We start from the raw sequence: 57,671 nt of genomic DNA, 5'->3' as shown, positions 1-57,671 counted from the left end.
AGTGACCGCTTATTCCTTAGTGAACGAGCAAGGTATAAATGTTGTATATTTAAAAGATTTGGCAACTCGTCATTTATTGGTTGTTCCCGATAAACAAATGCGGGATTTCATGTTCTTGCTCGATTTCTCGGATAGTACAGTTGAGGTAATCAATAAAGAATTAAAGCGTGGTGACCGAGTACGAGTAATCAAAGGCCCGTTGATCGGTCTTGAGGGCGAATTAATTCGGATTAAAGGACATAAACGAGTGATCGTGAAACTGGAAGGCGTGGTTTCTATTGCCACGTCATATATCCCCGGTTCTTTCTTAGAAAAAATTAAATAGCGATTGTGGCGATGAATCTTAATGATTTGTACAAAAAATTATCGGATATTCCAATCGAGGAATTCCCCTCGTCTGCATTGTCCGGTTTATTGCACGGGTATTTATCGGTTTATTCAATGGTAAGGGTAAATCCTTGGCTGGAAGAAGTGTATGGTAGCCAGTGGGACATCCATGAACGGATTCGGGAAATAGCAGGGGAGTTAGCGGATTTGATACAAGATCAGTCTATTGCATTGGAAGATCGAGTGGGGTATGTTGCCGACTTGATGGAAACTTATTTGACCTATTCCGATATGGATTTTCTGGATATTGCGTTGGATGCCGCTTATGGGATCATATCACCGGAAGGGGGTGATGAGATCGTGTTGCCTTGTCGGACTCTGGAAATATGTCGGTTGTTGTGTAGCTGTTACTATTTCACGGGAGAGGAGAGGTGTGCGGAGTTGGCGGGGGAGATTATCAAGGAGAGGGGAACGGAAATTTTCAATAAATCTGTTGAAGAACCATTGGAAAATAGATGGAATTGGTATCGGGCAGAAGAATTTTACGAGAATATCATTGGGGAAGAAAAACATGAAAAGGTAAAAAATATGTTGATGCTTGAAGAAGAGTTTTGGAAGCAGTTTGGGAAAGATATTGATAGTAAAGATTTGACGGTTTCAACATTATGCTTTGACAATTTAGCGTTAAAGGAATATTCATTAATCTAAAAATAATTTATGAAAGCTTGTTTTATGGGGTTAGGCTATATTGGCTTGCCCACGGCGATTATTGCCGCAAAACACGGGATTGAAGTTGTTGGAGTGGATATAAATCCGGAAGTTGTTGCTCTAACTAATCAAGGAAAATTGCATATCATAGAACCCGGAATGGAGGAATATCTTCAGGAAGTGGTGGAAAAAGGGTTGTTAAAAGCTTCTTTGAAACCGGAAGTTAGTGAGGCTTATTTTATGGTTGTTCCGACACCTTTCAAAGGAAATCATGAACCGGATATTTCTTACGTGGAAGCGGCTACACGAGCCGTGTTGCCTTTGCTAAAAGAGAATGATTTGTATGTAATCGAGTCAACGTCTCCGGTGGGAACAACAGAAAAGATGATGAATTTGATTTACACGGAACGTCCGGAATTACGGGATAAAATATATATTGCTTATTGTCCAGAACGGGTATTGCCTGGGAATGTGATCTATGAGTTAGTCCATAATGATCGGGTGATTGGAGGAATTAACGAGGAATCAACAACAAAAGCAATTGCTTTTTATTCACAATTTGTTCAAGGTACTTTGCATTGTACCAATGCTCGTACGGCAGAGATGTGTAAGTTGACCGAGAACTCTTCTCGTGATGTGCAGATTGCTTTTGCTAATGAGCTTTCTTTAATTTGTGATAAAGCGGGAATTAACGTGTGGGAATTGATTAATTTGGCTAACAAGCATCCCCGCGTGAATATTCTGCAACCGGGATGTGGTGTCGGGGGACATTGTATCGCTGTTGATCCTTATTTTATCACGGCAGATTTCCCGAGAGAGTCTAAAATTATTGCTGATGCCCGAGAAATTAATAATTATAAAGCTTTTTGGTGTGCTGAAAAAGTACAGAACGAGATGCTTAAATTTCAATTAAAACATCATCGTACGCCTGTTATCGCCATGATGGGGTTGGCTTTCAAACCGAATATTGATGATTTACGTGAATCTCCGGCTAAATATATCACGACGAAGGTAATGCAGGGGTGTAGTAATGCGGATATACTCGTGGTTGAGCCGAATGTGAACGAGCATAAGGTATTTAAATTAACCAATTATAAAGAAGCTTACGAGCAGGCGGATATCGTGGTAATGTTGGTGGCTCACGATGTGTTCAGAGAATTACCTTGGACAGATGAGAAAGTAATTCTTGATTTTTGTGGAATCTATAAAAAATAAGCGTGAAAAAAGTAATGTTGGTTTTTGGGACCCGTCCTGAAGCTATAAAAATGGCACCCTTGGTAAAAGAGTTCCAGAAATATCCGGAACAATTCCAGACTATTGTTTGTGTGACAGGTCAGCATCGGGAAATGTTGGATCAAGTACTTCATATATTCGAAATCGAGCCTGATTATGACTTGAATATCATGAAGCAAGGGCAAGATTTATATGACGTGACAGCACGGGTCTTGACCGGGATGCGTGATGTGTTGAAAGAAACGCAACCCGATGTGGTATTGGTACATGGGGATACAACTACTTCAACCGCAGCAGCTTTGGCGGCTTTTTATCAGCAGATACCCGTGGGACATGTTGAAGCCGGATTACGAACACACAATATTTACAGCCCGTGGCCGGAGGAGATGAATCGACAAATCACAGGACGAATTGCAACGTATCATTTTGCTCCAACTCCGTTAAGTCGTCAGAATTTGTTGGATGAAGGAATTAAAGAGGAGTCTATAACCGTGACTGGAAATACTGTGATTGATGCTTTATACATGGTTGTTGATAGGATAAAGAATGATAAAACGTTAGATTTTGGCTTGAATTGTGCCTTGGTAAAGGCAGGGTATGACGTGGATCGTTTGAATGATGGTAAGAAATTAGTTTTGATTACCGGGCATAGAAGGGAGAATTTTGGAGATGGATTTATTAGTATGTGTCAAGCGATAAAGACATTATCGGAAAAATATCCGGATGTGGATTTTGTTTACCCGATGCATTTGAATCCTAATGTCAGAAAACCGATACATGAAGTGTTTGGTGAAGATTTGTCGGGATTAGAGAATATGTTTTTTATCGAGCCTTTGGAGTATTTGAGTTTCGTGTATTTGATGGAGAAATCGACAATTGTATTAACGGATAGTGGTGGAATTCAAGAAGAGGCTCCGGGATTAGGAAAACCGGTGCTCGTGATGCGAGATACAACGGAACGGCCGGAAGCGTTGGAGGCGGGAACTGTGAAATTGGTGGGAACCGACTATAATAGAATTATGAGAGAAGTTTCTCGTTTGTTAGATGATCAAGATTACTATGGAATAATGAGTGAAGCTGTAAATCCTTATGGAGATGGGAAGGCTTGTGAACGGATAGGTAATAAATTTAATTAGAAGCGATGTATTCATTGGAAAATGTGGCGTTGGTTAGTATCAAAAGTAGCCGTTTGAAGGATAATTGAAAAAATGTAAGCAATTGTGGCGGGTATAAAAATTCATAATGGGCGGTTTATAGAGGGGGATGAATGCTTAAATTTTAAGATTGATAAAAATAAAATAGGGTGGAATCTTTGAAGCAAAAAACTTTTCGCGGAATTATTTGGAGTTCTCTTGAACGTTTTTCTGTGCAAGGGATACAATTTGTTGTCATGATTATTATGGCTCGAATGTTAACGCCTGATGATTACGGTTTAGTTGGGATGTTAACAATTTTTCTGGCTGTATCTCAATCATTAATAGACAGTGGATTCTCTCAAGCTCTTATTCGTAAGCAAGATCGAACAGAGGTGGATAACTCAACGGTTTTTTATTTTAATATAGGGATAGGTGTTATTCTGTACGGGCTACTTTTTGTTTGTGCTCCCTTAATTGCTAGTTTTTATAAAGAACCCTCTCTGGTGTTAATCATGCGGGTGATCGGGATTAGTGTGTTCGTAAATTCATTTGTGGTAGTACAAAGAGCATTGTTAACAACTCGTGTTGATTTTAAGACGCAAGCCAAGGCTGCTTTAATTGCGGCATTGTTATCGGGGTGTTGCGGCATTGGGATGGCTGCTAACGGTTATGGTGTTTGGTCTATCGTTATTCAACAATTACTGAATTTGGGTATTAACGTTTCACTTCTTTGGTATTTTTCTAGTTGGCGACCGACTTGGTGTTATTCATGGAAATCGTTTAGAGAATTATTTGGTTTTGGTTCAAAGTTATTAGCTTCTGGTTTACTGGAAACTATATATAAAAATATTTATTTAATCGTGATTGGACGAGTGTTTTCTGCTTCTGATTTGGGGTATTACACGAGAGCACAACAATTTTCAGACTTCCCGTCCTCTAATTTGACCGGAATCATGCAACGAGTTACTTATCCTGTGCTGTGTTCTATACAAAATGATGATAATCGCTTGGCTGATGTCTATAGACGTTTTTTGCGTCTATCGGCGTTTGTTATTTTTCCGTTAATGATGGGGTTGGCAGCCGTAGCTCAACCGTTGATATTAATGTTATTAAAAGAACAATGGCTTTTTACAGCTATATTATTACAAATTCTTTGTTTTAGTATGATGTGGTATCCCGTTCATGCCATAAATCTTAACTTGTTACAAGTAAAGGGAAGATCAGATCTTTTCTTGCGCCTTGAAATAATAAAGAAAATTATAGGAGTTGGTATTCTTTGTATCACGATACCTATGGGATTAATGGCTATGTGTGTGGGAACTATTTTTTCTTCTTTAATAGCATTGGTTATTAATACTTATTATACAGGAAAATTGATTCATGTCGGTTTCGTCTGCCAGATGCGAGATTTAACACCTACGTTATTATTAAGTATTTCCATGGGAGGCGTGGTATACACGTTTCTTTATTACTTGTCTTGGGGAGCTTTGGTGCAATTGATCTGTGGTGTTTGTGTGGGTGTTCTTTACTACTTGTTATTGGCTTCGTGTTTACGATTTCGTGAATGGAAGGAGTTGATAGATTTATTACATCGGAACAATAATTAAATGAATATGATTCAGGAAAATAAACAAATTACAGTAACTTCCCCACTTCTTCCTGATTTAGAGGAATTCAATCTGTTGCTTAAGGAAATTTGGAATAGTAAGTGGATCACCAATAATGGCTGTTTTCATCAAAAATTGGAAGTGGCTTTGGCGGATTATTTGAAAGTTCCTTATATCAGTCTTTTTACGAATGGAACATTGCCTTTAATTACTGCATTACAAGCTTTGCGAATCACGGGAGAGGTAATAACTACTCCGTATAGTTTTGTGGCAACAACGCATTCTTTGTGGTGGAATGGTATAAAACCTGTATTTGTGGATATAGATCCAGAGACTTGTAATCTTAATCCGAATAGAATAGAAGCGGCCATAACTCCTAGAACGACGGCTATTATGCCAGTGCATTGTTATGGGAAACCTTGTGATACGGAACGGATACAGGAAATTGCCGATCAATATGGTTTAAAAGTAATTTATGATGCTGCACATGCTTTTGGGGTTGAGGTTAATGGGGAATCTTTATTAAAAGCAGGGGATATGTCTACATTGAGTTTCCACGCCACTAAGGTGTATAACACAATAGAAGGTGGGGCTTTGATTATGCATGACGAACAGACTAAGAAACGAATTGATTATTTAAAGAATTTTGGATTTGCAGGGGAAAGTAAAGTCGTTGCTCCAGGAATAAATAGTAAAATGGATGAGGTGAGAGCTGCTTATGGATTATTAAATTTAAAGCATGTTGATCAAGCTATTGTAGTTCGTCAGCAAGTAGCTAATCGTTATAGAGAAGGATTGCGTGGGGTTTATGGTATTCGCTTTTTTGATGATATGCCTAATGTAAAACATAATTATTCTTATTTTCCTATTTTCATTGATGCAGAGCAATACGGGATGACACGTGATGATCTTTATTTCAAGATGAAAGAACGTGGTATTCTCGGTCGTCGTTATTTTTATCCTTTAATTAGTACTTTTTCAACTTATCGAGGATTGGAAAGTTCAAGATTGGAAAATCTACCTTGTGCAATGACAATGGCTGAGAGTGTAATTTGTTTACCAATGCATCATGCATTAACAATGAAAGAGATGGAGCAAGTATTAGATTCAATAGTGAAATAATGGAACATGTGGAACAAAAAAAATTGATGTTACTTGGTGGCTTACGTTATCTTTTACCCGTTATAGAGGCTGCCCACCAGCTAGGCTATTATGTGATCACTTGTGATTATTTCCCTGATAATATTGCTCATAAATATTCGGATGCGTATTATGACGTGAGTATCATTGATAAAGAAGCTGTATTAAATTTAGCTCAAAAACTTCAAATAGATGGGATAATGTCATTTGCTGTTGATCCGGGAGTGGTAACAGCAGCTTACGTGCAAGAACGGATGGGGCTTCCTGGTAATCCGTATGAATCAGTTTTGATATTACAAAATAAAGATCGATTTAGGAATTTTTTAGCAGAACATGGATTTAATGTACCTAAATCAAAGAGCTTTTCTTCTGTTGAAGAGGCGTTATTTATGAAGTCTTGGTATCCTTTTCCTGTAATAGTAAAACCTACTGATTCAGCAGGAAGTAAGGGGGTTACAAAAGTTGATAGTTTTGAACAGTTGGAGAAAGCTCTTTATTATGCAATGAAGTATTCGATATCCAAACGTGTTATTATTGAAGAATTTATAGAGCAAGCTGGCTGTTCTTCTGATTCGGATTGTTTTTCAGTAGATGGGGAGTTGAAATTTATTTCTTTTTCTTCACAATATTTTGATAATAATGCTTCTAATCCCTTTGTCCCTTCAGCTTATGGTTGGCCTTCAATGATGGGGCGAAAATATGAGATGGAATTGGCATTAGAGTTGCAACGTTTATTGTCTCTTTTGAATATGAGAACTTCACTTTACAATGTTGAAACTCGGGTTGGTAAAAATGGGAAAGTCTATATTATGGAAGTTTCACCGAGAGGAGGGGGGAATCGTTTATCAGAAATGTTGAGGCATGCAACAGGTGTGGATTTAATTACTAATGCTGTACGTGCAGCAGTTGGGGATGAAGTGATAAAAATAGAGCAGCAACCTTATAATGGTTATTGGGCAGAAATAATTCTCCATTCTAGTAATGATGGTATTTTTGAGCGGCTTCATATTTCTGAGGAAATGCGACCTTATATTATAGAGGAGGATTTGTGGGTCAAGCTCGGTGATAAAGTAGATACTTTTAAAGGAGCAAATAATGCATTAGGAACGTTGGTGTTAAAATTCTCTTCCTATGAAGAATTTGAGAATATAGTAAATAATCCAAGTAAATGGTTAAAAATAGAAGTAGTTTGATAGAGCTTATGACCAAACCAATAAAAATTTTAATCCTAGGTGCCAGTAATGACCAAATAAAACTTATAAAAATGGCAAAACAATTAGGTTATTATGTGGTTGATTGTGATTTTACTTTAACAAATCCAGGACTTCCTTTTGTTGATAAGCATTATCAGATTAATTATTTGGATAAGGATAAAGTTCTTAAAATAGCCATTAGTGAGCAAGTAGATGGTATTATTTCAAATTCTGAGCAAGCAATGCCAATTGTTGCTTATGTGTCAGAAAAACTTTTATTGCCGGGCAATAGTGTTGATAGTGTTAACATGTTAGCAGATAAAACAAGATTTAGAACTTTGCAAAAAGAAATAGGTGTTTATAGTCCTAAGCATTATGAAGTAGCTTCTTGTGAAGCTGCTATAGATAGGATAAAGGTAATGAAATTGCCAGTGCTAATTAAAGCTTGCGAATGTTCAGCCTCAAGAGGTATTTATAAAGTAGATAAATTTGATGAATGCTATATAAAAGATGCTTTTGGGGAGAGTGCGAAATTATCTTGGAATGGTAAAGTTTCAATAGAGGAGTTTGTTACTATGCCTTCACTGACTACTTATGAAGGAGATATTTTTGTGATAGATGATGATATTATTTGGGATGGTATATTTTATACACAAAGAAGTTCAAAGGTTCCAATGATACCTATGACATATTCAGGACCTTTAAATGTCAATGATAAGTTTTTTGATTCAATTAAGGATGTTTTTAGTCGAATTTTTAAATCAGTAGGCATAAGATTGGGGCAATATAACGTGGAATTATATTTTACAGATAAAAATGAACCTTTTGTTATAGAGATTAATACTAGACAAGGTGGACGAAATCTTCCTGAGTTTATCGAACAATTTAGTAGCGTTAATTTAACTAAATTATTAGTATCAACTTGTGTCGGAGAGAAAAGTTATTATGAAGAATATAAAAATCAGGAATGCAAAACTAAGTGTATTTCACACCATTTAATTTTTCCTCATGAGAATGGGATATTTGCAGGTATATATATAGATAGTGAAATAGAAAATTATGTAATATCAAAAGTTATTAATGTTGGCTTGGGGGATGAATTGGAGGAAAGTCGCAATGGTACAGGTTTGATTGGCTTTATAGATTTTGAATTTCCTAATTCAGAGATAAGAAATAAATATGCTTTTTGTATTGAGGATTACGTGTATGTAATGTATTTGTAATTTTGAAATGAAAATATTTTGTTAACAACCGTTTTTGTAATTTATTATTAATAAATTTAATTTGTTATGGAAGGAATAAAGTATACGGAACTCATGGGGGAGAATGTTAAAGACAAGTTGAAGTATTGTGGTAAAGATGTTCGCATTTATAATCTTGCCAAAATTATTAATCCTCAGTTTGCGGAAATTGATGATCATTCAATTATTTTAGATTATACGTTTATTGATGCAAAAGAATCTTTTAAATTAGGTAAATATAGTTGTATAACCTGGCAGTGTGTAATTGAAGGTTGGGCTAATATCTCTATTGGTGATAGATGTTTTGTTGGACCGGGAACTAAAATATTAGGTTCTACTTATGAATTTAATGGTTATTATACAAGTGAACATCTTCCAGAAAGTGTACATGCTACAAGATTTGGAGATATTACTATTTGTAATGATGCCTATATAGGTGCTAATAGTGTTATTATGCCAGGAATAACAATAGGGGAAGGTGCAGTTATTGGTTCGAATGCATTTGTTAATAAAGATGTTGATCCATGGGGGATATATGTTGGAAGTCCTGCAAAAAAAATAGGAGAAAGACAAAAGCCTACAGATGAAAGGAGGAGAATTGTGGAGCTTATGGATTGGACTAAACATTTTTGAGTTTAGAGATAAATTTGTTTTTGGGAATATGAAGGTGCTTTATAATTAATTGTATGTATTAATATTGAGTAATTACCTTAATGTTATTTGTAATATTTTCTTGTGATGAATGATCAAATGGATAATAACGAATTAATGGTTTCAATTCGTTGTCTAGCATATAATCATGGCCCTTATATTCGACAATGTTTGGAAGGTTTTGTAATGCAAAAAACCAATTTTAGATTTGAGGCTGTTGTTCATGATGATGCTTCTACGGATGGTACGGTTGCTATAATACGTGAATATGCAGAAAAATATCCGAATATAATTAAGCCTATTTACGAGACTCAAAATCAATATTCTAAGCATGATGGCTCATTAGGTAGAATAATGAGTGCTGCTTGTACAGGAAAATATATTGCTATGTGTGAAGGGGATGATTATTGGATTGATCCTTATAAGTTACAGAAACAAGTTGATTTTCTGGAAACACATTTGGATTATTCCATGTCACACACTTCTTTTCGTTATTTTTACGAACAAGAAAACAAATTTTATCTTTCTAAAGATATTGAAATTAATAGTAATATTCAAGCTTTAGGAGTTAAGCCTGAAAATATTTTGAAAGATTATAGAATTCAGACATTGACTATTCTTGTGAGAACTAAGCTATATCATAAAGTAGTTGAGTCGGATTATTTCTTATTTAAATCAGGCTATTTAAAAATGGGAGACGTACAATTATGGTATTCTTTGTCTATGTTAGGTAAAATTCATTTTTTGCCAGATGTAACAGGTGTATATAGAAAAAATCAAGGTTCTGTTACTCGAGCCAATTCAGTAATAGACGTTTATCGTTTTCGGCTCTCATCTTGGGAATTGCGAATGTATCTGTGTTTACGAGATAGTTTATCTGAATTGTACAAAAAGCAAGTTAAATTAAATTATAATAGAGCTCTTTTTAAATATCTGTGTTTTGATAAATCGTTTAATATATTATATCCGTTAGATAAGAAGGACTTAGGATATTTGCTTTATTTAAAAAAGATGCATGTTCTTGAGTTTAGTTTAAGAATTATTGTTCGTTATCGGGGACTCTTGGGGCGTGTAAAAAGATTATTTACAAGATCTTTATAAATGCGTATAGATGCTTGAATATATGATTTGTAATGAGAAATTGGAGTAAAAATATAGATAATTATATCGTTTTTGCTGTTTTGCTACAATCTTTGTTGGTAATAATGCAACATGTGATGATGTCTATTTTTCATGTGGCAGAAGAAAGTACAACATTTTATAGAATATTGTTGACAGCAGCTCCTTTAAGTATTGCTATCGGTATATCTTTTTATAGAAAGTGGTTATTGTTTTTTGCTGTTTACATTGTAACGATTATAATTCTGTTATGTAACGTTATTATATTTCCACAAAATGCTTTTTTTTTGTGGTATGATTCTTTTCGTTTTTTGTTGCCAGTGGTAATTCCAAGTGCATTATGTTTGACTTGCGTGTCAGGTATTGACGTTGTAGAAAAAGTTCTGTACAAAATATCATGGGGTGTTGTTATTTTGATCGTATATTATGTGATAAGTTTTTTTAGTGGTAAATTTGTTATAACAACATATAATATGAGTTTATCATACGGACTTTTATTGCCTGCCGTATCACTATACACTCGAAAAAAATGGTATTCTTTGTGTGCGGCATTATTTTTGTTTATTGTTATAGTAGTATTAGGCTCAAGAGGAGCAGCAATCATATTTATTTTGTATGTGTGTTACGATATTTTTCAAGCTAATAGGCGGTTTGTTTTGCCTATAATGTTATTTGCCTTAATATCCGCATGTAGTTTGCCTTTATTTTTAGAATGGTTAGATGGAGTTGGAGTACAGTCTCGCACGTTGAGTTTGTTATTATCAGATAATATAACTTATACTTCTGGTCGTGATTATATCTATGATAAAGTGATGGAGAAATTTTGGGATAATCCAATTGTCGGTATGGGGTTATGGGGAGATCGAGTTATATTAGCGGGAGTGTATTGTCATAATATAATTCTAGAGTTATATTTGAATTGGGGAATTATTATAGGGTCAATTCTATTCATTTATTTTATATATAAATTGGTGTATGTGTATACGCTATCTGATAAGAATAGAAGAAATATTTTAGTTAAATATTTTATGACGATGGTAATTCCTCTTATGGCTTCTGGTTCATATTTAATAAGTTATAATTTCGGTACATTTATTGGAATATTAGTTTTAATTCATAGGGATAATTATCGGGAAAGTTGAATGTTATTTTTATATCATAGTTATTTTTTGTTTTATATGTGCTTTTTAGAACAGGAGAACCATACTCGTATAAAGATTTGTCGCATGGCTTGAATAATGAATTTTGCTTATAAAACTTATTTAACACATCGAATCCATGTAATTATTTAAGAGATCAATAATTACTAAATAGTTCTTTAACATATTCTTGATAATAGTGATGTTTTAAGATTATAGATTGTAATACAATAATATGAAAACAGTTTTCTTGCTTACTCATATCCCTAATCCTCGAATGAACAAACGCATCGGGGTGGCTAAACTTTGTGGAGAAGTTGTTGTAATATGTGTGCGAAGAACGTCACAGGATGTTTATGAACCATATTATGACGATGTTGTTCATGAGATTATTAATATTGATCTTCCTCCATCGAAGTACATATTTCAGCGTATTTTAGCATCTTCTAAATATTCTAAAATAGCAGGTGGACTTTTGGAAAAATACAATCCGGAAATGATCTATACCGAAGGATTGGATTCTCTGTCTATTGCTTCTAGATACAAAAAAAAATCATGGTGTAAAATTATATATGAGGTAGCAGACTTGAGGGAATGTTTTATTGAATTACCCCATTCGGCAATTTCTCGATTTTTAACATACATAATAAAAAAACAAGAGGTACATTTGTTTAAATATGTTGATAATTTAGTCGTTACTTCAGAGAAATTTTACGACATGCATTACTATCGTTTGATTTCTAAAGATAAATTGATATTTATGCCTAATATTCCAGATGATGAGCCATTAAGAAAATATGTAAAGAAAAGTGATGGTGTATTTACTATTGGTTTCATAGGGGGGATTCGTTATTTAAAACAGATGAAAATGTTAGTGGATTCGGCAAAAACAATAGGATGTAATGTTTTGTTCGCTGGAGCGGGTGAAACTAACGATGGTTATAAACAGATAACTGATTACTGTAAAGACAAGGAATATGTCACATTTACTGGTAAGTATATTTATAATACGGATATAGCAAAGTTATACGGTATGGTGGATTGTGTTTATGCCGTTTATGATGCAGATAATCCTAATGTTAAAATAGCTTTGCCAAATAAGTTGTATGAAGCGGTGCATTGTTGTTTACCTATTATTGTGGCTAAAGGTACGTATCTATCCGAAATTGTAGAAAAGTGGGGGGTTGGAATATCAGTCTGTCATAATGATGTTAATGATTTGTCGAGGGGACTAAGACGGATGATGGATGAAACATTCCGAGATTTATTGATAAATAATTGTAAAAAAAAGAGTTGTGAAATTAGTAATAATAAATATAATGCTGAATTAAAAAGATATTTTCAATGAATAATATTTTACTTGTTTGTATATCTAAATTGAACTTACTGTTTTTTTACTGAACTATCATTTGGGCGATATGTTGATAAAAGTTCTGATTTTTAAATTTATAATTTTAGATATTGTAAAAAATAATGTTTTTAAATTGAGTACTAACAATTAACATTGTTCTTTGAAATAAATGTCAATTTTCAGTAGGATTGATATATTATGGAATACGGTTAAGTATTTAAAACCGATCCAGTGGCGTTATCGTGTAAAGTTGTGGGGAAGACGATTTCACTCTCAATATTTGCAAATTTCTGACATTGTTCCTGTTGCACGGGTTTTAAATTTTGTTCCGTTTCTATCTAATGAAAGAACGTATTTGGGAAATAATACGTTTAATTTCTTGAATTTGCAAAAGTCTTTTGGTGAGAAGGTTGATTGGGAATGTGTTGAGTTGGGAAGGTTGTGGGGGTATAATTTGAATTATTTTGAATTTTTAAATCAGGAAGTGATAAGCGTGGAGGAGGGGATGCGACTGATTCGTGATTTTATTCAGCATTTCCCGAAAGCCAATATGGGAGTGGAACCTTATCCCTTGTCGTTAAGATCTGTAAATTGGATTCGTTTTTTGTCGAGTCATAATATAGAGGAGGTTGATATCGATACGACTCTGTATACGCAATTGAATTTGTTGATTGGTAAGCTTGAATATCATTTGCTGGGAAATCATTTGCTGGAAAATGGTTTTGCATTGTTATTCGGAGCATATTATTTTAATGATAGTGCTTTTTATAAAAAGGCAAAATCAATATTGGTACCAGAATTGCGTGAACAGGTGTTAGAGGATGGGGGACATTTTGAAAGAAGTCCGATGTATCATTGTATTATGTTGTATCGGGTGTTGGATTGTTACAATTTGGTGCATAGCAATACTTTGTTCAGGAGAGAGTTAGAAGTTTTTTTGAGGGAGAAGGCAGAAGCAATGTTGGGATGGTTAAAGGAGATTATTTATCGTGATGGAAAGATGCCGTTATTAAATGATGCTGCTTTTGGAATTGCTCCCTTGGCAAAAGATTTGATGGAATACGGGCAACGGTTGGGTATCACATGTTGTAAAAAAGTGAAATTGAAGGAGTCCGGATATCGGAAATTACTATTTGGGAAGTTTGAGTTGTTGATGGATGTGGGAGAAGTTGGACCGGAGTATCAACCGGGGCATGCACATGCGGATACATTTAGTTTTGAGTTATATGTCAATGGACGACCTGTCATTGTCGATACCGGAACTTCCACGTACGAGGTGAATAATACTCGTTTTTATGAAAGAAGTACGGCAGCTCACAATACCGTGGTTGTATCCGGACAAAATTCCAGTCAGGTTTGGGCGGGACATCGTGTGGCTCGACGGGCAAGGGTTCAAGTCCTTTGTGATGAAGAAGAACGTATTGTTGCCGTACATGATGGTTATAAACGTTTGGGGTGTTTGCATACCCGTGGTGTGGAAAAGGTGGAAGAGCATATCCGAATTGTTGATGAAGTTGCTCAAGAGGGGACTGCTTATTTGCATTTCATGCCTAAAGAGAATATTGTTTTAGATGGAAACAGGCTTGTCGGATCGGATTACTGTATAGAGTTCGATGGAGCACGTGAGATTACACTATTTACGTCTATGTATGCTCCAGAATTTAATAAAAGAGAAGAACGACGAAGTTTTCGAATTTCTTTTGACAGGAGGCTAGAGACTATTATACAATGAAAATTTTATTCTTGACTTTTTATTTTGAACCGGATCTTTGTGCCGGGTCATTTCGTAATACATCATTATTTCGGGAGGTATTACAGCAGATGGATAAAAAAGATTGGATTCATGTGATTACGACACAGCCGAATCGTTATCGGTCTTTTCATGTTGAGGTACAAGCAAGGGAAATAAGTGATAATTATAGGATAGATCGGATTCGTGTACCGGAGCATAAGAGTGGTTTTGTTGATCAGGCTCGTTCTTTTCGGGTATTTTATAAAGAGGCCTTGCGATTGGCGGGAAAAGAGCATTATGATTTAGTGTATGCTTCTTCTTCGAGATTGTTTACAGCTTTTTTAGGTAGAAAAATTGCGGGTAAACAGGGAATTCCTTTGTATTTGGATATACGTGATATTTTTGTTGATACGATAAAGGACGTATTCAAGGGGAGGAAGATGCTCCGAATTCCGGCAGGGAGCTGTTTGGGATGGATTGAACGGTATACATTTGCGGGGGCAAAGCATATTAATTTAGTGTCGGAAGGATTTAAAACGTATTTTGAAAAATATAGAAAGTCTGCTTATTCGTATTTTACGAATGGGATAGATGATATTTTTCTTGATGTTCCGAAATTTGCCCGACAAGTTTCAGGGGTAAAAATAATTACCTATGCCGGGAATATTGGAAGTGGACAGGGGTTGGAAAAAGTGATTCCAATGGCGGCGCAGAAATTGGGAGAACGCTATTTTTTTCGGATTATCGGGGATGGGGGAATGAAGACATTGTTGAAGGATAGGATTGAAGAGTTGGGGGTTCATAATGTGGAATTATTAAATCCGGTATCAAGAGAAAGGTTGATAGGGTATTATAATGATTCAGATTTTCTATTTTTACATTTAAATGATTTGGAGGCATTTAAGAAAGTGCTTCCGTCGAAATTATTTGAATATGCGGCATTTGATAAACCTATTATAGCAGGTGTCGGCGGTTATGTTAGTCAATTTATTCAAGAGAATTTAAGTAATTATATCTTGTTTGCACCTACTGATGTTAAGAGTATGGTGGAACAAATATTGAAGTTTGATGGTGGGGAGCAAGAACAGGGTGATTTTGTTAAAAGGTTTGCTCGAAAAAATATAATGAAAGAGATGGCACGCTCTATTCTTGAGTGTCGTTAGTTTTATTTGGTGTATATTTATGAATATTCTTATTACAGGAATCCACGGTTTCGTGGGTTCTAATCTTGTGTTGTCCTTGAAAGATCGGCATGTTCTTTATGGTTTGGATATTGTTACCCCGGAAAAAGAGGGGGTAGCGAGGACGTATTCGTGGGAGGAGTTGGAGGGATTGGAAGGGTTTGATGCGATCGTGCATTTGGCGGGGAAAGCGCATGATACGAAAAATGAGGCATTGGCGGAGACGTATTTTACGATAAACACGGGATTAACACAGAAGGTGTTTGATTATTTCGTGAAATCTTCGGCGAAGAAGTTTATTTTCTTTAGTTCGGTAAAGGCGGCAGCGGATTTTGTGGTAGGGGATAAGTTGACGGAGGAGGTGATTCCGACACCGAAAGGACCTTACGGGGAGAGTAAGATTGCTGCGGAGAATTATATTTTGGAGCGATTGAAAGTTAAAAATGAGGAATTGAGAATGCAAGGGAAGAAGGTGTATATTTTACGGCCTTGTATGATTCATGGGCCGGGGAACAAGGGAAATTTAAATTTATTGTTTAACGTGGTGAAGAAAGGGATTCCGTGGCCGTTGGGGGATTTCGAGAACAGGAGGTCGTTTACCTCGGTGGATAATCTTTGTTACGTGGTGAACGGGCTGATTGGAAAGGATGTGCCTTCCGGGATTTATCATATGGCGGATGATGAAACGGTATCCACGAATGAATTAATTCGGGTTATGTGTGAAGTGATGCGGAAAAAAACACGTATATGGCATATGAATAAAGGGTTGGTGAAAGATTGTGCTGGATTGGGTACTTTGTTGCATTTGCCGTTGAATCTGGAGCGGTTGAGAAAGTTGACCGAGAATTACGTGGTTTCGAACGAGAAGATTAAGAGGGCGTTGGGGATAGAGCGGATGCCGGTGAGAGCCGTGGATGGGCTTAGAAAGACGATAGAATCATTTATTGATCTTAAATTTTAGATTTACGATTTCAGATTGGGAGTTCAGATGTATTATTTGTTCGTGGTTGTGATGTTATTTGCCTTGGAATTAGTTTATTTTCGGTTGGCGGATAGGTTTAATATTATTGATCGTCCTAACGAGAGAAGTTCGCACACGAGGATCACGTTGCGGGGAGGGGGAATTGTATTTTACTTGGGAGCGTTGGTTTATTTCGCGGCGAGTGGTTTCATGTACCCGTGGTTTATGTTGGGGTTAACATTGATTGCTGGGGTGAGTTTCGTGGATGATGTGCGTTCGGTGTCTTCCGGGTTAAGATTAGGAATACATTTCTTGGCGATGTTGTTAATGTTTTACCAGTGGGGAATGCTGGAGTTGCCTTGGTGGTATTTGCTTGTTGCTTTGGTGATTTGCACGGGGATTATAAATGCTTATAATTTCATGGACGGCATAAATGGAATCACGGGAGGATATAGTTTGGTGGTGCTTTGTGGGTTGGTTTACGTGAATACACGGGTTGTTTCGTTTGTTGAAAGTGATATGATTTACACGATGATAATAGGCGTGGTTGTGTTTGATTTTTTTAATTTCCGGCAGAAGGCAAAATGCTTTGCCGGGGATGTCGGTTCTGTCGGTATCGCCTTTATTATTTTGTTTTTGCTGGGGAAATTAATACTGACGACGGGTGATTTTAGTTATATCATATTTTTAGTAGTCTACGGGGTAGATAGCGTGTTGACGATCGTGCATCGGTTGATGTTGCACGAGAATATAGGATTGCCGCATCGGAAGCATGCATACCAATTGATGGCAAACGAACTGAAAATGCCGCATGTGGTGGTTTCTGCGTTGTATATGTTGGTACAAGGGGGGATTGTTGCGATGTATTTGGCTCTGCCGGAGTTGCATTATGTCTGTTTGGTGGCAAGCTTGGTATTACTTGGTGGGGGATATGTGTGGTTTATGAGAAGGTATTTTAATTTGCATTTAAAGATTGGATAAATAGAGAGATTCGGATTTTCTATTACGGAATTTGTTATGCCTCGGGAAAGCCCGGGGCATTGTTGTTTATAGTCTGTAATATAGGATATCTGACAAAAAATGCGTATATTTGCATAAATCATAATGGTATATGTTTTTCGATAAATATAAACAACATAGGGAAGCGAAAATTCGAGAAAGTCTTTTATGGGAGTACGATTTATCTCGTTTTGATTGGCAGACGATGAAGAATATCGTCGTACAGAGAGTAGTGGAGCGAGGTCGTGTGGATGATTTCTACGCCATGTTGAACATGTATGGGGAAGAGGGGGTTCGAGAAAGTATCAAGGAGATACCCGTGATGAACGCTAAAGATATGTCATTTGTCTGTGCTGTTTTTGATATAAAAAAAGAAGAGTTAAAATGTTATTCACGGAAACGGCTACGTCCTCAACATTTGAGTTGCTAAAGTGTCTGATGAGAGATGCGGCTTTAAAAGATTTTGTATTAGTCGGTGGTGTTGATTTGGATTTATTTTCAGATGTTTCTTTTGATGAGGGTGAGTTGTCCGGTTACTTGATTTCCGAGTATAATTTGGAATTGGACTTTATAGCTAAATGCACACTATAAAAGGAGAAATTGAAGGAGTGCAAATTGATTGTATTGCACATTGTTATTCATGGCTTGCCCTTCCACGAGAAGAATGTGATATCCGTTTAGCAGATTTGAGTGATATTGCGGCGATGAAGTTAAATGCTATAGCCGGAAATGGTACTCGGGTAAAAGACTTTATAGATGTAGCTTATCTATCTACCCGTTTATCTTTGAACGAGATGTTAAATGCTTACGAGAGAAAATATAAAATGAATTTACTTATTCCCATTAAAGCCTTGACGTATTTTGAGGATATTAACTTTGAAGAGCCAATAAAAATGACAGGGAAGGCTTGTTTCAATTGGAAGAAAATAGCGAAACGTCTGAATGAAATGCGGAGAAGTCCGGACAAGAAATTTGTTGAGTTACCCGTGTAGATTCATATCTTAAATCATCCGTATTCCTATCCTGTTACTAGGATTGTAATCTCTCTCTTTCATAGCCTCTTCGTTGCTCAAATATAGCAACCCTATTCTGGTATATTTGTGCTCTGGGGAAGCTTTGGCAGGGCTACGGCAGAAGGGTAGTATATCCTTGGGAATACCATTGATTTACCATGGGATTTCGTATGTGTATTCCTATCCTTGTTCGGGATAAATCAGCCGGGAGTATATCTGATTTCAAACGAAAAAAGAACTTACACAAGTTTGTGTTACACAAACTTGTGTAAGTTCAGGAAAAATTCTATCTTTGTTGTAAATATAGCTATTAATAGAGTAATTATGGCAAAAGAATTCATATTTGGAGTTGCGGTAAGCGGGGAGAATTTCATCGGACGAGAAAAAGAGATACACTGTCTTTCCTCTAATTTTAAGAATGGGATAAACACGATCCTCTCTTCCCCGAGGCGTTGGGGAAAAACATCTTTGATAAAGAAAGTGAAAGCGATAGTGGAATCGGATAAATTGCGCGTGATTTATGTTGATATATTTCCTTGCCGGAGCGAATATGACTTTTATAATATGTTTGCCGAGGCTGTTTTGAAACAGACTTCATCTCGTTTTGACGAGTGGAAAGATATTGCTTACGAGTTTATTTCAAGATTAACACCGAAATTCGCGTTTAGCGTGGGACCGGATTCGGATTATTCTGTTTCTTTAGGTATTACGTCAAAAACACATTCGGCAGAGGAAGTTTTGCAGTTGCCGGAGCGCATTGCTCAAAAAAAGGGTATACAGATTGTGATTTGTATCGATGAGTTTCAACAGATCGGAGAGTTTCCCGATTCTGTGATTGTTCAGAAGAAAATGCGTTTGGCGTGGCAGCATAATTCGAGGGTGTCTTATTGTCTTTTGGGAAGTAGAAAACATTTGATGGATGAATTGTTCCAGAAGAGGAGTTTGCCTTTTTATAAGTTCGGGGATATAATTAATCTAAAATTGATTCCGACAGAGGTTTGGGTTCCTTATATATGTAAACAATTCAAAAAAGTTGATAGGGTGATATCAGAAGAGTTGGCTGCTGAGATTTGTCGAATTGTAGAAAATCATTCGTCCTATGTGCAACAGCTGGCTTGGCTTACTCTTTTGGAGACGGAAAAAGTGGCAACACGGGAAGGGGTAGCTCGGGCTTTGAACGAGTTGTTGGACGAGAATACGCCTCTTTTCACGCAACAAACCGAATTGTTGACGACTTATCAAATGAATTTCCTTCGGGCTATTTTGGCTGGGATTCATAAGGAGTTCGGAATAGCTACCGTTCTTTCGGAATACAATCTAGGATCGAGTTCAAATATAAGTAGATTGCGTAAGTCGATGGTAGAAAAAGAATTAGTTGAGTTTCGTCAGGAGGGATATTTTATAGCAGATCCGATTCTTAAAATCTGGCTTGAAAGGCAGAAGTGGTGATTGTTATATTTAAATGTAAAGTGAAATTATGCGTGAATATCAAGTAAGTGGATTTCGGGTATTGGAGTACGAGGAGTTGGATTCGACGAATAATCAGGCGGAGAAGTTGGGATGGAATGTGTTGGAGGATAAAATGGTGGTGATGACACACAGGCAGATGCGGGGACGGGGGCAAGTCGGGAACCATTGGGAGAGTGAACCGGGGAAAAATATTTCGATGACAGTGGTATTGCGACCGGAGGAGTTGTCGGCGGTGGAGCAGTTTGCCGTTTCGATGGTGATTGCCTTGGGGGCTTGCGATTTTATTTCCCGGTACACGGAAGGATGTACCGTGAAATGGCCGAATGATATTTACGTGGGGGATAAGAAAATATCGGGTATTTTGATAGAACACGTTATCATGGGACCGTACGTGGGGGGCTCGTTGTGTGGAATCGGGGTGAATATTAATCAGTCCGGCTTCCTGTCGGATGCACCGAATCCGGTGTCTTTATTTCAACTTATTGGTAAGGAGATTCCAGTGGAACGGGCGTTGGAGGAGCTGTTGGAGTGTATCGGGAAGCGGTACGGACAGGTGTATGATTATGCGGCTTTGGAACGGGATTTCCTGCAAGTGATGTATCGGCGTTCGGGGGTGTTCGATTGGGAGGACGAGAACGGAAGATTCAAGGCGTCTGTCACGGGGATAAACGAATACGGGCAGCTTGTTTTGAAGGATACGGGGGGGATGGAACGGGTTTACGGGTTTAAGGAAATCACGTATCTGTTTTAGATTTACGATTTATGATTTTAAATTTTAGATTTTAGATTTTAAATTGCGGAGTTTTGATTATTTTTGTGCAAAACATGGAGGACATATGGTAGAGAATTATTCGGAAGATTCTATTCGTACGCTGGACTGGAGGGAACATATACGTTTGCGTCCCGGTATGTATATAGGGAAGTTGGGCGATGGTGCAGCGATGGACGACGGAATATATATACTGGTTAAAGAGGTAGTGGATAATAGTATCGACGAGTTCGCGATGGGTGCGGGAAGCGAGATTATTATCACGGTGGAGGAACGTACGGTTTCGGTACGGGACTTCGGGCGCGGGATACCTCTCGGCAAGCTGATTGACGTGTCGTCGAAGATGAACACGGGGGCGAAGTATGATTCCGAGGCTTTCAAGAAATCCGTGGGGTTGAATGGTGTCGGGATAAAAGCGGTGAATGCGCTTTCCGAGAGTTTTATTATACAATCATTCCGGGACGGGGAAACGAAGCGAGTGTGTTATAGCAAGGCGCTGATCGTGGAGGAACGGGAGATTGAACCGACGAATGAGCCGAACGGTACGTTGGTGACTTTTATTGCCGATAAGGAGTTATTCGGGAATTATCACTTCATTTCGGATTATCTGGAATCGATGTTCAAGAATTACGTGTTCTTGAATTCCGGGCTCACGATTGTTTTTAACGGTCAGAAGTTTCATTCGAAACGGGGACTTTATGATTTGTTGTCCGAGAACATGAGTGGTGAGGGGATTTACCCCATTATTCACTTGAAAGGGACGGATATCGAGATGGCAATGACGCACGGGCGGCAGTACGGGGAGGAATATTATTCTTTCGTGAACGGTCAGCACACGACGCAGGGCGGTACGCATCTGATCGCGTTCCGGGAAGCCGTGGTGAAGACCATTCGTGATTTTTACAAGAAAGATTTTGATTTAGCCGATATTCGCACGTCGATTATTGCGGCAATCAGTATAAAGGTACAGGAACCGATGTTTGAGTCACAGACGAAAACTAAACTGGGGTCAAAAGATATTGCCCCGGAAGGACCCTCTGTACGTAATTTTATTATGGATTTCGTGACAAAGGAGTTGGATAACTACTTGCATCGGAATCCGGATACGGCGGAGTTGTTGCTGCGCAAGATCGTGGAAACCGAGAAGGAGCGCAAGGCGATGTCCGGTATACAGAAGATTGCGCGGGAGCGGGCAAAACAGGTGAGCCTGCACAACCGGAAATTGAGGGATTGTCGGGTACATTTTAATTCGAACCACGAGCGGAAGACGGAATCGTCGATATTTATCACCGAGGGAGATTCCGCGAGCGGGTCGATCACGAAGTCGCGGGACGTGAACACGCAAGCCGTGTTCAGTTTGCGAGGGAAACCGTTGAATTCGTTTGGTTTGACTAAAAAAATCGTGTACGAGAACGAGGAGTTCAATCTCTTGCAGGCGGCTTTGAATATCGAGAACGGGATAGAGGAGTTGCGCTATAATAATATCATCATAGCGACGGATGCCGATGTGGACGGGATGCATATCCGTTTGTTGTTGTTGACCTTTTTCTTGCAGTTTTTCCCGGATGTGGTGCGTTCCGGTCATCTTTACATTTTGCAGACCCCGTTATTTCGGGTGCGCAACAAGAAAGAAACACGGTATTGTTACTCCGACGCGGAGCGTGAGAAGGCGATTAAACAACTGGGTCCGAAACCGGAAATCACGCGCTTTAAAGGTTTGGGAGAGATTTCACCGGACGAGTTCGGCGGGTTTATCGGGAAAGATATTCGTCTGGAACCGGTACGCATGACCAAGCAAGACCCTATAGGGACGATTTTGTCTTATTATATGGGTAAAAACACGAGCGAGCGACAAGATTTTATTATTGATAACTTGTACGTGGAGAAGGATGAAATCTAATAATTTTAGATTTTAAATTTTAGATTTAGGAATTGGGATGAGGTGATTCATTTTCAATTTTCAATTTTCAATTTTCAATTTGTATGAGCGAAGAGATAAATAACGAGGAAGTAGAGGATGTGGTGCCTCAAGAACCGGAACATCACGAGGAGAACGGGCGGGTGCGGTCGATTCAGCATCTGTCGGGAATGTTCGAGAAGTGGTTTTTGGATTACGCTTCCTACGTGATTCTGGAACGTGCCGTGCCTTACGTGAACGACGGGTTGAAGCCCGTGCAGCGTCGTATACTGCATGCCATGCGGGAGATGGATGACGGGCGTTATAACAAGGTGGCGAATATCGTGGGGAGCACGATGTCGTATCACCCGCACGGGGATGCTTCTATCAAGGATGCTCTGGTGCAGTTGGGGCAGAAGAATCTGCTGGTGGACTGTCAGGGAAACTGGGGAAATATTCTCACCGGGGACGATGCCGCCGCGGGACGTTATATCGAGGCTCGTTTGTCGAAATTCGCGTTGGAAGTGGCTTTTAACCCGAAGACCACGAATTGGAAATTGTCGTATGACGGTCGCAAGAGAGAGCCGGTCACGTTGCCCATCAAGTTCCCGTTGCTGTTGGCACAGGGAGTGGAAGGTATCGCCGTGGGGTTGGCATCCAAGATTTTGCCGCATAATTTCAACGAGTTGATAGATGCTTGCGTGGCTTACCTGCGCGGGGAGGAGTTCGTGTTGTACCCGGATTTCCCGACGGGAGGTATGGTTGACGTGTCGAAGTATAATGACGGTCTGCGGGGTGGAAGCGTGAAGATTCGTGCCCGTATCGAGAAAGACGCGGGAAATAAGTTATTGCGTATTACAGAGATCCCTTTCGGGCGTACAACCACGGCATTGATTGATTCAATACTGAAGGCGAACGAGAAGGGAAAAATCAAAATCAAGAAGATTGACGATAACACGGCGGCAAACGTGGAGATTCTGGTACATCTGGCGGCGGGCGTGTCGTCGGACAAGACGATAGATGCTTTGTACGCCTGCACGGATTGCGAGCTTTCCATATCACCGAACTCGTGCGTGATAGAGAACGACAAGCCTGTCTTTATGCCCGTGTCCGACATTTTACGGAAATCGGTGGACGATACGGTTGCCCTGTTGTTGTTGGAGTTGAAGATCAAGTTGGGAGAGTTGGAAACCGATTGGCAATATTCTTCCTTGGAGAAGATTTTTATCGAGGAGCGAATATATAAAGACAAGGAATTCGAGGAGAGCGGATCGGTAGAGGAAGTTGTCGTGCATGTACGCAAGCGTTTGGAGCCGTTTATAGCGCATCTGATTCGTCCCGTGACGGATGATGATATCAAGCAGTTGCTGGAAATCAAGATGAAGCGTATCTTGAAATTCAATTCCGAGCAGGCTGAGAATTATATCAAGGGATTGGAAGATGAGATTGCCCGGGTGAAACACGATATAGAGCATATTATTCCTTACTCGATCGAGTATTACAAGCGAATCAAGGCGAAATACGGCAAGGGACGGGAGCGCCTCACGGAGATTCGTAATTTCGAGAATATAGAGGCAACGAAAGTGGTAGTGGCAAACGAGAAGTTGTATATCAACCGGGAAGAGGGATTTGTCGGTACAGCGTTGAAGAAAGACGAGTTTATCTGCGAATGTTCGGATATTGACGATGTGATTATTTTCCGTAAAGACGGTACCTATTACGTGACGAAGGTGGCGGATAAGCTGTTCGTGGGTAAGGACGTGTTGCACGTGAATGTTTTCAAGAAGAACGACAAGCGCACGATATATAACGTGGCTTACCGGGATGGGAAATACGGGCCGTCGTACGTAAAGCGATTTTGCGTGACGGGGATTACCCGCGACAAGCAGTATAATCTGACCAAAGGGGCGGCAGGTTCCCGCGTACTGTATTTCAGCGCTAACCCGAACGGGGAGGCGGAAGTGATCAAGGTATGTCTGAAACCGAAGCCGGGAATGAAGAAACTGGTTTCCGAGTATGATTTTGCCACGTTGACGATCAAGGGACGTGATTCTCAAGGAAATTTGTTGAGCAAGAATGATATACACAAAATATCGCTGGTACAGAAAGGGGCTTCAACCTTGGGAGGGCGCAAGATATGGCTGGACGAGGACGTGTTGCGTTTGAACACGGACGGTCGGGGACGCTATGTCGGCGAATTCCAAGGAGATGACCGGATACTGGTGGCGAATAAAAACGGTACATATAATACCTCCGATTATGATTTGAGCAACCACTACGAGGAGGGATATCTTGTATTTGAAAAATTTGATTCCGAGAAAGTATGGTCGGCAGTGTTCTTTGATGCCGAGCAGCAATACTATTACCTGAAGCGTTTTCGGTTTGAGGATATGGTGAGAATTACCTCGTTTATCGGGGAGAGTGAAGGTTCCTATCTGGTATGCTTGAGCGGGGAGAAACGTCCCCGGTTCGAGATTGTGTTTGGCGGTCGTTACGAGAATCGTCCGGCGGAAGCGATTGTTGCGGATGAGTTTATCGCGGAAAAGTCATATAAGGCACGAGGTAAGCGTTTGACAACTTACGAGGTGAAGGAGATCCGGGAAATAGAACCTTTAGATAGCGGGGAAGAGGAGAAGCCGGAAGAAGGTGGCACGGATGTCGATTTCGAAATCACGAATCCCGATATGTTGAGTGACGAGTCGCAGATGAAGCTGGACTTCGAGTAATTGACGGTTATGAAATTCTTCATTGTCGGGTATATGGCGAGTGGCAAGACCACGTTCGGGAGGGAATTGGCCGAAGAAAAGGGAATCCCTTTCCGGGATTTGGACTCCCTCGTGGAGGAAAGAGCCGGATGCTGTATACCGGATATTTTTGCTCGTAAGGGAGAGGGGTATTTTCGCGAGTTGGAACGGGATGTCTTGCGAGAGTTTTGTGCCCGGGGGGATGATTTCGTGCTGGCAACGGGAGGGGGAACGGTGTGTTTTTTTGATAACATGGAGCGCATGAATGCGGCGGGACACACGTTATTTTTAGATACGTCTTTGCCTGTGATTATCGGACGTTTGCGGGAGCAGCGGGCAACACGTCCCCTGTTGGCGGGACTTTCCGATGAAGAGTTGGAGAGTCACGTGAAAAAGCATCTCGACTCCCGGCTTCCTTTTTATTTGATGGCGAAAGAGAGATTGTAAAGTTTTTCCCGGGTAAACCTACTGAGAGCCTACCGAAGAACTACCCAAGTAATACCGTAATCATACCCTAGCTTCGTTGATGCCGCGATGAATTTGTGGATATTCTATATTCTCCATAGTAGAAAGGTCGTGGAAAAAGCACGGGTGCAAGCTATGTAGGGGATGATTTGGGTAGTTCTTGGGTAGGATTGTGTTGGGACTTCGGTAGGAATGTCTCTTTGGTGGGGAGGGCGATGCTATCCCCGTTTACATATCTCGTTATAAGAGCAATGGCGGCATTTTTCCGGGAGTTCCGTTTGGGTGAACGGGACGTCGGGGGAGAATAATTGCTCGAGCAACTCGGTTAGCAGGGCTTGAAATTCCGGTTCGTAAGGTTTGAAACGGTGAATGGGTTCCTTGTTGCATTTCAGCGAGTAGGTATAGTTCGGGGTAAACAGTAGTTTGGTGCTGTATATACCGGGTAAAATAGGGTCTGTACCGGGATTCTCGTGCTCGTACATCATGCAATACAACAGGGTTTGGAAAGCTGCTTTGTTGCGTTGCCTGTTGTTGGAGTCAAAGATAGAAGGGAGGTCTTTGAATTCGGTCTTGTCTGCCCCGGTTTTATAGTCGATGACTCGTGTTCCCCGGTCTGTCCGGTCTACCCGGTCGATATCTCCTTCCACGTGAATGACAAGCGGGTGCTCGAGCGTGTTAATCTCGAGTGACATCCGGTATTTCCTCTCCATGGAAATCAGCTGGAAGGGGCATAGGGTTTTATCGTATTCAAGGACTTTTTTCACGTACTTTTTCACGACGGAAAGTACAAGTTCGTTCGCACCGCTTTCGAGCATGCGCGATACCGTGGAGTCGTATAGTTGCAGGTAGGACTGGCGAATATGTTCCTCTATCAGTGTGTCATTTTGCATCAAGGAGTCGAGCCCCTCTTCCGTGATTTCGCCATTCGGGAAGGTTTGGTAGAGGGATTGGGTGCTCTGGTGGAATATGGTACCTAGCAGCCGTTGGTCGAGTTCCTCGGCTATCTCTTCTTTCTCTTTAATCCCGGCTATATATTTAAAATAGAATTTCAGATGACATTCCATGTAAGTGTTTAGTGCCGACGGGGAGATTCCTCGTTCGTCGGGAAGCGTGTAGCGATGCAGCTTTTCCAGAATGGCCTTGTTTTTCGAGATGGAAATAACAGGATTGTCCTGCACGGAAATATTATTTTGGAAATGGGTTTCCCGGATGGGTAAGCCCGATTCGTATTTCATCTGGTAAAGAAAACGGCTCATTTCCCCGCTGGTCATTCCCTTGGTAACATCCGTGTAAAGGATTTTCACGTGTTCTGCCCGTTGCAGCAAACGATAGAAATAATACGCGAACAGGGCATCCATGTGTTCCGGTGTAGGGAGCCCGAATCCCAGACGCAAGTTATACGGGATAAAGGACGAGGCGTGTCCGCTTTTCGGGAGGACACCTTCGTTGGCGGAGAGGATAATCAAGTTTTTGAAATCCAGCATACGGGTTTCCATGAGTCCCATGATTTGCATGCCTTCCAGTGGTTCGCCGGAGAAAGGAATGGATATTCCTTGCAGGATTTTGTTGATGACCTGTAGATAGAATTTGTCTTCCGGGACGATGTTTTCTTCCCGGAACGTGTTTTGTATCCCCTGTATGGCGGTGAAGACCGTGAAAAGAAATTCTTTCTCGATAGCCAGTCCTTCCTGTTCTTCCGGTCGGAAGGCGGCAATCATTTTTTTCAAGATATTCAGAAGGTAGTCCGGCAGGCTTTCCGTGGAGGAAGAAAAGATGGTGCGGGTGATGTCGCTGAATTGGAGGCTTTTTTCTGCCACGTACACGATGTTGTTCGTGTTGATGTAGTTCGTGATTTCCGGGATGTCATTCGGGCAACTGCTTTTAATCAGTTTATGGTTGAGGAGGGCGATGACCGGTTTGTAGTAATAGTGCGTGGCGCCGTCCACTTGCTTGGCGTAACGTTTTAGGTCGCCCAGCATGCCGATTAGTGCTGCCACGGAGGTGTTTTGTGCCGGATACCCCATGGTAATATTGATTTTGTCAATCGAGTGAGGGATTGAATGAATCACGGGGGTGAGCAGCGTTTCGTCGCAAAGGACGATAGCCGTGTCGGTATATGTCTTTCGCGGTTGGGGATGGAGTTGCTCCACGAGCACGGGAAGTAGTTTGGCTTGTCCGATGGTGGAGGGAACGGAGATGTATTCTACCTCTTTATTGTTGTAGCGAAAGTTGTTGAAATGTTCCAGTCCCAAGGCGTTGGGAAACAGTTTCATGTTTTCCCGGATATAGTGTCCCGCCTCGTGATTTTCGTTTGCCGAGTAATAGAGGTCATAATCCCAGTAAAAAGATGCTTGCCCGCTGTCCCGGAAGTGGGAGAATATTCTTTTTTCACACTGGTTCAAGGCATTGAACCCGGCGAAAATGAGTTGTTTGTCCGTGTGGTAGTGGGATAATCGTTCGCAGAACAGTCGCTGCCCCATACCCTCGTAACAAAGGTTTTCCCCGGTTAGTTTTGCCTTGAAATTTTTGTAGGTGGGATATAATTTATCCCATACGTTAAGAAATTCCTGTTGTTCCCGGCTGTATTTTTCGCCATTGAAACTACGCCAGAAGCTCTGGATAAATTCTATTTGTTCGGGAGTGAGGTAAGGGAATGCGTTCTCGATTTCTTTTAATGCCGTGATGTTGGAGAACAGGTCTTTGGCGTCCACGAGGTATTTGTCGATATCGTCGAAATCCCCCAGTAACATGTTTCCCCAGAAATAGAAATCGTCGAATCGTTCCGTGGTGCCGGAATATTCTTGGTACGTTTTGTAGAGTTTTATAATAAGGGGTAATTCTTCCGCTTTTTTCAGTCCGGTTTGTCGTTCGATAAATTCTCCAAGCGTGAGGATTTCGGGCATCCACACGGGTTTCGTGATCAGATGCGCCAATTCTTCGGCAAGAAAGAGTCCTGCCCGTTTGTTCGGGAACAGAATGGTCAGGTTGTCAAATTCATGCCCGTATTTTTGAATCAGATCTTTTGCCAGCAATTGGAGAAACGAATTCATATTTTATTATTATTTTTGTTTCGGAACAAATTTACAATTTATATATCAAAATCTGTTCGGATTTATGTTGAAAGAATTGCTATTGAAAAACAGGAGTTATCGTCGGTTTTACCAAGATGTTTGGATTTCCCGGGAGGAATTGATCGAATTTGTGAAACTGACTCGTTATTGTGCTTCAGGGAGGAACGCGCAAGCGTTGAAATATAAGCCGGTTTCAGATGCGGCGATGTGTGGAAGAGTGTTTCATACGTTAGCTTGGGCGGGATATTTGAAGGATTGGGACGGTCCGGAGGAAGGCGAGCGTCCATCGGCTTATCTGATCCAGTTGTTGGATACCTCTATCGTGGAGAATTGCCTGTGTGACGACGGGATTCAAGCGCAGACCATTTTGCTGGGAGCAGTGGAAGAAGGGTATGGCGGGTGTATTATCAAGGCATTCAAGAACGAGGCTTTGCGGGAGATATTACAATTGCCCGAACATTTGAAGATCATGTACGTGATAGCCCTCGGCAAGCCGAAGGAAACGGTGGTGATCGAACCGATGAAAGACGGGGATTTCAAGTATTGGCGGGAGGCGAACGGGACGCATCATGTACCCAAAAGAGGAATAGATGATTTAGTGATTTAAGATTTATGATTTAAGATTGGGGGATTGAGCATCTTTGAGGTTCAATCTTTGGATTCACGGTTATGAAATTACTTTGCGCGGAATATAATGCTTCGGGAGAAGTGGCTTATGACGTTATCGGGGATAACGCTTTGTTAAGGAATAATGATGATTTCTATATTCCGGCGTTTGCTGGGGAATTGAGTTGTGTCCCACAGGTCGTTTTACGGGTGGGGAAGATTGGTAAGCATGTGTCGGAGCGTTTTGCCGGGCGTTATTATGATGAGGTCGGCGTTGGTATCCGATTCTATGCGGATGATTTCGGGCGGAGATTGTCGGGCATGGGGTTGCCTGCTGTCATGGCTTATGGTTTTGATGGGGCTGCCGCAGTATCCGTGTTAAAAAAGTGCGATTCGGGTTTGCGGGATGTCGAGTATAGTTTTCGGGTAAACGAGTTGGAAGTTTTCCGGGGTAAGATGAACGACCTTCCTTTGTTGCCGGAAAAATTGATTGCCGGTATGTCTGAATACTGTATGTTGAAAATTGGGGATTTAGTCTATTGTGGAAATTCTTTCCGGCAAAAAGAATTGAAAATCGGCGATCGCCTTCAGATGTTTTTGGGTGAAGATTGTTTGTTGGATTTTCATATAAAGTAATATTGGGGATATATAATTGATTTCCGACGAGAACCCGTGGAGAATTCGATGTATTCCCTTATCAAAGACGAATCACTTTCGTTTCACTCCCGTATCAAAGACGTTCGGGGACGTGATTGAAGCGGGAGTGACAGGTTAGAGAAAGGAAATTATACTATTTTTAGATAGATAATTGTAGTGGATTATGGGGATTATTGCCTGAATGCTGTTCATGGCGTTTTTTGGGGTGTTTGTGAAAATACATCGGGTATTTGTGAAAAACAGTTGGAGAAGAGGGTGGGTAGGTGTTATCTTTACAGTATTGTTTTATCATGTAAATGTTTTTAACGATGGATTTTAATTCGGGATAGTCACGGATGGCAGGCCATTGGTTTGTCGGGGAAATTAATATCGAGGGGATATCATGTGGTCGTATTCGGAATAACTTTGGTATTTTTGAGAGGTAGAAATTCTTTTTGTTATTGTTTTTTCTTTTATATTAATTACTTTTGTTGTAAATGAACGAGGATAAGAGGTTCGTTTCGTGGTATTCTGTATTGTTATAATAATATATTTATGACTGGTGATATAGTATCGGATATAAGAATGGGGGATAAAAAAGCTTTCCGGGTATTTTTTGAAGATTACTATCCGGTGCTTTATTCTTTCGCCATGAAATATATCCGGGATACGGATGCCGGTCGGGACGTGGCTCAGGATGTGCTGTTGAAATACTGGGAAACAAAGGAGGAGTATTTTACTTTATCGGAGGTGCGGGGATTCCTGTATGTATCGGTACGAAATCGTTGTTTTAATTTGTTGAAAAAATCACGGGTGGAGGAACGGTATATACAAGAGATGCTTCAAGCGGGAGCGGAGTCCTACGAGGAGGACGAGATCGAGAATGAGGTTTTGTTGTTGTTGTACAAGGCCGTGAACGCGCTCCCGACGCAAATGCGCCGCATTATCACGAGTTCGATGGCGGGAAAACGGAATGCGGAGATTGCCGAGGAAATGGGAATTGCCGATGGTACGTTGCATACCTTGAAAAAGATTGCCTACCAGAAATTGCGACAAGCGTTAAAAGATATATTCATCCTTTTATTCTTTTTTCTTTTCCTTTTAAATCAGTTGTTTAGATAATAAGTGTAATTTTTTTTCAAAAAAAACGCTATTTTCATTACCCCTAAATGCAATTGAAGTTGTAGTGAGAATATAAAACTAGAATTGTATTTATAGTAATGGAAACTGAAGAACAAAAAAGAAAAATTATAAAAGCTATCGCGGCTCACTTGGCAAATGTGCCTACCGAAGAGGAGGACTTGTTGCTGAAGGAGTGGCGAGCTGCATCCGAAGAGAACGAGGCTCTTTTCCGGCGTTTTGCGGAGGAGGGATTTGTCGGGCGGAAATTGGAGCGTATGGCGGAAGCTGACGTGAAGTCTGCGTGGTACTTGATGGAGAAACGGGTTGACAGGAAGAGGATGGAGGAAAGGCGTCGTCGGTCGCGGGTATACATGAGTTATGCTGCGGTAGCTGCCGGGATATTGTTGGTTATAACACTGGCGTATGTACTTCAGCCTTCAGTACAAAAGAAAGAGGTGATAGCGCGGCAGGAGATAAACGTGAGCAAAGAGGCACATTTGGTATTGGGGGACGGGCGTATCGTGAAGATTGATAAGAACGGGAATCAAGCTATTGACGAGAGCGGGGGTGTAACCATATACAAGGAATCCAATCATTTGGACTACTCGCGGAGCAATGAAGGGGAGGATACCATAGTCGTGTACAATGAAATGCATACGTTGAACGGGATGGAATATATGATGATTCTGGCGGACGGTACCCGGGTGTTCTTGAACGCGGAGAGTAAATTGCGTTATCCGGTCAGGTTCCATGGCGAACGGGTGGTTGAATTTGAGGGAGAAGGTTATTTCTGCGTGGCAAAGGATTCTTTGCATCCTTTTATCGTGAAAACGAAAGGGATGGACGTGAGAGTGTTAGGTACGGAATTTAATTTGCGGGCGTATGATGACGAAAATTCTTTTGAAACCACGTTGGTGAAAGGGCGGGTTGCCGTGAAAAGCGGTGAACACGAGCACGAGATTGTACCTGGGGAACAGGTCGTGTACGAACGGGTTTCCGGTTTGTTGAACACGCGTGAGGTGGACGTGAGCCTTTACACGGCTTGGCATCATGCGGAAATCAAGTTCAAAGATACGTCAATGGAACGGGTTGCCCGTAATTTAGCCCGTTGGTACGGGGTGAAGTTCGAGTTCTTGGATGAAGAATCGAAGCGGGTAGAATTGGGCGGATGTATCAACCGGTACGAGAATATCGCTCCCATCCTCGATATGTTAAGACGGACGGAGTTGGTAAATGTTGTGTTGGAAAATAATACGGTTTACGTGTCTATAAAAAAATAACACGTGGGGAATTGGAGCTCGCCACGTGTTTGTTTGTTACAATTAATTAAAGTATGTTGAACTTTAATCTTACAAATGTATGAAAAAAAACGAAGGAGGTATCTCTTTGTTTACGAAAAAATTACTAAAAGAAAGTTCGAAAGCGAGAGGTAAGTTGTTTATTTTGTTGTTGGGGGGGATTCTGGTCACGCATCCTGTTCTGGCACAAAATAAAAATGTAACGCTCAAGATGACGAAAGTGAATCTTGAGCAGGTGATCTGGGAAATCCAGAAGCAGACTGTTTACGTGTTCATGTACGGGGCACAGGATGTGAAGACTGTCGTGAACTTGAACGTGGACGTGAAGAATCGTCCGGCCTTGCAGGTGTTGGATTCATGTTTGAAGGCAACCAACCTGACCTACACGGTGAACGGGAATAACGTGGTGATCAAGAAAAAAGAGGTCGCCAAGCAAGAACCCCCGAAAAAAGTCACGATCATGGGGACGGTGAAGGATGAACATGGTGAAGTACTTCCGGGTGTCGCTGTCGTCGTGAAGGGTACGGGAACCGGTGCCGCCACGGATATTGACGGTAATTTCAAGTTCGAGGCTGACCGGGTGTCCGGCATGATTTTACAATTTTCGTTCGTGGGAATGGAAACACAGGAGATTCCTTACACGGGACAAAAGAGTTTATCGATTGTCATGAAGGACAAATCCTTGCAGGTGGACGAGGTGGTAGTTACCGGGTACCAGAAGATTGACCGTCGGCTGTTCACGGGGTCTGCCGACATCGTGAAAGCAGCCGATTTGGCGGTGGCGGGTTCCAATGACGTGGGACGTATGTTACAGGGAAAATCTTCCGGGGTACAGATTCAGAACGTGTCGGGTTCTTTTGGTGCGGCACCGAAGATGAGGGTACGCGGGGCGTCGTCCATTTACGGCGACCAGAAGCCGCTGTGGGTGGTGGACGGTATCGTGCTGGAAGATGTCGTGGACGTTTCGGCTGATGACTTGGCTTCGGGAGATGCTGCCACGTTGATCAGTTCGTCGGTCGCGGGGGTGAACTCGGATGATATCGAGAATATACAGATTTTGAAAGATGCTTCCGCGACGGCTCTTTACGGGGCTCGTGCCATGAACGGGGTTGTCGTGATCACGACGAAACGGGGAAGTAAAGGTTCGATGCGGGTGAGTTATTCCGGGGAGTTCACGATGCGGGTGAAACCGATGTACCAAGAATATAATATCATGAATTCCCAGCAGCAGATGATGTTTTACCGGGATTTGGAAGAAAAAGGCTGGTTGAATTACGCGGACGTTTCCCGTGCGGCTAAAGGAGGTGTGTATCGTAAGATGTACGATGCTTTGGATAATTATGACCCGCAGGTCGGGTTTGAGTTACAGAATACGCCTGAGGATAGAATGCGTTATTTGTCGAAATATGAAAAGGTGAACACGGATTGGTTCGGGATATTGTTCAAAAATTCCATACAACAGAGTCATTCGGTTAGTTTTTCCGTGGGATCGGAGAGAAGCAGTTTTTTCGCTTCTTTGAGTTTTTTCAACGATCCGGGATGGACGATCGGGGATAACGTTTCCCGTTACACGGCCAATATGAATTCATCCTTTGATATAAATAAATATTTGAAATTCAATTTCCTGACAAGTCACTCTTATCGTAAACAAAGGGCTCCGGGTACGATAGGACGTGAAACCGATCCGGTGAACGGTTCGATATCGCGTAATTTTGACTTGAACCCGTTTAGTTTCGCGCTGAATACGAGTCGCACGATGCGTCCTTATGACGAGAACGGGGACCCGGAATATTACGTGATGAATTACGCCCCGTTTAATATTATACAGGAGTTGAAGTTGAATTATCTGGATATTGATATGCTGGATTCGAAATTTCAAGCCGAATTTGAAATTCGCCCGCTGGACGGGTGGGATATCAAGTTACTGGGTGCAGTACGATTCGTGAAGTCCACGCGGGAGCATAAAATTAAAGAAGGCTCCAATCTGGCGGAATGTTATCGCGCTGATTATGACGCAACGGTGCGCGGTAGTAACAATTTCCTGTATAATGATCCGAGTACTCCCGGGTTGCCGGCTATCTCCGTGTTGCCGCAGGGGGGATTTTATAACCGGACGGACAACCGGTTGTTAAATTATTATTTTCGGGCGACGACCAATTATTCGGGAATGATTGCGGAGAGGCACATGTATAATGTGATGGCGGGAATGGAAATGCGGAGTACCAATCGTCGGGAAACGTACTCTAAAGGTTTCGGTATCCAGTATGACCGGGGAAATGTTCCTTTTATAGATTACCGGATTATCAAACAAATTCTGGAGCGGAACGATCAGTATTTCGGGTTGGAGAACGCGTATGATCGTTTTGTTGCCATGTTTTTAACCGGAAGTTTTTCATGGGCGGGAAAGTATACGTTAAACCTAACCGGGCGTTATGACGGTTCGAATAGAATGGGACAGGCTACTTCTTCCCGGTGGTTGCCCACGTGGAATGTCAGTGGGGCTTGGAACGTGAAGGAAGAGTCTTTTATGCAGAATATAGATAATATCTCTTTGCTGACGTTGCGTGCCACGTATGGTCTGACGGCAAGTATGGGACCGGCGACGAACGCGAAGGCCGTGTTCATGGGGGATGTTTCTTTCCGTCCCACGCAGGCAGAGAAGGAAAATCAGATCGTGATTCACTCTTTGGAAAATTCGGAATTGACTTGGGAGAAACAATACGAGTTGAATCTGGGGGCAGACCTCGGTCTTTGGAATAACCGGGTGAGCGTGAGTACGGACGTTTATTTCCGTAACGGGTTCGATCTGATCGGTATCCTGCGCACGATGGGTATTGGCGGGGAGTCGTTAAAATATGCCAATTATGCGGATATGAAGTCCAATGGGGTGGAGTTGACGATTAATACTAAAAATATGATCCGACCGAAATTCTCGTGGACAACCAATCTGACATTTGCTTACAATAGGAATGAAATCACGAATCTGGCTTCCAATTCACAAGTGATGCAATTGATATCACCGAGTGGGGCGCCCATGGAGGGAAAGCCTGTCAGGGGTGTGTACGCTATCCCGTTTAAAGGTTTGAATAGTCAGGGATTGCCGACTTATTTGAATCAGGATCATGAAGTTACGGTGTCGGATTTGAACCTGCAAGAAGTTCAGAAGACCGATTTCTTGAAATACATGGGGTCAGCGGATCCGAAGTTCACGGGAGGTTTCGATAATTCATTCAAGTATGGAGATTTCCGTTTAGCCGTGTTTTTTACTTACCAGTTCGGGAGTAAGATTTGGCTGGATCCTGTTTTTAAATATCGTTACTATGATAATGAAGCTATCCCGAACGAGTTTGCCGATCGTTGGATGGCTGCCGGAGACGAAAAATATACAAAGATACCGGCTATAATTTCTCATCGTCAATACAAGAATAGTCCTGAATTGGAGTTAGCTTATAATGCCTATAATTATAGCACGGAACGTGTGGCAAAAGGCGATTTTATCCGCTTGAAAGAGGTCACGCTTAGTTATGATATACCCAAGGATTGGATAAAAGGATGGAAAATCGAGAATCTTTCCTTCAGGGTTTCAGCGTCGAATTTGTGTATTCTATATGCCGATAAAAAATTGAAAGGTCAGGATCCCGAGTTTGCTCGTTCCGGCGGTGTCGCTTTACCTGTACCAAGGCAATTTACTTTGGCTGTGAAACTAGGGTTTTAATTAATAACGAGATATTTATGAGATCGTATATTTTTATTATATTATTGTTTTCGACTCTTTTTCTCGGCTGTGAGTCATTTTTGAGTGAGGTGCCCGATGACCGTACCGAGTTGAAGGACGTTGAGTCGATCAAGGCCTTGTTGGTTTCGGCATACCCGGAGGGACATTATATGCTGCAAGGCGAGTGGATGAGTGATAACGCTGACGATAAGGGTACGTGGCAGGTTTCCGTGTATCCGCAGATGCAGGAAGAGGCTTATAAATGGGAGGAAAACACGACCAACGATTATGATTCACCCACGAAATACTGGGATGCTTGTTATCGTGCCATTGCTGCGGCGAATCACGCGCTGGAAGCCATTGATAACCTTGGAAATACCCCGGAACTTCAACCGTACAGGGGAGAAGCGCTCGTCGCGAGGGCATACGCTCATTTCATGCTGGTCAATTTCTGGGGGAAACATTATAACCCGGCGACGATGGCAAGTGATTTAGGCGTGGCTTACGTGGAAAAACCGGAAAAGGAGGCTCTCGTGATTTATACCCGTAACACGGTGAAAGAGGTGTACGAGTTTATCGAGCGTGACTTGACGGAAGGTTTGCCTCTGTTGCGAGACAACGCTTACGATGTTGCCAAATACCATTTCACGAAGGCTGCCGGGGCGGCGTTTGCAGCCCGTTATTATCTGTATCGCGGTGATTCGTGGGATAAGGTACAGGCGTATTGCACGGAGGTTTTGGGAGAAGGAACCGGGTACAAAGATTTGTTGAGAAATTACACGCAGAATTATTTGCCCGTGTCTTCGAACGTGATCGAGTACATGAAATTGTACACGAATTACGGGGAACCTGCCATATTGTTGTTGACCAACGGGGTTTCCATCTGGTGGCGGGCGGAGAGTTTCTCCCGTTACGGGCTTTCGTTGAGCAAGAAGAACGAAATATTCCCGGATAACGATCCGGTATGCGGCGGGAAATTGATCTATCCGATTTTCGGCGCAGCGCCGACTTACGTTTTGTACAAATCATACGAGTATTTCAAGAACACGTATCCCGGATCGACAACAGGGCGTCCCTATGTTTTTTGCGTGGCTTTCTCGATGGAAGAAGTGGCGTTGAACCGGGCGGAAGCCTACACGATGACAAAGGATTATGACAAAGCTCTGGCGGATATTAACCTGTTTCTGAGTACGCGCATTACCAGTTATAACCCGACTTCTCATACCGTGACGTTGGAAAAAATCAAACGTTTTTACGGGGAACAGAAGAATGGCGTGGAATTGGAACCATGGTATAAAGATCAGATAGATGCAGACCAGATGCTGGTGTTGAAATATATCACTGATCTGAAGCGGAGAGAGTTTTGCTCGGAAGGTATGCGTTGGTTTGATGTCAAACGCTTCAATATAGAAGTGACACACAAGGAATACGGAACACAGAATAAGTATATTCTGACCAAGGACGATCCCCGGCGATTGTTGCAGGTTCCGGTAACAGCGGTAAGTTATGGGATGGAACCGAATCCCCGTTAATGGATAAATCGGATGATTATGAAAAAAGTTTTATTTAGCATTATTATATTGATTTCCTTCCAAGCATTATGGACGGGATGTAGTGAAAATGCCAAGTTCGACGACTCGATCTACGATATAAAGGAGCCTGTCTGGAACGAAGTTGACACGTGGATTTTTGAAAATTACGTGAAGCCGCACAATATAGAGGTTCTTTATCGTTGGAAAGATATCGAAACAGAAGCCAATAAGAACTTGATACCGGCGCAGATAGACACGATTGTTCCTTTCTTGCGGATGGTGAAGCACGGGTGGATTGATACCTATCTGGAGCTTTGCGGGATGGAAGTGATGAACCCGATTTTTCCGAAGCAGATATTGTTATTGGGAAGTGCGGGTTGGAATGAAGACGGTACCAAGACGCAAGGTACCGCCGAGGGTGGTAAAAAGGTGGTATTGTATGAGTTGGAGGAGTATGATCCTAAAAATTGGGATAATGTCATGCATTACATCCGGGTGTTACACCACGAGTTTACGCATATATTGAATCAGAAAAAGGAATATAATCTGGCATTTAAACAGATTACACCGAATTCTTATTCTGCAACATGGACGGGGAATAGCGTGGAACAAGCCCGTTCTCTGGGATTTGTGACACCTTACGCGATGGCAGAACCGGGGGAGGATTTCGCGGAAGTGGTAGCGGAGTACGTGACAAACACGGCTGAATCGTGGGAAGCCTTGTTGGGGAAAATCTCGAACGAAACGGGGAAAAGTAATATCCTGAAAAAGCTGGATATGGTGAGAACTTATCTTGACGAGTCGTGGGGAATAGATATCGATAGGCTTCGGGAGCTTGTAAACACGGCGATAGATGATGTTGTACAAGGAAACTATTAAAGCATAGATTATGAGAAAGATATATTTATCATGGATAATACTGGGGCTATTCTTCACTGCCTGTACCGTGGACAATGATACGGTATTTGACGAGAATGCGGTGGTACGGGTTCAGAAAGTGATTGATAATTGTGCCCAAGAATTGGTGAAACCGGAGTTCGGCTGGAGGATGCTTTACGTGCCTAACCCGGAAACCCACGGGGGGTATAATGTGTTGATGAAGTTTCTGGACTCGGAAAATGTCAGAGTGTATACCGACTTCGTGGAGGAAACTACGCTTTCTACTTATAGTTTTAACGCTTCCCAAGGTCCGGTGTTGAGTTTTGACACTTATTCCTGCCTGCACTATCTGGCAGATCCGAAAAATAAACCCCAAGGAAAAGGATTACAGGGAGAATTTGAGTTCGTGATACAGAGTATTTCGGCGGATTCTATCGTGTTTCTGGGAAAGAAATACAGCAATAAACTTGTATTTACTCCCGCTGAGGAAACCGATTGGACCGAGTTAATGGAGGCTTCCCGTAAGAATATCGAACGGATGGCACCACCGAAAGACGCACCTTTTTTCAGGGGATTGATGATGAACCAGACGGCTATTAATCTGATTTATGATCCGGATACCCGTAGCGCAAGTTACACGTATGCCGATGATGAAACGAAAGAAATCAAGACGGCTCGTACGGCTGTTTTCGGGACGAAAGAAGGAATTGCCTTCCAGCCGAAAATTAAAGTAAACGGGGTCGTGTTGGGCGCATTGAAATATAACGAGGCAAAGGATTTGTTTGAATCGAATACTCCGGGTGTTATCGGTAGTTTGAAATATAGCCATAAACCGCCTTTCCAATTCTACAATTCGGTGAGGGATATGCAGAGCGGTAGTGATCTGGTTGGTTTGGCGAAAATTGGTAAACTTGAACCCAGTATGGCTATTATGTCGGAAATCGTGAAAATGCTTTCCAATATGTCGTTTATGTGCGAGGAGTTGAAAAACGGGTATCCGTTGGCGGTGCTTGCCGGTTTGAAACAAATTAGAATCGTGTGGCAGTTGAATTACAATGGCACGATGGTCGGTCCGTGGCTGAGTTTCTTCGGGGCGGAAAACGGGTTTGCCGAAGCGAATTGTTCATTGGATTTGGGTATGGAGATGGAGGTTTTGCGTGATGACCAGTTGCGCTTCTCGCTTATTCCGGGAAGGATGATGAGTAATAATGATAAATTTTGGTCGAACATGGAATCTCAGATTACTTACGAAACATTTCGGCGGTTCTTCACCGACCCGGCAGGATTCACGATTGTTCCGGCCGGTAATAATCAGTATTATTTTGTGAATCTGGCAGACTCCAAACGTTGGATCGTGTTGACAAAAGAATAATCGATGTGATTTAAAAAGAATGTTTATGAATATGATTCAGAATAAATTACGAAATATATACTTGCTGTTATTTTTTCTTGTAGCGTGGAACGGGCATTTGTTCGCAGAGCGGGAGATAAGTAACGTGATGACGGCAAGGAACGTTTTCACGCGGGATACCGTGAAAAAGGATTCCAGTGTCATTATACAAGGTCAGGTTTTTGATGAAGCTAATACTTCGCTTCCCGGTGTGACGATTAAGATTAAAGGTACACAAGCGGGTACGGTTTCGGATGCCGATGGAAAATTTAAATTGACACTTCCGGGAGGGAAATATACTTTGATATTTACTTATGTCGGTTACAAGAACCGGGAAATAAGCAGCACGGACACGAGGGCGTTGAGAAAGGTCGTGTTGCAGGAAGATGTACAATCTATTGACGAGGTCGTTGTGACCGGTTACCAGACGATTGACCGTAAACTCTTTACCGGTGCGGCATCCGTGGTGAGAGCCGATCAGCTGGAATCGGACGGGGCGAATGACATCGCCCGTATGTTGCAAGGAAAAGCTGCCGGCGTTGCCATACAGAACGTGTCGGGTACTTTCGGTGCGGCTCCTAAATTGAAAATTCGAGGTTCTTCTTCTATTTTCGGAGAAATGCGGCCTCTGTGGGTAATTGACGGGGTGGTGTTGGAAGACGTGGTAGAGGTTAGTGCCGACGAACTTTCATCGGGTGACGCCACTACTTTGATCAGTTCCGCCGTGGCAGGTCTGAACGGGGATGATATCGAAACTTTTCAGATATTGAAAGATGCTTCGGCAACAGCTCTTTACGGGGCGAGAGCCATGAACGGCGTGATTGTAATCACGACTAAAAAGGGTAAAGTCGGACAGATGAAGTTGAATTATTCGGGAGAGTTTTCCGTGCGGCAAGTGCCTTCCTATCGGGAGTACAACATCATGAATTCCCAGCAACAGATGGGTGTGTACCTTGATTTGGAAAGTAAAGGTTGGCTGAGTTACGTGGGGATACGGAACGGTGCTAACGGTGGTGTTTATCGTAAAATGTACGATGCCTTGAGTGACTATTATGACGAGTCGGGTTTTGAAGTTGAGAATACCCGGGAAGGACGGGCAAAGTTCTTGCAAAAATACGAGAAGTTGAACACGAATTGGTTCAAGGCACTTTTCCGCCCGAGTATACAGCAAAGTCATTCCGTGTCCATGACAACGGGATTGGAAAAGGCTAGATTCTATGCTTCTTTGAGTTATTTCGGTGACCCGGGGTGGTCGCCCACGGATGACGTGAAGCGTTTTACGGCGAATATCAATACAACGATAGATCTTGCCAAGTGGATTAGTATAAACATATTGACAAACGGCTCCATGCGTTTGCAGAAAGCACCGGGAACCCTTTCCCGGGCAGTGGATGCGCAAGCGGGAACAATTTCGCGGGCGTTTGATATCAACCCGTTCAGTTATGCCTTAAACACAAGCCGGGTGCTGCGTCCGAGGGATGACAATGGAAATCCCGAGTATTACGTGATGAATTATGCCCCGTTCAGCATCTTGAACGAGTTGGATAATAACCAGATTGATATCGAGTTGTTGGATACGCGGTTTCAAGCGGAAGTGGAGTTGAAACCGTGGAGGCCGCTTAACGTGAAATTGATGGGTTCCGTGCGTTACGTGAAGAGTAGCCGGGAACATCAGATTCACGAAAATTCCAATATGGCGGAGTCTTACCGGGCGGATTATAACACGATGGTACGCGAATATAACGGTAATTTGTACCGGGACCCGGATAATATTACCGGGGTACCTGTTTCCGTGTTGCCGAAAGGTGGTTTCTATACCCGTTCGGATAACTCCCTGCTGAACTATTATTTCCGCGGGATGGCGGGTTACAACGATTTATTGAATGATTTCCACAACGTGAGCGTGTTGGTGGGAATGGAATTGAAAAGTACCAAACGTACGGCTTCCGAGAACTATGGTTACGGGATGCAATATGACCGGGGAAATGTTCCTTTCGTGGATTACAGGATATTGAAAAAAGCGATAGAACAAGGACTTTCTTATTTCGATTACAAAAATATGACCGATCGGTTTGTGGCTCTGTTTGCCACGGCGGGGTATTCCTTCAACGAGCGGTACACGTTGAACGGTACGGTACGTTATGACGGTTCCAACAAATTGGGTAAATCGAAAACTTCCCGTTGGCTGCCGACGTGGAACGTCAGTGGTGCATGGCATTTGAAGAGTGAATGGTTCCTGCGGCATACCGAGTGGTTGTCAAGATGGACATTCCGCGCGACATACGGGTTGACGGCTAACATGGGACCCGCCACTAATGCGGCAGTGGTATATAGAAACGCGATACAGTATCGTCCGGTGGATTACCGGGAGAACGGTATTTATATCGAGGAACTGGAGAACTCTGATATTACTTGGGAAAAGCAATACGAGTTGAACATCGGTATGGACTTGGGTATATTCAATAACCGTTTCAGTCTGACTGTTGACTGGTACAAGCGTTCCGGTTTCGATTTGATCGGTTTGATGCGGTCTGCCGGTATCGGGGGAAAGAGTTTCAAGTTTGCCAACTACGCGGATATGACTTCTCACGGGTTTGAGTTCACGTTGAACACGAAAAATATCAATACCCGTGGTTTCAAGTGGGAAACAAATATGACCTTCTCTTACAACAAGAATAAAATTACCAACTTGTACTCGAACCCGCGGGTGATAGACTTGTTGCCGGTAGAGGGATACCCGAAGGAGAATTACCCTGTGCGGGGACTCTATTCCATACCGTTTGTCGGATTGAATAGTGAAGGTATGCCCGTGTTGATGAACGAGAACGGGGTAGCTACTGTCGGGGAGGTTAATTTTGAAGAGGTGAATAAAACGGATTACTTGATTTACGAGGGACCGGTTGACCCGAAAATGATTGGTGGGTTTGACAACACGTTTAACTTCAAGAATTTCAAGGTAGGTATATTCTTCACGTACCAGTTCGGAAGTAAATTGCGTCTTTACCCTTCATTCAGTGCCCGGTATTCCGATTTGTTGGGAATGGGACGAGAATTTGCTGATCGCTGGATGTTGCCCGGAGATGAAGAGATAACCAATATTCCGGCTATCCCTACCGTGCGCGATAATCAGAATTACCCTTATCTGGAAAGAGCGTACAATGCTTATAATTATTCTAACGTACGCGTGGCTAAAGGGGATTTCATTCGCTTGAAAGATATTTACGTGACCTACAACGTGCCGTCGAATATCGTGAAGAAAATAAAGCTGAATAATTTATCCGTAAGAGCGGCGATTTCTAATGTAGCCCTGTTATTGTCGGATAAAAAACTGAAAGGGCAAGATCCCGAGTTCGTGCGTTCCGGTGGGGTTGCGCTTCCCGTGCCGAGGCAATACACGTTTACATTGAAATTTGGATTCTAACTAAATATTTTGCTATGAAGAAAAGTAATTTGACATTTATCATGATGGGACTACTGCTATTCTGCGGGTGTGACGACTTCCTGAATGAGGAACCGGACGATCGGGCAAAAGTTGAGAGTCCAAGTGATATAAAAGAATTATTAGTGAATGCTTATCCGCGCTCCAGTTATTTTGTGATTTGCGAGATGATGAGTGATAACGTGGCGGATAGAGGGTTCAGCAATAGTTGTGCGACCGCGGTAACCGACGATGAGATGTACCATTGGAAGGACGGGACGGATAGTGATGCGGATTCTCCTTTTGCCGTGTGGACTGGATGGTACGAGGGAATCGCCGCAGCGAATTATGCTTTGCGGGTGATTGACAGTAAACCGGATCAGGAGAACTATAACGCAATGCGGGGTGAAGCCTTGTTATGCCGGGCTTTGGGGCATTTCCTGCTCGTTAATTTGTGGGCGGAACATTACGATCCTGCCACGGCATCGACGGCTCCGGGGATTCCTTACGTGACGGAGCCGGAAACCGTGGCGATCAAAGAGTATACGCGCAATACAATGGAAGAGGTGTACGATATGATTGAATCGGATCTTCGCCGAGGTCTGGCTTTGATAGATGATAAAAGTTATACTATGCCTAAATTCCATTTCACGAAGCGGGCGGCTCACGCGTTCGCTGCGCGATTCTATACTTACAAGGGTACGGATTGGGATAAGGTGGTTTACCATACTTTACAGGCGGCACCGGAGAACTTTGCCACGGAAATGCGGGATTATAGCGTGTTGAATAATATGACTATCATGGAATACATGAAAGAATACACGAACCCCGCTTTGGCAAACATCCTGCTTGCCGTGTGTATGGAAACTTACTGGAATGATTTGTACCAGACTTGTCCCCCGAAGAACTCGCGTTACGTGTTGAGTCCGGCGATGGCTTATTCTTTATTTCACCCCAATTCTTCCAACAATCTTCAACGCGGGCGTTGGGTGTACCGGAAGGAAGGTACGGGAACTTCAGTATCATCGATGGTAAAGTTTTATGCTTACTTTAAGAATATATCGGAAACATCTAATTGGGGAAACACTTACGTGAATATGCCGATGTTCACGGTGGAAGATGTCGCGTTGAATCGGGCGGAAGCGTATACGATGCTGGGGGATACGACACGTGCCTTGCAAACGATTAATCGCTTCTTGAGTATGAGAACATCGGATTACGATCCGGTAAAGCATGGTTTGAACATGAAGAGAATTATAACCTATTTCCAAGAACCTTCATGGGATAACCAGCGTCCGGAACCTCACTATAAGGCGGAATTGGATGCCGATAAGAACAAATTGTACCTGATGATGGCTATTGCTTACCTGCGCCGCAAGGAATTTATGCAGGAGGGCATGCGTTGGTTTGATATCAAGCGTTTCCACTTGCCCGTGGTGCATACGTTGCATTGGGAGGGAACGGAGATTGCTTTGGAGCGCTACGATAAGCGGCGTGCGTTACAAATCCCGCAGGAAGCACAGAAGGTGGGGGTAATACCCAATGAACGTTAACCTTAAATTTATCCTTATGAAAATGAATCGTTTAAAATATTGGATATTTACAATCTTGTTTACCGGATTGTTGGCAGCTTGTTCGGATGATGACGATTTTTCAGATACAATTCTGGATACGACTCCAGAACCGTTGACGGAAACGGATGTTTGGATCATGGAGAATTTTACTCAATCTCATAACATAGATGTGATTTATAAATGGCGCGACTTTGAGACCAATCAGGAACTGAATCTGGTTCCGCCTTCTGAAGACCGGGTGATTCCCTTTCTCGATGTGATTCGTCGGGTATGGATGGAGCCGTATATTAAATTGGGGGGAGTTTCTTTTTTCAATAAAACAGCCCCGAAACAGTTGATGCTCGTGGGTTCGGCTGGATACTTGGAGGACGGTCTTTATCTTTTGGGTGAAGCGGAACAGGGTAACCGGATTACGGTCTATTCGATCAACAATTCCGATCCTTACGAGGAAGGTATGTTGTTACGGAACACGAATACGTTCCATCACGAGTACGTGCATATCTTGCACCAGTTGGAAAAATATCCGCCGGCTTTCGAGGAAATCAGCGCGATGGACTACACGACGAATTGGGCTGCAATCTCTGATCCTTATCAATTGGGTTTCGTGTCCAATTACGCGGCGGCGGATGCTAACGAGGATTTTGCCGAAACAGTAGCAAAATTTATTATGATGGATGAAGAAAATTGGCAGGGGATGTTTTTATACCCGGATTCCGAGGAAGCGAGGAAAAAATTGAAAGAAAAAGAAACCATCATGCTACAGTACATGAAGAATGTTTGGGGAATTGATATGCACCAATTGCGTAAACTGGTGCAGGACGAAATTGCCAAGATTCTGAAGGAAGGTAAACAGGATAATGAAGAAGAACAATCTAATGACGACTAGCTATGAGTAAGATAATGATATACGTATTGATCGGGATGTTGACCTTCATCGCGGGGTGTGAGGTAAATAACGACTACGTTTTTGATGATATATCAACTCACCGGATCACGAAATACATAGAAGAATGTGAAGCCGTGTTGCAGGAAGCTCCCCACGGCTGGAAATTGGTATATTACCCGGACACGAGCCAATACGGGGCTTTTACCTTTTTGATGAGGTTCCATGACGGCAATCGTGTAGCGATGCAATGGGACGGAGATCAAGATGTGACGGAAAGTAACTATTCTTTTAATACTTCTCAAGGACCGATATTAAGTTTCGGAACCTATTCCTTATTGCATAAGTTGGCGGATCCTACACCCGATGTTATCGGTGGTAAACCGGGACTCGGTTTCGGCGGGGAGTACGAGTTCCTGATCCAGAATGTCAGTGACCGGAAAATCGAATTTCTCTCGAAGAAAAAGAAAAGGAAAGTGATATTGGAATGGGCTGCCGCAGAAGATTGGGATAACATGGAGCATAACCGGGAAATGGTACAGCGTTTCGCTGTTGACCCGCAACTGCCGTTATACCATTATTTACAAATCGGCGATCAGCTGGCTTGCTTCCTGTATAGCCAGAAAATGCGTATGGTTTACATGGTATGCCCGGAAGGAAATTCGGTACAAGCGTATCGCCTGCCGTGGTCTTCCACTCCGCGGGGGATTCGTTTTGATGAACCGGTCACTTTCGCGGGTATCACTTTTTCGGAAGTGACGATTAATGCCAATGGTGTCATGAGTATTGTGGATGCAGACGAGAAAGGTCATTTTTTTAGAGCGGAAAACAAAGAACAGAATTGTCTGGTACGTTATCCGGGAGCTGTCGCTGCTTCCAAAAAGTATGACGGTTTTAATCTGGTGGAGTGTGGAAGTGGATTTGACGTGTTGGTTCCTAAAGATAGAGGAGTAGAAGAATTTCGTTTCTACTGGAATCTGGCGGGTTACGCCGGGGTGGAACTCTATATGCGTAGGGAAACCGGTATTGCCACTTATGCAACTTTATACCCGCATACGATTGTGGATGACGGAATCGGTGATTGTATCGTGTTCACGAAACCTGAATTTCCGAGATACGAGATTGGCGGGGCGGTGACGAATACCGATTATTCTTGGTTTGGTTTTTCTTACGAGAAAATATTGGAGCCATTGTTTCTGACATCGGAAGGATTGACAGTGCTTGCCTTTGGGAAGCAGACGTTTATCGTTAAAAACGGCGATAGTACCGTTTGGGGACTATGTAGCGCGAAAGAAGGTAGGGATTAATTAATTAACAATGAAGATTATGAAAACGATAAGATTACTGATAATATTGTTGATAACCTACATGGGGTATAGCTGTAGCGATGAGGAAGAATCATTGAAAAAGTTTATCTCCGACAAGGTGGAAATATCAGATTTAGAGTTGATAATTCCATCGGGAAGGCTTACCGAACGAACGATTATTACTTCGGATATCCCGTGGACATTGGAAGGCGGAGATGGCTGGTGTTCTTACGAACCGAAAAACGGGGAAGCCGGAACGACAATCGTGAACTTTACCTTGGAACCGAACACGGAATATGACGATCGTAGTGTGAATGTCACGCTTTCGGCGGGAGGAAAGAAGTACACGTTGACCGTGTACCAGAAAAAGAAGGATGCTATCATTCTTTCGAAAGACAAGTTTGACGATATCGGGATGGAAGGAGACGAGGTAACCGTCAACTTGCAAACCAATATCGACTATCGAGTAGAGATTCCGGCAGCATCCGCCTCTTGGATCACGGTTTTGCCGGAAGGCAGAAGTAGTGGTTTGGCTCGCGGGTTGGAAAATAAATCCATGTCTTTTAAAATTGACGCGACACGGGATGAAAGTGCCCGGGTAGGAGAGATTATTTTTATGAGTGTCGAGGACGAGAAGTTGAGAGATACCGTTTATGTTTATCAAGTGCAGCGGGATGTTATTGTGCTTTCCCGGTCAGAATATGTCGTGCCGCTAGAGGGGCAGACGTTGAAAATTGATTTACGTTCGAACGTAACATATGACGTGGAGATTCCGCAAGACGTGGACTGGCTGCGTTTGGATCCCGGACGTCAACGCTCGCCCAGAGTGGATCGTTTGTTGCTGCAAGTAGATGAATTTATGGATGGAGGAACCAGAAATTGCGTGGTTACCGTCAGGGATAGAAATACCCCGTCATTGTACGCGGAAATAAAAGTTTTACAGATAGATCGGGAGATTATTGTGATCGAGGATTCCGAATTTGTTGTAGACAGAGTATTGACAGCTCCGCGGGAAGAAGCAACCTACACGTTGAACATCTCGGATAATATTGACGGGCGTTATGAACTTGTTATTCCCAACCATGCTAATTGGATTCAGCCTGCTCCCGTGACTTTTGGGTTAGCATCGGGAAGTATGCGGATCAAATTGACAGAGAACCCGATTGATAAAACGCAGCGTATGGCTAAAATTTTTGTGCGAGGGATAGATAATCACGAAACTGTTGATACATTGACTGTCGTTCAGGCCGGAGGTATAGAAGCGGATCTTGACGAGCGGAAAATCATCTATGAAATAGCATTAGCTTTGGATTTCGAGAATTGGCCTGACGTTTTTAAAAAAGCTTGGTCTATGGAAAAACCGATAGAAGAGTGGTATGGGGTGAAAACACGTGACGGTAAAGTGATTGAACTTACATTCCCGGCGGATGGAAACGGACAGATTTCTCCTAAAATCGGAGAACTTACTCACTTGGAAACTTTGAGTTTCGGTGGTAGTTACACTGTTGCCGGGCGTAGGGTTTCCGGACCGATACCGCCAGAAATCAGTAGGTTGACGAATTTGAAAAAGTTATCGTTGAGAGGTGATTTTACAGAATTTCCGGTAGAATTTGGGGCTTTGGAAAGCCTTGAAGATTTGACCTTGAATTTCTCTTTCTATGATGCGTTGGATGTGATAGGTGATCTCGAGAATTTGAAAAGATTGACCATCACAACCGGTTTTGCCGGTCCGATGTCGGAGAACTGGGCAAAATTGACAAAATTGGAATACCTGAGTCTTTCTACGACTGGATTCACGTCAGTAGAACCTGTCGAACGCATGGTGTCGTTGAAGACGCTTTCTTTGTCCAATTGCAAGAATGTGCAAGGTGCTCTTCCCGGTGGAGTGGGATATTTGACGGCTTTGGAATCGTTGTCTATAACCAATAGTTCGTTCTCCGACCTGTGTACTTCATTGGGAAGTCTAGTGAATCTTAAAACATTGACCATCACTGGAAATAACTTCAATTTTATACCGGAAGATATTGGTGGATGTAAATCATTGATCACGCTGAACATGAGCGGTAATAATATTAGCGGGACGATACCGGAATCTATCGGGGATTTGGTAAATGTTACCACGTTAAATTTGAATAGCAATCAATTGACAGGGAATATTCCCGCAACGATCGGCGGAATGAGGGAAGTTACTTCCATTGAATTGAAAAATAATCAATTAACGGGAATTATTCCTTCTTCTGTCGACAACTTGGTAAAAGTAACTAAACTTGACTTGAGTAACAATCGATTGATAGGTTTATGCCCGGAGATCGGTAATATGTATGCCTTGAAAACATTGGATGTATCGGATAATCGTTTGGAAGGGACGATACCTTCATTGGGCAAATTGACAGCATTAGCTACTGTGAAATTATCCAGAAACTCATTGTCAGGGACCATACCAATGGATTGGAATAAGAACATGACGGGATTGTCAAGGATAGAATTAACTAATAATCAGTTGGAGGGTGAAATACCGAGTACTTTAGCGTTGTTGCCTAAATTGACATACTTGTGTCTGGATTCGAATAGGCTGGTGGGAGAGATACCATCTACTTTATTTAAGGTAACCACTTTGAAGGATCTTTATTTGCAAGATAATCAATTAAGTGGAGAACTTTCTGTTGATTTTGCTAATTTCAAGTTGAACAACCTTGATTTACGTGATAATAATTTTGAAGGTGCTATTCCGGAGAAAATTAGTGAAGGTGGTTTTTCTCTCTCGACGAGTGTTTTGCATTTAAGTGGCAACAGATTGACAGGGACAATTCCGCTGAATTTGTGGTCTAAAATGGAGAGTCACCCTAACTGGTCAATTCGAGAACAGCAGAATGGGGTTATATTGGCTCCTCCTCCCGGTAAAACGGAATGATTGAAATAGAGATTGTTCGAGAGGTATAAAGACTCTTGATGTTTGCCTCTCGAACACCTTTTGAATTTAAAAATATTGGATATGAAGACTAGATGGATACACATATTAGGAATACTTTTTCTGACATCTCTTTTTGTCGGATGTAGTGATGATAACGAGAACGAGCCGGAAGTGCCTGATCCCGGTACTGAAACCCCGGAGGCATTAGTTGCCCCCTCGGATTTGAGGGTAGCAAGCTACACGTATAATAGCGCGATTTTACTTTGGAAAGGAAACGCCGATAAATATGAAATAAGATTTAACGAGGGAGAAGTCATGGAATTGGAAGGTACCTCGTTCGGGACGGAGTCTTTGCAACGTGAAACGGATTATAATTGGGAAGTGCGGGGAGTCCGAGGGGAGGAATACACGCAATGGGTTAAAGGAGAACCTTTCAAAACCACGGCTTACGTGGACCCCCGTGAACGTTGGTGCGGTGAATGGATGAGTCAGAACTGGGGACTTGCCTTGTATTTTTCCGGTAAAGAGATCGCGTTGGATGATTTTATACCGGAATTGCCCGAGGGAACCTTGAATGAATTGTTGGCTCTGCTCTCTTTCACGATAGAAAAAGAGGGAGGAGAGGAAAGTAATTTGATTCGGGTAATCTCCCCGCTGTTGACAAAATTGGAATTACCGGATTCTTTCACGATTCCGATCGAAGAAGATGAATTTCGTTTGGATATTCCCCGGACAGACACGATCACCATACTTAAAGACGTGTCTTATCCTTTAGCCGACTTCCCGTTTATTTCGGAGATTGAAGGAATTAAAGATTTGGTTCAGAACAATAATTTGAATGATTTCGAATTATTGATTAAACAAATCTCGATCGAATTGGGACCAATGGATGCAGAGAAAGATATTATTCCCGCTAAAATCAGCGTGTCTACCGGAATGATTTTAAAGACAGATGCTGAGATAATCAATATGTTGATTAATCTTTTCGACCCGAAATTAAATGGAAATTTCACGGCGGATTTAATGAAAAAATGAATACAAGAAATGGATAGAATCGAAAAAGAGGTTGTCTGGGCAACCTCTTTCTCTTGTAAATATTCTAGATAAAAAAGAATGATTAATTCATTTTATTATAAAGAAAACGCTTGATCTTGTGAGTCGGGGTTTTTTCAAACGGTTCGTGTTGAACCATTACCAGTTGTAATTTTGAGAAATTATTTACCCGTGCATTCACGTAATCGCGAAGTTCTTGTTTTTGTTCTTCGATATAATCGTTGATCTTCTTTTTATAATCTCCGGCTTGATCTTTGAATTTCTGGTATTGTTTTTCCAGTTCTTCCATGTTGAAATGAACCATGGCAACAAGTTTACCGCTATTTTCAACGACCAAAGACTCGTTCACGAAACGGAAATTATTGATGATAGATTCTATTTCTTCCGGGTAGATATTTTCACCGGACGCACCTAATATCATCGTTTTAATTCTTCCTCGGATAGCCAGACGACCTTTCTTGTCCAATGTACCCAAGTCCCCGGTTTTAAACCAACCGTCTTCGGTGAAGACCTCGGCATTGAGTTCCGGGCGTTTATAGTACCCTTGCATCACGTTGGGACCTTTAATCCAGATTTCCCCTTGTCCGGATTTGTCCGGATTGTCGATACGGATGTCAACCCCTTCCATGATAGGACCTACTCCTTGCAGGAATGTTTGCGAAGGATTCGAACCGGCAGCCATGGGAGCGGTTTCCGTCAGACCGTAACCGATAGCGTAGGGGAATTTAGCTTCCCGCAGAAATTGCTCCACGGTACCGTCCAATTTGGAACCACCGATTCCGAAAAATACCAATTCTCCCCCGAATGTTTCCATCAGTTTCTTGCCCGCCATACGATTCAAAAGTTTACGAGTCGGTGCAAACTTATAAATCGCACTCATGAGTTTTGAACTCGTGAATTTGGGTAAAACTTGCGATTTATATATCTTTTCGATAATCAACGGCACGGACAAAACAACGGTAGGACGTATTTTCTGCATCGCCGGAACCAGTAATTTCGGTGTCGGTACACGGTCGAGATAGAAAACTTGAGCACCGAACATAAGCGGTAGCAAAAGTCCCAGCGTGTTCTCGTAAGTATGTGCCATCGGCAATATACTCAAGAAGCGATCGGCTTCACTCACGTGTTGGATAGTACAGCATTGGCGTGCGTCCCACACGAGGTTTTTGTGTGTCAGTACTACACCTTTCGAGAATCCGGTTGTTCCTGAAGTATAGATGATCGACGCGATGTCTTCCTCCTCGATGGAAATTTCCGGGAGAGGAGTCGTGTTATTCAAATCGATATCCGGTACTAACTTGTCCAAATCTTCCGGTTGGTAACATCCTTCCGGCATCGTGGCGAAGTTATTGATCAGGATTTTATGTTCTAGATAAGGTGTTTTCACATCTTCAAGACATTTTGCCAGTAGGCGGGAAACGAAGATTACCTTTACTTCCGCGTGTTCCAGAATATTCTGCAATTCCGTGGCGCAGAATCCCGGCAAGACAGGTACGGCAATAGCCCCGATGTTCGCGATGGCAAATTGGGTGATTCCCCAGTTCGGCATATTCGCGCTTAATATGGCTACCTTATCACCTTTCTTTACGCCCAAATGAAGTAAATGATTGGCAATAGATACAACTTCGTTATATAAATCTTGGTAAGTTTTTTTTCCGCTTGCGACAAAATTTAAAGACAAATTTTTTGAAAACTTGGAACAGCTTGTTTTCAAGAGTTCCGGTAACGTCAATTTCTTTAAAGTCATGTTCTAATAATATGAATTTTCCCTACAAAGATAATAAAGAAAATAATACGTTGTCGTTAAAATATTGCAAAATAGAGTAAATGACTTGAAGATGAGGCAGAAGTCGTAACTAAAGGAACTATGTTTCGTAAACTATTGGTTGTAGCGGAAATGTTTGTAAGTGTTGTAAAATATAGGTGTTTACGGGCTCCAATTTTTCATAAAATTATATCTTTCCTCTTGATAGCTAAAGAGAAGGATAAATATTGAAGGAGGTGTGTTGAAACACACCCTCTTCAATGATATTTTTTATTTCGTCGGAATAGCAGCTAATGTAGCTTTCAAGAATTCCCAGAATTTACCAACGGATTCGATGTTTACTTTCTCGTCCGGAGAGTGCGGGGAACTGATGGTCGGTCCGAAAGAAATCATGTCCCACTTGGGATAAGTCGAGCCGAGGATACCGCATTCCAGTCCGGCATGGATAGCCATGATAGCGGGTGTCTTCCCGTAGAGTTTATTGTAAACCTCTTCCATTTCTTTGCGGATAGCTGAATCCGGATTCGGTTTCCAGCCCGGGTATTCTCCGACAAAATTAATCTTGGAAGCTCCGGCGAGTTCAAACACGGAGTCAACTACTTGCGCGAGCGATGTCTTGGCTGTTTCCACGGATGAACGCATCAACATGTAAATCTCGATTTTACCGTCACCGCCCTTCACGATTGCTAAATTGTTGGATGTTTCCACCGTGTCCGGCATAGAGTCAATCATGCGCATCGCACCGTTCGGGCAAGCCTTGATAGCGTTGATTAAATTGTATTGCGTTTGTTCCGGCATTACGTTTTGCGGCATAGCGCTTTCTTCTGCCGTGAGGATAAGGTTCGGTTCTTTAGCGCTTAATTCTGCTTTAAAGATACCCTCGTACTCCTTCACTTTAGCAAGGAATTTATCCACATTGGCAGCCGGAACGGTGACAATACCGAATGCTTCACGCGGGATAGCGTTTCTCATGTTACCTCCCGACACCGAAGCGAGGCGGAGTCCTAACTCTTTGCTGACAGCTTTCAAGAAGCGGAAGAACAATTTGTTGGCATTTCCTCTGCCTAAATTGATATCCATTCCGGAGTGTCCACCCTTTAATCCTTTTAAAGTTAATTGGAATGCTTTACTTCCGGCGGGAACAGCTTCCGGCGTGTAAGTGAATTCGATTTCCCCGTCGATACCCCCGGCACAACCCACGTATAATTCTCCTTCGGTTTCAGAATCGAGATTCAACAAAATATCGCCTTTTACCCAGTTCGGGCGGATACCGTTTGCCCCGTCCATACCGGTTTCCTCGGTAGCGGTAATCAATACTTCAATCGGTCCGTGAGGAATGTCTTTTGACAACAAGATACCCATTCCGGCGGCAACACCGATACCGTTATCCGCGCCGAGCGTGGTTCCGTCAGCCGTTACCCAATCCCCGTCAACGTATGCCTCTATCGGGTCCTTGGTGAAATCATGTTGCTTGTCTTCATTCTTTTGAGGAACCATATCCAAGTGTCCTTGAAGAATCACTCCTTTACGGTTTTCCATACCCGGGGTAGCCGGTTTGCTCAATAATATATTGAAAGCCTCGTCCATTTCAGCGTGGATTCCGTTTTCCTTTGCCCAGTTCATCACGAATTCTCTCGCTTTTTCCTCGTGGTTGGAAGGACGCGGAACTTGAGTCAGTTTATAAAAGTTTTCCCAGATAGCCTGAGGTTCTAACGTACAGATACATTTACTCATAACGTTTTATTTTTTAGTTTTATGGTTTAAGATTCCAACCCCGTTCTCGTGAAGACCGAAAGTGTGAAATCCGAATTATTTCTATCGTTGGCAAGTTATAAAAAAAATAAATAAGTTGCGATTTAAATCGCAACTTATACATTTTTTATTTCAAGTGTTGATTCAAATAGTCAACGAATTTCGTGTAGAGGTGCAGCCGGGTCACGCCACCGTAAATACTGTGATTCCGGTTGGTGTAAATCTGCATGTCGAATTGTTTGTTCGCCTGCACGAGAGCTTCTGCCAACTCGTACGCGTTCTGCACGTGCACGTTGTCGTCGGCGGTCCCATGGCATAGCAACAAGTTGCCTTTCAAATTCTTCACCCAGTTAATAGGGGAGTTGTCGTTATACCCGGACGGGTTGTCTTGCGGGCGACGCATGAAACGTTCCGTGTAAATGGAATCGTAGAATCCCCAGTGCGTCACCGGTGCCACGGCGATAGCGGTCGAGAACACATCGTTTCCTTTCATCAGGCATAGCGAAGACATGAACCCGCCGAAACTCCATCCCCAAATACCCACTTTGCGAGCATCAATGTACGGTTGCTCCGCGAGCCATTTCCCCGCGGCAATCATATCATCACTCTCGATTTTCCCGAGTTGCATGTAAGTACATTTGCGAAATTCCTCTCCCCGGGCGGCAGTTCCGCGAGGGTCAATACAGGTCACGATATACCCCTCTTGTGCAAGGTATTGCGCCCAATCCATACCCCATGAATTTCTTACCTGTTGTGAATTTGGACCGCTATATTGGATAATTAATACCGGGTAAGTCTTGGACGCATCGAAATCGGTCGGTTTCATCATCCACGCGTTCAACAGGGTTTTGCCGTCGGCAGCCGGGATTTGGATATATTCCCTTTTGGCTACATTGTATTCCCCGAGTTTTTCTTTTAACGCGGCGTTATCCTCCAGCACGCGAACGGCTTTCCCGTTTGCCGTGTAAAGCGTGTACAGGGGAGGCATGTCCGCATTGGAAACCACGTTCACGAAATATTTAAACGATTTGCTGAATTCCGCCTCGTTCCATCCTTTCGCGGGAGTTAATTTCTTCTTCTTGCCCTTCGCGTCGATGGAATAAACGAATTTCTCGAGAGGGGATTCCTCGTGTGAAGAGTAATAATATAATTTCTTCACCGGGTCGTAACCGTAGAAATCAACCACGTCATAGTTGCCGGAAGTGATAGGTTGTACCTCCTTGCCCCCCATGGTATATAAATAAAGGTGTGAATAACCGTTTTTCTCGCTACTCATGATAAAGTTTTTCCCGTCTTCGGTGAAAACCAGATTATCCAGATTTTCTTCCGCTATATAGTACTTGTTTTCCTCGCGATAAAGAACGGTTGTGCTTCCCACGCGGGCGTTGGCAAGGAGGATTTCCAGACGGTTCTGGAAACGGTTCAGTTTCATGATTGCCAATCTCTTGGGGTCTTTCGTCCATTTAATTCTGGGAATGTAGATGTCTGTTTCTTCCCCGATGTTCATCGGGGTGGTAACCCGGTCTTTGATGTCATATACATGAACACTCACGACGGAGTTCGCTTCTCCGGCTTTCGGGTATTTATAGGAATAGTTGGAAGGATAAGTCGCGTTCTCTTTTAGCGCGGGGTATTGTCCTTGAAACATGTTCATGTGAAATATTTTCACGTTCGATTCGTCGAATTTGATGAATGCCAAGGCGGACCCGTCGGGAGCCCACTCGAAAGCTTTGTTGAAAGCGAACTCTTCTTCATACACCCAATCGGGAGCTCCATTGATAATCTCGTTGAATTTCCCGTCAAAAGTAATCTGAATCTCTGAACCGAAACGCAGGTCGGAAATGAAGATATTGTTGTCGCGCACGAACGCTATCTTTGTTCCCACGGGCGAGAAAGTCGCCAGACGTTGGCTGCCGCCCTCTGAAAGAGGTTTCAACTCCCTGTTCTTGAAATCAAAAACGTAATAGTCGGCAGTGAATGAACGACGGTAGATAGGTTGGATATTCGTGTAAATCAATATATGGCTTTCGTCCGGGCTGAACTCGTAATCTTGAATCATTTTCACGTCACCGTATTTCGGGTCGTTCAAATCGAGAAGAGTCTCGACAGCCTTTCCGGTTTTATAACTGTACATGACAAGCTTTTTCCCCCGGTCTTCCAGTACCGTGTAATGTTCCCCGTCGTTCAACGAGCGGAGTCCCGTGATTCCTTGCGTCCTGAAGGTGTAATTCAGGCAGAAATCATTCAACGTGAATTTTTTGCCCTGATTCTGCGCGCTTCCGGGGAGGGCGAACCCCACGATAAACATACATACAATAAACTTATAAATCATCCTCATGACAATTATTTTTAATTTTTAATTTGGGCAAAGATAAAAATATAAGATTAAAAAAAGGAGTACGCTGGAATGTTTTAGACTGGAGCGGGAAGAATTAATCGTGAAATAAGTAAAATTATTGTTATTATATTTGTATATTATTTATACTTGATTAGTACCATCTCCTATTCAATTCCCATTCAACTCCTATTCAAAGTCTATTTTAATGGTCGGATAATAGAAAAATAATTGTAATTGAATAAAAAATGTTACATGTGTTGTATATCGATAATAACATGATGAAATAATGATGATTATAAAATAGGGTTGAAATCTTTTTGGATGTAGGGCTGATTTTGTGACGTG

General features: G+C 42.2%; 42 protein-coding genes (1 of these 42 only partly in view). 38 read left to right on the top strand and 4 right to left on the bottom strand.

What is annotated here, in order from left to right:
- The 24 genes from L0M98_RS11235 to L0M98_RS11120 form a co-directional block, all read left to right on the top strand.
- Positions 1-325, top strand: the 3' portion of a protein-coding gene (locus L0M98_RS11235; RefSeq protein WP_099293720.1) for a UpxY family transcription antiterminator. Its footprint begins 200 nt before the window's first position; only the last 325 of its 525 coding nucleotides appear in the window; its start codon lies beyond the left edge, outside the window; it ends in the stop codon at positions 323-325.
- A 5-nt stretch (positions 326-330) separates the two neighbouring features.
- Positions 331-1,035, top strand: coding sequence for a hypothetical protein (locus tag L0M98_RS11230; RefSeq protein WP_227215932.1), 705 nt, complete (start codon positions 331-333; stop codon positions 1,033-1,035).
- A gap of 9 nt (positions 1,036-1,044) precedes the next feature.
- Positions 1,045-2,250 carry a UDP-N-acetyl-D-mannosamine dehydrogenase gene (gene wecC, locus L0M98_RS11225; RefSeq protein WP_227215931.1) on the top strand — a complete coding sequence of 402 codons (1,206 nt, stop codon included), beginning with the start codon at positions 1,045-1,047 and terminating at the stop codon, positions 2,248-2,250.
- Between the two features lie 2 nt (positions 2,251-2,252).
- A complete protein-coding gene (gene wecB / locus L0M98_RS11220) occupies positions 2,253-3,404 on the top strand; it encodes a non-hydrolyzing UDP-N-acetylglucosamine 2-epimerase (RefSeq protein ID WP_227215930.1) in 1,152 nt (383 codons plus the stop codon).
- A gap of 167 nt (positions 3,405-3,571) precedes the next feature.
- Positions 3,572-5,011, top strand: a complete 1,440-nt coding sequence (locus L0M98_RS11215) for a lipopolysaccharide biosynthesis protein (protein ID WP_227215929.1) — start codon at positions 3,572-3,574, stop codon at positions 5,009-5,011.
- Between the two features lie 6 nt (positions 5,012-5,017).
- Entirely contained in the window at positions 5,018-6,133 is a 1,116-nt protein-coding gene (locus L0M98_RS11210; protein WP_227215928.1) for a DegT/DnrJ/EryC1/StrS family aminotransferase, read from the top strand.
- An 8-nt stretch (positions 6,134-6,141) separates the two neighbouring features.
- Entirely contained in the window at positions 6,142-7,344 is a 1,203-nt protein-coding gene (locus L0M98_RS11205) for an ATP-grasp domain-containing protein (protein ID WP_227216072.1), read from the top strand.
- Positions 7,320-8,567, top strand: coding sequence for an ATP-grasp domain-containing protein (locus L0M98_RS11200; protein ID WP_227215927.1), 1,248 nt, complete (start codon positions 7,320-7,322; stop codon positions 8,565-8,567). The genes L0M98_RS11205 and L0M98_RS11200 overlap by 25 nt, the downstream gene beginning before the upstream one ends.
- Before the next feature lie 66 nt (positions 8,568-8,633).
- Positions 8,634-9,218, top strand: coding sequence for an acyltransferase (locus L0M98_RS11195; RefSeq protein WP_227215926.1), 585 nt, complete (start codon positions 8,634-8,636; stop codon positions 9,216-9,218).
- A 105-nt stretch (positions 9,219-9,323) separates the two neighbouring features.
- On the top strand, positions 9,324-10,337 hold the full coding sequence (locus L0M98_RS11190; protein WP_227215925.1) for a glycosyltransferase: 1,014 nt from the start codon (positions 9,324-9,326) through the stop codon (positions 10,335-10,337).
- Positions 10,338-10,369: 32 nt separating this feature from the next.
- Entirely contained in the window at positions 10,370-11,497 is a 1,128-nt protein-coding gene (locus tag L0M98_RS11185; protein ID WP_227215924.1) for an O-antigen ligase family protein, read from the top strand.
- 232 nt (positions 11,498-11,729) lie between these two features.
- Entirely contained in the window at positions 11,730-12,842 is a 1,113-nt protein-coding gene (locus L0M98_RS11180; protein WP_227215923.1) for a glycosyltransferase, read from the top strand.
- A 388-nt stretch (positions 12,843-13,230) separates the two neighbouring features.
- Positions 13,231-14,577 carry an alginate lyase family protein gene (locus tag L0M98_RS11175; RefSeq protein ID WP_227215922.1) on the top strand — a complete coding sequence of 449 codons (1,347 nt, stop codon included), beginning with the start codon at positions 13,231-13,233 and terminating at the stop codon, positions 14,575-14,577.
- Entirely contained in the window at positions 14,574-15,740 is a 1,167-nt protein-coding gene (locus L0M98_RS11170) for a glycosyltransferase family 4 protein (protein WP_237961693.1), read from the top strand. The genes L0M98_RS11175 and L0M98_RS11170 overlap by 4 nt, the downstream gene beginning before the upstream one ends.
- A 19-nt stretch (positions 15,741-15,759) precedes the next feature.
- Complete coding sequence (locus L0M98_RS11165; RefSeq protein ID WP_227215920.1) at positions 15,760-16,719, top strand: NAD-dependent epimerase/dehydratase family protein; 960 nt, start codon at positions 15,760-15,762, stop codon at positions 16,717-16,719.
- Positions 16,720-16,746: 27 nt separating this feature from the next.
- Positions 16,747-17,700, top strand: a complete 954-nt coding sequence (locus L0M98_RS11160; protein WP_227215919.1) for an MraY family glycosyltransferase — start codon at positions 16,747-16,749, stop codon at positions 17,698-17,700.
- Positions 17,701-17,830: 130 nt separating this feature from the next.
- Positions 17,831-18,148, top strand: a complete 318-nt coding sequence (locus L0M98_RS11155; RefSeq protein WP_227215918.1) for a DUF6922 domain-containing protein — start codon at positions 17,831-17,833, stop codon at positions 18,146-18,148.
- Positions 18,149-18,156: 8 nt separating this feature from the next.
- Positions 18,157-18,309, top strand: coding sequence for a hypothetical protein (locus L0M98_RS11150; RefSeq protein ID WP_227215917.1), 153 nt, complete (start codon positions 18,157-18,159; stop codon positions 18,307-18,309).
- Positions 18,297-18,710 carry a nucleotidyl transferase AbiEii/AbiGii toxin family protein gene (locus tag L0M98_RS11145; RefSeq protein ID WP_237961690.1) on the top strand — a complete coding sequence of 138 codons (414 nt, stop codon included), beginning with the start codon at positions 18,297-18,299 and terminating at the stop codon, positions 18,708-18,710. Before L0M98_RS11150 ends, L0M98_RS11145 begins: the two co-directional genes overlap by 13 nt.
- Before the next feature lie 345 nt (positions 18,711-19,055).
- Positions 19,056-20,180 (top strand): AAA family ATPase, encoded by a 1,125-nt coding sequence (locus L0M98_RS11140; RefSeq protein WP_227215915.1) that lies wholly within the window; start codon positions 19,056-19,058, stop codon positions 20,178-20,180.
- A gap of 28 nt (positions 20,181-20,208) precedes the next feature.
- A complete protein-coding gene (locus L0M98_RS11135) occupies positions 20,209-20,952 on the top strand; it encodes a biotin--[acetyl-CoA-carboxylase] ligase (RefSeq protein ID WP_227215914.1) in 744 nt (247 codons plus the stop codon).
- An 85-nt stretch (positions 20,953-21,037) separates the two neighbouring features.
- Positions 21,038-22,870 carry a DNA topoisomerase IV subunit B gene (locus L0M98_RS11130; RefSeq protein WP_227215913.1) on the top strand — a complete coding sequence of 611 codons (1,833 nt, stop codon included), beginning with the start codon at positions 21,038-21,040 and terminating at the stop codon, positions 22,868-22,870.
- Positions 22,871-22,953: 83 nt separating this feature from the next.
- Positions 22,954-25,593, top strand: a complete 2,640-nt coding sequence (locus tag L0M98_RS11125) for a DNA gyrase/topoisomerase IV subunit A (protein WP_227215912.1) — start codon at positions 22,954-22,956, stop codon at positions 25,591-25,593.
- A 9-nt stretch (positions 25,594-25,602) separates the two neighbouring features.
- The gene (locus L0M98_RS11120; RefSeq protein ID WP_227215911.1) at positions 25,603-26,058 is read left to right on the top strand and encodes a shikimate kinase; all 456 of its coding nucleotides are present in this window, start codon (positions 25,603-25,605) and stop codon (positions 26,056-26,058) included.
- Between the two features lie 236 nt (positions 26,059-26,294).
- On the opposite strand, the gene L0M98_RS11115 is transcribed toward L0M98_RS11120, so the two are convergent.
- Entirely contained in the window at positions 26,295-29,126 is a 2,832-nt protein-coding gene (locus L0M98_RS11115; protein ID WP_227215910.1) for a PD-(D/E)XK nuclease family protein, read from the bottom strand.
- Positions 29,127-29,190: 64 nt separating this feature from the next.
- On the opposite strand from L0M98_RS11115, the gene L0M98_RS11110 reads away from it, so the two are divergent.
- The 14 genes from L0M98_RS11110 to L0M98_RS11045 all read left to right on the top strand — a co-directional run bounded on the left by L0M98_RS11110 (position 29,191) and on the right by L0M98_RS11045 (position 51,453).
- A complete protein-coding gene (locus L0M98_RS11110; protein ID WP_099293675.1) occupies positions 29,191-29,754 on the top strand; it encodes a nitroreductase family protein in 564 nt (187 codons plus the stop codon).
- Between the two features lie 62 nt (positions 29,755-29,816).
- Complete coding sequence (locus L0M98_RS11105; RefSeq protein WP_227215909.1) at positions 29,817-30,389, top strand: fumarylacetoacetate hydrolase family protein; 573 nt, start codon at positions 29,817-29,819, stop codon at positions 30,387-30,389.
- A 555-nt stretch (positions 30,390-30,944) separates the two neighbouring features.
- Positions 30,945-31,511: a sigma-70 family RNA polymerase sigma factor gene (locus tag L0M98_RS11100; protein ID WP_227215908.1), complete on the top strand. Its 567-nt coding sequence runs from the start codon at positions 30,945-30,947 to the stop codon at positions 31,509-31,511.
- A gap of 98 nt (positions 31,512-31,609) precedes the next feature.
- The gene (locus L0M98_RS11095) at positions 31,610-32,791 is read left to right on the top strand and encodes a FecR family protein (RefSeq protein ID WP_099293671.1); all 1,182 of its coding nucleotides are present in this window, start codon (positions 31,610-31,612) and stop codon (positions 32,789-32,791) included.
- A gap of 79 nt (positions 32,792-32,870) precedes the next feature.
- Positions 32,871-36,524 (top strand): SusC/RagA family TonB-linked outer membrane protein, encoded by a 3,654-nt coding sequence (locus L0M98_RS11090; protein WP_227215907.1) that lies wholly within the window; start codon positions 32,871-32,873, stop codon positions 36,522-36,524.
- A 17-nt stretch (positions 36,525-36,541) separates the two neighbouring features.
- On the top strand, positions 36,542-38,056 hold the full coding sequence (locus L0M98_RS11085) for a RagB/SusD family nutrient uptake outer membrane protein (RefSeq protein ID WP_227215906.1): 1,515 nt from the start codon (positions 36,542-36,544) through the stop codon (positions 38,054-38,056).
- 18 nt (positions 38,057-38,074) lie between these two features.
- Complete coding sequence (locus L0M98_RS11080; protein ID WP_227215905.1) at positions 38,075-38,935, top strand: zinc-binding metallopeptidase; 861 nt, start codon at positions 38,075-38,077, stop codon at positions 38,933-38,935.
- Between the two features lie 10 nt (positions 38,936-38,945).
- Entirely contained in the window at positions 38,946-40,307 is a 1,362-nt protein-coding gene (locus L0M98_RS11075; protein WP_227215904.1) for a DUF4302 domain-containing protein, read from the top strand.
- A gap of 25 nt (positions 40,308-40,332) precedes the next feature.
- Entirely contained in the window at positions 40,333-43,746 is a 3,414-nt protein-coding gene (locus L0M98_RS11070) for a SusC/RagA family TonB-linked outer membrane protein (RefSeq protein ID WP_227215903.1), read from the top strand.
- A gap of 14 nt (positions 43,747-43,760) precedes the next feature.
- Positions 43,761-45,296: a RagB/SusD family nutrient uptake outer membrane protein gene (locus L0M98_RS11065; RefSeq protein ID WP_227215902.1), complete on the top strand. Its 1,536-nt coding sequence runs from the start codon at positions 43,761-43,763 to the stop codon at positions 45,294-45,296.
- 16 nt (positions 45,297-45,312) lie between these two features.
- A complete protein-coding gene (locus tag L0M98_RS11060; protein ID WP_227215901.1) occupies positions 45,313-46,203 on the top strand; it encodes a substrate import-associated zinc metallohydrolase lipoprotein in 891 nt (296 codons plus the stop codon).
- Positions 46,204-46,205: 2 nt separating this feature from the next.
- A complete protein-coding gene (locus tag L0M98_RS11055; protein ID WP_227215900.1) occupies positions 46,206-47,507 on the top strand; it encodes a DUF4302 domain-containing protein in 1,302 nt (433 codons plus the stop codon).
- Between the two features lie 19 nt (positions 47,508-47,526).
- Positions 47,527-50,418 carry a BACON domain-containing protein gene (locus tag L0M98_RS11050; protein ID WP_227215899.1) on the top strand — a complete coding sequence of 964 codons (2,892 nt, stop codon included), beginning with the start codon at positions 47,527-47,529 and terminating at the stop codon, positions 50,416-50,418.
- An 81-nt stretch (positions 50,419-50,499) separates the two neighbouring features.
- The gene (locus L0M98_RS11045) at positions 50,500-51,453 is read left to right on the top strand and encodes a hypothetical protein (RefSeq protein ID WP_099293658.1); all 954 of its coding nucleotides are present in this window, start codon (positions 50,500-50,502) and stop codon (positions 51,451-51,453) included.
- A gap of 82 nt (positions 51,454-51,535) precedes the next feature.
- Here L0M98_RS11045 and L0M98_RS11040 read toward each other — a convergent pair whose 3' ends face one another.
- The 3 genes from L0M98_RS11040 to L0M98_RS11030 all read right to left on the bottom strand — a co-directional run bounded on the left by L0M98_RS11040 (position 51,536) and on the right by L0M98_RS11030 (position 57,326).
- Positions 51,536-53,218, bottom strand: coding sequence for an AMP-binding protein (locus tag L0M98_RS11040; RefSeq protein ID WP_227215898.1), 1,683 nt, complete (start codon positions 53,216-53,218; stop codon positions 51,536-51,538).
- Between the two features lie 288 nt (positions 53,219-53,506).
- Positions 53,507-54,970 (bottom strand): aminoacyl-histidine dipeptidase, encoded by a 1,464-nt coding sequence (locus L0M98_RS11035; RefSeq protein ID WP_227215897.1) that lies wholly within the window; start codon positions 54,968-54,970, stop codon positions 53,507-53,509.
- 145 nt (positions 54,971-55,115) lie between these two features.
- Complete coding sequence (locus L0M98_RS11030; RefSeq protein WP_227215896.1) at positions 55,116-57,326, bottom strand: S9 family peptidase; 2,211 nt, start codon at positions 57,324-57,326, stop codon at positions 55,116-55,118.
- Between the last annotated feature and the right edge of the window lie 345 nt (positions 57,327-57,671).

The organism is Butyricimonas sp. DFI.6.44 (assembly GCF_022132345.1).
Lineage (GTDB): Bacteria > Bacteroidota > Bacteroidia > Bacteroidales > Marinifilaceae > Butyricimonas > Butyricimonas muris.
The sequence above is the reverse complement of the archived record's forward strand: the minus strand, read 5'-3'. Positions and strand labels throughout refer to the sequence as shown.

Excerpts from the sequence above, each read along its gene's own strand:
- L0M98_RS11115 (WP_227215910.1), bottom strand. The coding sequence starts at position 29,126 with ATGAATTCGTTTCTCCAATTGCTGGCAAAAGATCTGATTCAAAAATAC.
- L0M98_RS11180 (WP_227215923.1), top strand. The coding sequence starts at position 11,730 with ATGAAAACAGTTTTCTTGCTTACTCATATCCCTAATCCTCGAATGAAC.
- L0M98_RS11170 (WP_237961693.1), top strand. The coding sequence starts at position 14,574 with ATGAAAATTTTATTCTTGACTTTTTATTTTGAACCGGATCTTTGTGCC.
- L0M98_RS11065 (WP_227215902.1), top strand. The coding sequence starts at position 43,761 with ATGAAGAAAAGTAATTTGACATTTATCATGATGGGACTACTGCTATTC.
- L0M98_RS11135 (WP_227215914.1), top strand. The coding sequence starts at position 20,209 with ATGCGTGAATATCAAGTAAGTGGATTTCGGGTATTGGAGTACGAGGAG.
- L0M98_RS11195 (WP_227215926.1), top strand. The coding sequence starts at position 8,634 with ATGGAAGGAATAAAGTATACGGAACTCATGGGGGAGAATGTTAAAGAC.
- L0M98_RS11130 (WP_227215913.1), top strand. The coding sequence starts at position 21,038 with ATGGTAGAGAATTATTCGGAAGATTCTATTCGTACGCTGGACTGGAGG.
- L0M98_RS11105 (WP_227215909.1), top strand. The coding sequence starts at position 29,817 with ATGAAATTACTTTGCGCGGAATATAATGCTTCGGGAGAAGTGGCTTAT.
- L0M98_RS11085 (WP_227215906.1), top strand. The coding sequence starts at position 36,542 with ATGAGATCGTATATTTTTATTATATTATTGTTTTCGACTCTTTTTCTC.
- L0M98_RS11040 (WP_227215898.1), bottom strand. The coding sequence starts at position 53,218 with ATGACTTTAAAGAAATTGACGTTACCGGAACTCTTGAAAACAAGCTGT.
- L0M98_RS11185 (WP_227215924.1), top strand. The coding sequence starts at position 10,370 with ATGAGAAATTGGAGTAAAAATATAGATAATTATATCGTTTTTGCTGTT.
- L0M98_RS11190 (WP_227215925.1), top strand. The coding sequence starts at position 9,324 with ATGAATGATCAAATGGATAATAACGAATTAATGGTTTCAATTCGTTGT.
- L0M98_RS11095 (WP_099293671.1), top strand. The coding sequence starts at position 31,610 with ATGGAAACTGAAGAACAAAAAAGAAAAATTATAAAAGCTATCGCGGCT.
- L0M98_RS11200 (WP_227215927.1), top strand. The coding sequence starts at position 7,320 with ATGGTTAAAAATAGAAGTAGTTTGATAGAGCTTATGACCAAACCAATA.
- L0M98_RS11070 (WP_227215903.1), top strand. The coding sequence starts at position 40,333 with ATGAATATGATTCAGAATAAATTACGAAATATATACTTGCTGTTATTT.
- L0M98_RS11045 (WP_099293658.1), top strand. The coding sequence starts at position 50,500 with ATGAAGACTAGATGGATACACATATTAGGAATACTTTTTCTGACATCT.
- L0M98_RS11080 (WP_227215905.1), top strand. The coding sequence starts at position 38,075 with ATGAAAAAAGTTTTATTTAGCATTATTATATTGATTTCCTTCCAAGCA.
- L0M98_RS11050 (WP_227215899.1), top strand. The coding sequence starts at position 47,527 with ATGAAAACGATAAGATTACTGATAATATTGTTGATAACCTACATGGGG.
- L0M98_RS11035 (WP_227215897.1), bottom strand. The coding sequence starts at position 54,970 with ATGAGTAAATGTATCTGTACGTTAGAACCTCAGGCTATCTGGGAAAAC.
- L0M98_RS11125 (WP_227215912.1), top strand. The coding sequence starts at position 22,954 with ATGAGCGAAGAGATAAATAACGAGGAAGTAGAGGATGTGGTGCCTCAA.
- L0M98_RS11100 (WP_227215908.1), top strand. The coding sequence starts at position 30,945 with ATGACTGGTGATATAGTATCGGATATAAGAATGGGGGATAAAAAAGCT.
- L0M98_RS11165 (WP_227215920.1), top strand. The coding sequence starts at position 15,760 with ATGAATATTCTTATTACAGGAATCCACGGTTTCGTGGGTTCTAATCTT.
- L0M98_RS11120 (WP_227215911.1), top strand. The coding sequence starts at position 25,603 with ATGAAATTCTTCATTGTCGGGTATATGGCGAGTGGCAAGACCACGTTC.
- L0M98_RS11140 (WP_227215915.1), top strand. The coding sequence starts at position 19,056 with ATGGCAAAAGAATTCATATTTGGAGTTGCGGTAAGCGGGGAGAATTTC.
- L0M98_RS11210 (WP_227215928.1), top strand. The coding sequence starts at position 5,018 with ATGATTCAGGAAAATAAACAAATTACAGTAACTTCCCCACTTCTTCCT.
- L0M98_RS11060 (WP_227215901.1), top strand. The coding sequence starts at position 45,313 with ATGAAAATGAATCGTTTAAAATATTGGATATTTACAATCTTGTTTACC.
- L0M98_RS11155 (WP_227215918.1), top strand. The coding sequence starts at position 17,831 with ATGTTTTTCGATAAATATAAACAACATAGGGAAGCGAAAATTCGAGAA.
- wecC (WP_227215931.1), top strand. The coding sequence starts at position 1,045 with ATGAAAGCTTGTTTTATGGGGTTAGGCTATATTGGCTTGCCCACGGCG.
- L0M98_RS11110 (WP_099293675.1), top strand. The coding sequence starts at position 29,191 with ATGTTGAAAGAATTGCTATTGAAAAACAGGAGTTATCGTCGGTTTTAC.
- L0M98_RS11030 (WP_227215896.1), bottom strand. The coding sequence starts at position 57,326 with ATGAGGATGATTTATAAGTTTATTGTATGTATGTTTATCGTGGGGTTC.
- L0M98_RS11055 (WP_227215900.1), top strand. The coding sequence starts at position 46,206 with ATGAGTAAGATAATGATATACGTATTGATCGGGATGTTGACCTTCATC.
- L0M98_RS11090 (WP_227215907.1), top strand. The coding sequence starts at position 32,871 with ATGAAAAAAAACGAAGGAGGTATCTCTTTGTTTACGAAAAAATTACTA.
- L0M98_RS11145 (WP_237961690.1), top strand. The coding sequence starts at position 18,297 with ATGCACACTATAAAAGGAGAAATTGAAGGAGTGCAAATTGATTGTATT.
- L0M98_RS11150 (WP_227215917.1), top strand. The coding sequence starts at position 18,157 with ATGAGAGATGCGGCTTTAAAAGATTTTGTATTAGTCGGTGGTGTTGAT.
- L0M98_RS11160 (WP_227215919.1), top strand. The coding sequence starts at position 16,747 with ATGTATTATTTGTTCGTGGTTGTGATGTTATTTGCCTTGGAATTAGTT.
- L0M98_RS11075 (WP_227215904.1), top strand. The coding sequence starts at position 38,946 with ATGAGAAAGATATATTTATCATGGATAATACTGGGGCTATTCTTCACT.